The organism is Kitasatospora sp. NPDC003701, assembly GCF_053587085.1.
The window spans coordinates 1-53,081 of sequence record NZ_JBSFNM010000066.1; the positions used below are offsets into that span (position 1 = coordinate 1).

General features: G+C 74.4%; 46 protein-coding genes and 1 pseudogene. 25 read left to right on the plus strand and 22 right to left on the minus strand.

All coding sequences use genetic code 11. The features are described 5' to 3' along the window. The coding region (locus ACWDRR_RS37260) for a CorA family divalent cation transporter (RefSeq protein ID WP_449776711.1) at positions 1-296 on the plus strand (296 nt) is incomplete at its 5' end. 91 nt (positions 297-387) lie between these two features. On the opposite strand, the gene ACWDRR_RS37265 is transcribed toward ACWDRR_RS37260, so the two are convergent. Together ACWDRR_RS37265 and ACWDRR_RS37270 are read right to left on the minus strand one after the other, a co-directional pair. Beyond that, positions 388-1,209: an SGNH/GDSL hydrolase family protein gene (locus tag ACWDRR_RS37265; protein ID WP_449776712.1), complete on the minus strand. Its 822-nt coding sequence runs from the start codon at positions 1,207-1,209 to the stop codon at positions 388-390. Between the two features lie 625 nt (positions 1,210-1,834). Then, positions 1,835-2,185: pseudogene (locus ACWDRR_RS37270) on the minus strand (winged helix-turn-helix transcriptional regulator); the annotation flags it as partial. 96 nt (positions 2,186-2,281) lie between these two features. Between ACWDRR_RS37270 and ACWDRR_RS37275 the strand changes: the two are divergent. From ACWDRR_RS37275 to ACWDRR_RS37285, 3 genes are all read left to right on the plus strand, one after another. After that, on the plus strand, positions 2,282-3,496 hold the full coding sequence (locus ACWDRR_RS37275; protein WP_449776713.1) for a pyridoxal phosphate-dependent aminotransferase: 1,215 nt from the start codon (positions 2,282-2,284) through the stop codon (positions 3,494-3,496). A 111-nt stretch (positions 3,497-3,607) separates the two neighbouring features. Then, complete coding sequence (locus tag ACWDRR_RS37280; RefSeq protein WP_449776714.1) at positions 3,608-4,258, plus strand: pyridoxamine 5'-phosphate oxidase family protein; 651 nt, start codon at positions 3,608-3,610, stop codon at positions 4,256-4,258. 11 nt (positions 4,259-4,269) lie between these two features. Then, positions 4,270-4,602: a YnfA family protein gene (locus tag ACWDRR_RS37285; RefSeq protein ID WP_449776715.1), complete on the plus strand. Its 333-nt coding sequence runs from the start codon at positions 4,270-4,272 to the stop codon at positions 4,600-4,602. An 89-nt stretch (positions 4,603-4,691) separates the two neighbouring features. On the opposite strand, the gene ACWDRR_RS37290 is transcribed toward ACWDRR_RS37285, so the two are convergent. After that, entirely contained in the window at positions 4,692-5,780 is a 1,089-nt protein-coding gene (locus tag ACWDRR_RS37290; RefSeq protein ID WP_449776716.1) for a sugar ABC transporter substrate-binding protein, read from the minus strand. Between the two features lie 277 nt (positions 5,781-6,057). On the opposite strand from ACWDRR_RS37290, the gene ACWDRR_RS37295 reads away from it, so the two are divergent. Next, positions 6,058-6,543 carry a peroxiredoxin gene (locus ACWDRR_RS37295; RefSeq protein WP_449776717.1) on the plus strand — a complete coding sequence of 162 codons (486 nt, stop codon included), beginning with the start codon at positions 6,058-6,060 and terminating at the stop codon, positions 6,541-6,543. Positions 6,544-6,666: 123 nt separating this feature from the next. Here the strand turns inward: ACWDRR_RS37295 and ACWDRR_RS37300 are convergent, their stop codons facing one another. The 4 genes from ACWDRR_RS37300 to ACWDRR_RS37315 all read right to left on the minus strand — a co-directional run bounded on the left by ACWDRR_RS37300 (position 6,667) and on the right by ACWDRR_RS37315 (position 11,376). Next, positions 6,667-8,334, minus strand: a complete 1,668-nt coding sequence (locus ACWDRR_RS37300) for a fibronectin type III domain-containing protein (RefSeq protein WP_449776718.1) — start codon at positions 8,332-8,334, stop codon at positions 6,667-6,669. Between the two features lie 266 nt (positions 8,335-8,600). Further along, on the minus strand, positions 8,601-8,864 hold the full coding sequence (locus ACWDRR_RS37305) for a hypothetical protein (RefSeq protein WP_449776719.1): 264 nt from the start codon (positions 8,862-8,864) through the stop codon (positions 8,601-8,603). Between the two features lie 107 nt (positions 8,865-8,971). Then, on the minus strand, positions 8,972-9,382 hold the full coding sequence (locus tag ACWDRR_RS37310; protein ID WP_449776720.1) for a (2Fe-2S) ferredoxin domain-containing protein: 411 nt from the start codon (positions 9,380-9,382) through the stop codon (positions 8,972-8,974). After that, positions 9,379-11,376 (minus strand): heavy metal translocating P-type ATPase, encoded by a 1,998-nt coding sequence (locus ACWDRR_RS37315; RefSeq protein WP_449776721.1) that lies wholly within the window; start codon positions 11,374-11,376, stop codon positions 9,379-9,381. Before ACWDRR_RS37315 ends, ACWDRR_RS37310 begins: the two co-directional genes overlap by 4 nt. Positions 11,377-11,447: 71 nt before the next feature. Here ACWDRR_RS37315 and ACWDRR_RS37320 point away from each other — a divergent pair, with 71 nt between their 5' ends. Next, positions 11,448-11,798, plus strand: coding sequence for an ArsR/SmtB family transcription factor (locus tag ACWDRR_RS37320; protein ID WP_360629531.1), 351 nt, complete (start codon positions 11,448-11,450; stop codon positions 11,796-11,798). Positions 11,799-11,842: 44 nt separating this feature from the next. On the opposite strand, the gene ACWDRR_RS37325 is transcribed toward ACWDRR_RS37320, so the two are convergent. Then, on the minus strand, positions 11,843-12,214 hold the full coding sequence (locus tag ACWDRR_RS37325; RefSeq protein ID WP_449776722.1) for a winged helix-turn-helix transcriptional regulator: 372 nt from the start codon (positions 12,212-12,214) through the stop codon (positions 11,843-11,845). 106 nt (positions 12,215-12,320) lie between these two features. Between ACWDRR_RS37325 and ACWDRR_RS37330 the strand changes: the two genes are divergently transcribed. After that, positions 12,321-12,968 carry an NADPH-dependent F420 reductase gene (locus ACWDRR_RS37330; protein ID WP_449776723.1) on the plus strand — a complete coding sequence of 216 codons (648 nt, stop codon included), beginning with the start codon at positions 12,321-12,323 and terminating at the stop codon, positions 12,966-12,968. A gap of 31 nt (positions 12,969-12,999) precedes the next feature. Here ACWDRR_RS37330 and ACWDRR_RS37335 read toward each other — a convergent pair whose 3' ends face one another. Then, entirely contained in the window at positions 13,000-14,979 is a 1,980-nt protein-coding gene (locus ACWDRR_RS37335) for a protein kinase domain-containing protein (protein WP_449776724.1), read from the minus strand. 357 nt (positions 14,980-15,336) lie between these two features. Continuing rightward, positions 15,337-16,992, minus strand: coding sequence for an FAD-binding dehydrogenase (locus ACWDRR_RS37340; protein ID WP_449776725.1), 1,656 nt, complete (start codon positions 16,990-16,992; stop codon positions 15,337-15,339). Positions 16,993-17,307: 315 nt separating this feature from the next. Here ACWDRR_RS37340 and ACWDRR_RS37345 point away from each other — a divergent pair, with 315 nt between their 5' ends. Continuing rightward, positions 17,308-18,252 (plus strand): SGNH/GDSL hydrolase family protein, encoded by a 945-nt coding sequence (locus ACWDRR_RS37345; RefSeq protein ID WP_449776726.1) that lies wholly within the window; start codon positions 17,308-17,310, stop codon positions 18,250-18,252. 66 nt (positions 18,253-18,318) lie between these two features. On the opposite strand, the gene ACWDRR_RS37350 is transcribed toward ACWDRR_RS37345, so the two are convergent. Further along, complete coding sequence (locus tag ACWDRR_RS37350; protein ID WP_449776727.1) at positions 18,319-20,748, minus strand: endonuclease/exonuclease/phosphatase family protein; 2,430 nt, start codon at positions 20,746-20,748, stop codon at positions 18,319-18,321. 413 nt (positions 20,749-21,161) lie between these two features. Beyond that, positions 21,162-22,148 carry a helix-turn-helix transcriptional regulator gene (locus tag ACWDRR_RS37355; RefSeq protein WP_449776754.1) on the minus strand — a complete coding sequence of 329 codons (987 nt, stop codon included), beginning with the start codon at positions 22,146-22,148 and terminating at the stop codon, positions 21,162-21,164. A gap of 462 nt (positions 22,149-22,610) precedes the next feature. On the opposite strand from ACWDRR_RS37355, the gene ACWDRR_RS37360 reads away from it, so the two are divergent. Continuing rightward, a complete protein-coding gene (locus ACWDRR_RS37360; protein ID WP_449776728.1) occupies positions 22,611-22,835 on the plus strand; it encodes a hypothetical protein in 225 nt (74 codons plus the stop codon). Positions 22,836-22,842: 7 nt separating this feature from the next. Continuing rightward, positions 22,843-23,112, plus strand: coding sequence for a hypothetical protein (locus ACWDRR_RS37365; RefSeq protein ID WP_380572889.1), 270 nt, complete (start codon positions 22,843-22,845; stop codon positions 23,110-23,112). Between the two features lie 237 nt (positions 23,113-23,349). On the opposite strand, the gene ACWDRR_RS37370 is transcribed toward ACWDRR_RS37365, so the two are convergent. Then, positions 23,350-24,471, minus strand: a complete 1,122-nt coding sequence (locus ACWDRR_RS37370) for a HoxN/HupN/NixA family nickel/cobalt transporter (RefSeq protein WP_449776729.1) — start codon at positions 24,469-24,471, stop codon at positions 23,350-23,352. 298 nt (positions 24,472-24,769) lie between these two features. Between ACWDRR_RS37370 and ACWDRR_RS37375 the strand changes: the two genes are divergently transcribed. From ACWDRR_RS37375 to ACWDRR_RS37385, 3 genes are all read left to right on the plus strand, one after another. After that, a complete protein-coding gene (locus ACWDRR_RS37375; protein WP_449776730.1) occupies positions 24,770-25,708 on the plus strand; it encodes a hydrolase in 939 nt (312 codons plus the stop codon). Positions 25,709-25,973: 265 nt separating this feature from the next. Continuing rightward, on the plus strand, positions 25,974-27,884 hold the full coding sequence (locus tag ACWDRR_RS37380) for a CocE/NonD family hydrolase (protein ID WP_449776731.1): 1,911 nt from the start codon (positions 25,974-25,976) through the stop codon (positions 27,882-27,884). A gap of 73 nt (positions 27,885-27,957) precedes the next feature. Continuing rightward, positions 27,958-28,656 carry an aspartate/glutamate racemase family protein gene (locus ACWDRR_RS37385; protein ID WP_449776732.1) on the plus strand — a complete coding sequence of 233 codons (699 nt, stop codon included), beginning with the start codon at positions 27,958-27,960 and terminating at the stop codon, positions 28,654-28,656. Positions 28,657-28,704: 48 nt separating this feature from the next. On the opposite strand, the gene ACWDRR_RS37390 is transcribed toward ACWDRR_RS37385, so the two are convergent. Together ACWDRR_RS37390 and ACWDRR_RS37395 are read right to left on the minus strand one after the other, a co-directional pair. Continuing rightward, positions 28,705-29,958 carry a hypothetical protein gene (locus tag ACWDRR_RS37390; RefSeq protein ID WP_449776733.1) on the minus strand — a complete coding sequence of 418 codons (1,254 nt, stop codon included), beginning with the start codon at positions 29,956-29,958 and terminating at the stop codon, positions 28,705-28,707. Next, positions 29,948-30,532: a SigE family RNA polymerase sigma factor gene (locus ACWDRR_RS37395; RefSeq protein ID WP_449776734.1), complete on the minus strand. Its 585-nt coding sequence runs from the start codon at positions 30,530-30,532 to the stop codon at positions 29,948-29,950. Before ACWDRR_RS37395 ends, ACWDRR_RS37390 begins: the two co-directional genes overlap by 11 nt. A gap of 728 nt (positions 30,533-31,260) precedes the next feature. Between ACWDRR_RS37395 and ACWDRR_RS37400 the strand changes: the two genes are divergently transcribed. Beyond that, entirely contained in the window at positions 31,261-32,442 is a 1,182-nt protein-coding gene (locus ACWDRR_RS37400) for an RICIN domain-containing protein (RefSeq protein WP_449776735.1), read from the plus strand. Positions 32,443-32,506: 64 nt separating this feature from the next. On the opposite strand, the gene ACWDRR_RS37405 is transcribed toward ACWDRR_RS37400, so the two are convergent. After that, a complete protein-coding gene (locus tag ACWDRR_RS37405; RefSeq protein ID WP_449776736.1) occupies positions 32,507-32,869 on the minus strand; it encodes a hypothetical protein in 363 nt (120 codons plus the stop codon). Between the two features lie 119 nt (positions 32,870-32,988). Here ACWDRR_RS37405 and ACWDRR_RS37410 point away from each other — a divergent pair, with 119 nt between their 5' ends. Beyond that, positions 32,989-33,573: a DUF3885 domain-containing protein gene (locus ACWDRR_RS37410; RefSeq protein ID WP_449776737.1), complete on the plus strand. Its 585-nt coding sequence runs from the start codon at positions 32,989-32,991 to the stop codon at positions 33,571-33,573. A 131-nt stretch (positions 33,574-33,704) separates the two neighbouring features. Here ACWDRR_RS37410 and ACWDRR_RS37415 read toward each other — a convergent pair whose 3' ends face one another. After that, complete coding sequence (locus ACWDRR_RS37415; RefSeq protein ID WP_449776738.1) at positions 33,705-35,255, minus strand: putative Ig domain-containing protein; 1,551 nt, start codon at positions 35,253-35,255, stop codon at positions 33,705-33,707. 432 nt (positions 35,256-35,687) lie between these two features. Between ACWDRR_RS37415 and ACWDRR_RS37420 the strand changes: the two genes are divergently transcribed. Both ACWDRR_RS37420 and ACWDRR_RS37425 read left to right on the plus strand, forming a co-directional pair. Next, positions 35,688-36,497: a hypothetical protein gene (locus ACWDRR_RS37420; RefSeq protein WP_449776739.1), complete on the plus strand. Its 810-nt coding sequence runs from the start codon at positions 35,688-35,690 to the stop codon at positions 36,495-36,497. After that, positions 36,494-36,883, plus strand: coding sequence for a winged helix-turn-helix domain-containing protein (locus ACWDRR_RS37425; RefSeq protein WP_449776740.1), 390 nt, complete (start codon positions 36,494-36,496; stop codon positions 36,881-36,883). The genes ACWDRR_RS37420 and ACWDRR_RS37425 overlap by 4 nt, the downstream gene beginning before the upstream one ends. 90 nt (positions 36,884-36,973) lie before the next feature. Here ACWDRR_RS37425 and ACWDRR_RS37430 read toward each other — a convergent pair whose 3' ends face one another. Continuing rightward, positions 36,974-37,969 carry a hypothetical protein gene (locus tag ACWDRR_RS37430; RefSeq protein WP_449776741.1) on the minus strand — a complete coding sequence of 332 codons (996 nt, stop codon included), beginning with the start codon at positions 37,967-37,969 and terminating at the stop codon, positions 36,974-36,976. 143 nt (positions 37,970-38,112) lie between these two features. On the opposite strand from ACWDRR_RS37430, the gene ACWDRR_RS37435 reads away from it, so the two are divergent. Both ACWDRR_RS37435 and ACWDRR_RS37440 read left to right on the plus strand, forming a co-directional pair. Continuing rightward, a complete protein-coding gene (locus ACWDRR_RS37435; RefSeq protein WP_449776742.1) occupies positions 38,113-39,231 on the plus strand; it encodes an alpha/beta hydrolase in 1,119 nt (372 codons plus the stop codon). A 148-nt stretch (positions 39,232-39,379) separates the two neighbouring features. After that, positions 39,380-41,842: an ArnT family glycosyltransferase gene (locus ACWDRR_RS37440; protein ID WP_449776743.1), complete on the plus strand. Its 2,463-nt coding sequence runs from the start codon at positions 39,380-39,382 to the stop codon at positions 41,840-41,842. A 66-nt stretch (positions 41,843-41,908) separates the two neighbouring features. On the opposite strand, the gene ACWDRR_RS37445 is transcribed toward ACWDRR_RS37440, so the two are convergent. From ACWDRR_RS37445 to ACWDRR_RS37455, 3 genes are all read right to left on the minus strand, one after another. Next, complete coding sequence (locus ACWDRR_RS37445) at positions 41,909-43,522, minus strand: alpha/beta hydrolase (RefSeq protein ID WP_449776744.1); 1,614 nt, start codon at positions 43,520-43,522, stop codon at positions 41,909-41,911. Between the two features lie 91 nt (positions 43,523-43,613). Further along, positions 43,614-44,354: an HNH endonuclease family protein gene (locus ACWDRR_RS37450; RefSeq protein WP_449776745.1), complete on the minus strand. Its 741-nt coding sequence runs from the start codon at positions 44,352-44,354 to the stop codon at positions 43,614-43,616. A 152-nt stretch (positions 44,355-44,506) separates the two neighbouring features. After that, the gene (locus tag ACWDRR_RS37455; RefSeq protein ID WP_449776746.1) at positions 44,507-45,427 is read right to left on the minus strand and encodes an NAD-dependent epimerase/dehydratase family protein; all 921 of its coding nucleotides are present in this window, start codon (positions 45,425-45,427) and stop codon (positions 44,507-44,509) included. 123 nt (positions 45,428-45,550) lie between these two features. Here ACWDRR_RS37455 and ACWDRR_RS37460 point away from each other — a divergent pair, with 123 nt between their 5' ends. Then, positions 45,551-46,552, plus strand: coding sequence for a GlxA family transcriptional regulator (locus tag ACWDRR_RS37460; RefSeq protein ID WP_449776747.1), 1,002 nt, complete (start codon positions 45,551-45,553; stop codon positions 46,550-46,552). Positions 46,553-46,627: 75 nt separating this feature from the next. Here the strand turns inward: ACWDRR_RS37460 and moaA are convergent, their stop codons facing one another. Continuing rightward, positions 46,628-47,623: a GTP 3',8-cyclase MoaA gene (gene moaA / locus ACWDRR_RS37465; protein ID WP_449776748.1), complete on the minus strand. Its 996-nt coding sequence runs from the start codon at positions 47,621-47,623 to the stop codon at positions 46,628-46,630. Positions 47,624-47,769: 146 nt separating this feature from the next. On the opposite strand from moaA, the gene ACWDRR_RS37470 reads away from it, so the two are divergent. The 5 genes from ACWDRR_RS37470 to ACWDRR_RS37490 all read left to right on the plus strand — a co-directional run bounded on the left by ACWDRR_RS37470 (position 47,770) and on the right by ACWDRR_RS37490 (position 52,917). Continuing rightward, positions 47,770-48,399: a nucleotidyltransferase family protein gene (locus tag ACWDRR_RS37470; RefSeq protein WP_449776749.1), complete on the plus strand. Its 630-nt coding sequence runs from the start codon at positions 47,770-47,772 to the stop codon at positions 48,397-48,399. A gap of 187 nt (positions 48,400-48,586) precedes the next feature. Continuing rightward, positions 48,587-49,441: a hypothetical protein gene (locus tag ACWDRR_RS37475; RefSeq protein ID WP_449776750.1), complete on the plus strand. Its 855-nt coding sequence runs from the start codon at positions 48,587-48,589 to the stop codon at positions 49,439-49,441. Positions 49,442-49,721: 280 nt separating this feature from the next. Continuing rightward, the gene (locus ACWDRR_RS37480; RefSeq protein WP_449776751.1) at positions 49,722-50,573 is read left to right on the plus strand and encodes a hypothetical protein; all 852 of its coding nucleotides are present in this window, start codon (positions 49,722-49,724) and stop codon (positions 50,571-50,573) included. 166 nt (positions 50,574-50,739) lie between these two features. Beyond that, the gene (locus ACWDRR_RS37485; RefSeq protein ID WP_449776752.1) at positions 50,740-51,678 is read left to right on the plus strand and encodes a (2Fe-2S)-binding protein; all 939 of its coding nucleotides are present in this window, start codon (positions 50,740-50,742) and stop codon (positions 51,676-51,678) included. Positions 51,679-51,879: 201 nt separating this feature from the next. Then, positions 51,880-52,917 (plus strand): DUF2637 domain-containing protein, encoded by a 1,038-nt coding sequence (locus tag ACWDRR_RS37490; RefSeq protein ID WP_449776753.1) that lies wholly within the window; start codon positions 51,880-51,882, stop codon positions 52,915-52,917. The last annotated feature ends 164 nt before the right edge of the window (positions 52,918-53,081 follow it).

The window sequence follows — 53,081 nt, forward strand, 5'->3', positions numbered from 1 at the left end:
TCCGGCAGATGCTGCAGAACATCCTCACGGTGAACGCGACGCTGGTCGCGCAGCGGCAGAACGAGGAGATGAAGCAGCTCGCCGAGGCGGGGCACATGCAGAACGACGAGATCAAGAAGATCTCCGCCTGGGCCGCCATCCTCTTCGCGCCGACCCTGATCGGCACCGTCTACGGGATGAACTTCGAAGCCATGCCCGAGCTGACCTGGACCTTCGGCTACCCGTTCGCCATCGGTCTGATGGCCCTGGTCTGCGTGAGCCTGTACTTCGTCTTCAAGCACCGCGACTGGCTGTGAGCACCACGGCCGGCGGTGCCCGCCGGCCCGTCGTCGTCCCGGGCCGAGCGGGCCGGGCGCCCGGCCCGCTCCGCCCTCGCAGGGCAGCGGCTCAGCCCTCGTAGGGCAGCAGCTCGGCGCGCTTCGGCGGCCGGCCGTCGCCGGAGGAGCGGCCGGAGAGGCGGCGGCCGATCCAGGGGCCGAGGTGGGTCCGGGCCCAGCGGGCGTCGGCGGCCAGCTTCTCCGCCCGGCGCGGCGGGGCGGCGGCCGGCAGCGGGGCGCGCCAGTCGAAGGCGGCGGGGCGGCCGAGCGCCTCCAGGACGGCCTCGGCGACCCGGCGGTGGCCCTCGGGGGCGAGGTGCAGGCGGTCCTCGGCCCAGAGGCGGCGGTCGTCGAAGCAGGGGGCGGAGAAGAGGTCGACCACCGCGATGCCCGGGTCACGGCCGAGCTCGTGGACGAAGGCCTTCATCCGCAGGATGGCCGGGAGCAGCCGGGCGCTGCCCGCCATCCGGCGGGTGGGGTCGGTGCTGGTGAACAGCACCACGGTGGCGCCGGTTTCGCGCAGCGCGGTGGCGGAGCGGCCGAGCAGGTCCTCGACCCGGGCGATGTCGCAGCGCGGCCGCAGCACGTCGTTGAGGCCGCCGGCCAGGGTGACGAGTCCGGCGCGCATCGCGGCGGCGGTGGCCAGCTGCTCGTCGTGGATCTGGCCGATCAGCTTGCCCCGGACGGCGAGGTTGGCGTACCGGAAGGCGCCGGCCGGCTGCTCGGCGGCGAGCCGGTCGGCGACCCGGTCGGCCCAGCCCCGGTAGTGGCCGTCGGGGAGCAGGTCGTCGCACATGCCCTCGGTGAAGGAGTCCCCGACGGCGACGTAACTGGTGTACCCGGTGGGCGCGGTGGGCGCGGCGGGCGCGCTCTGCTGCGTGGTGTTCTCCATGGCCCGACGATCGTACGCGCACCTCCGCCGGCCCCGGGAACACCCCCCGGCCCCGGTCGCGGTCCCGCTCGGCGGCGGCAACCGAACGGCGACCGGTCGTTTATCGGCCTCCGGCAGAGTGGGTGGTGCCGGGAGGGGACGCCCGGCAAGCACCGCCCACCGGGGAAAGGCGCCCGGGCGGCGGTCGTCGCACCCGACGGCGGCCACGCCCGCCCGGCCGCCCGACCACCGGCACCGGATCGACGACGGACGGCCGACCAGCCCAACGGGGGAGCTGGTCGTCGGAGCCGAGGGGTCCGCCGCCGGTACGGAGGGGTCCGCGCAGTTCCCCGCGGAACTGCGCGGACCCGGTCCGGTACGCCGCCCCGGAGCGGGCGAGGTGCGGACGCTCCTGCATCAGGAACTCCATGGAACTCCTGATCCAGGGCATCCGAGGGCGCCGCGCACCCGTCCCGGCATCCAGGACGCCCCCGTCGGCGTGACCCGAGGGGCAGGCGCATCACGGGTCGTCACCCGCGGGCTCCTAGCCCGCCAACACGGCGCCGTCCTCGGCGTTCTCGCGCGAGCCGGCCGTGGCGGGGGTGCCCTCCGCACCGCCCCCGGTACCGTCGGCCGCCCCGGTGACCCAGTGCTCCCGCACCGCGTCGGTCGGCCGCTGCTCGCCGAGCAGCCCGAGGCCCCACACACCGAGCGCGTCGACCACCCGGCGCAGCGTCGCGCCCTGCTCGGTGAGCTCGTACACGGTGGCGTTGGCGGGCCGCTCCAGCCGCCGGCGCAGCACCAGGCCCTCGCCCTCCAGCTGCTTGAGCCGCGCGGCGAGGATGTCGGTGGAGACGCCGGGCAGGTCGGCGTGCAGGTCGGTGTAGCGGCGCGGGCCGGCGAGGAGTTCACGGACGATCAGGAGACTCCAGCGCTCCCCCACCGCGTCCAGGGCGCGGGCGACGGCGCAGTACTGGTCGTAGCTTCGGCGTGACATGTGGATCAGCATAGCCAAAAGGTTGGACTTTCCAAGTGCTTACTTGGTAGAACAAAGCAACCAGAACGTGCGGGGTGACCGGTCGGGAGGCCTCAGATGGAGTTTCGGCAGTCCAGCAAACTGACGGACGTGTGTTACGAGATCCGCGGCCCGGTGGTCGACCGCGCCAACGCGCTGGAGGAGGCCGGGCACAGCGTGCTGCGGCTGAACACCGGCAACCCGGCCACGTTCGGCTTCGAGGCGCCGGAGGAGATCCTCCAGGACATCATCCGCAACCTGCCGAACGCCCACGGCTACAGCGACTCGCGCGGCATCCTGCCGGCCCGCCGCGCGGTGGTGCAGTACTACCAGCAGCGCGGCGTCGCCGGAGTGACCGTCAACGACGTCTACCTCGGCAACGGCGTCTCCGAGCTGATCCAGATGGCCGTCACGGCGCTGGTCGACGACGGCGACGAAGTCCTCGTCCCGATGCCCGACTACCCGCTCTGGACGGCCGTGGTCCGGTTGGCCGGCGGCAAGGCCGTCCACTACGCGTGCGACGAGCAGGCCGAGTGGTACCCCGACCTCGACGACATCGCGGCCAAGATCACCCACCGCACAAAGGCCATCGTCGTCATCAACCCCAACAACCCGACCGGCGCGGTCTATCCGAAGGAGCTGCTGGAGGGCATCCTCGACCTCGCCCGCCGGCACCAGCTGATGGTCCTGGCCGACGAGATCTACGACAAGATCCTCTACGACGGCACCGAGCACCACTGCCTGGCCGCGCTCGCCGAGGACGTCCTGACCCTCACCTTCAACGGCCTCTCCAAGTCCTACCGGGTGGCCGGCTTCCGCAGCGGCTGGCTGGTCGTCTCGGGGCCCAAGCAGCACGCCACCGACTACCTGGAGGGCCTCACCATGCTCTCCGGCATGCGCCTGTGCCCCAACGTCCCCGCCCAGTACGCCGTCCAGGCCGCGCTCGGCGGCCACCAGTCCATCAACGACCTCGTCCTGCCCACCGGCCGGCTCGCCGAGCAGCGCGACGTCGCGTTCAAGGCGCTGAACGAGATCCCCGGCGTCAGCTGCGTGAAGCCCAAGGGCGCGCTCTACGCGTTCGCCAAGCTGGACCCGGCGGTGCACCGGATCGTCGACGACGAGCAGTTCGTGCTGGACCTGCTGCTCCGCGAGAAGATCCACGTCGTCCAGGGCACCGGCTTCAACTGGCCGCGCCCGGACCACTTCCGCTTCGTCACCCTCCCCCGGGCCGACGACCTGGAGACGGCGATCAACCGGATCGGCCGCTTCCTCACCACCTACCGGCAGGTCTGACGGGCGGCGCCCCGGCGGCCCCTCCACCCCCGGAACCCCCGACACCCCCGGGGCCGCAGGGGCCCCGGGCGTACCATCGGCGGGGTACCGGATCGAAGGGGGACGACGACCGTGGACACCCGCACACCCACCGAGGCCACCGCATTCACCGAGGTCACCGACGCCGCCGAACTGCGCGCCCTGCTCGGCGAGCCCAGCGCCCGCGACGCCGCCAAGGAGCGCCGCACCCTGCACGAGCACGACCGGGCCTTCATCGCCGCGGCACCGTTCTGCGTGCTGGCCACGGCGGGGGCCGACGGCACCTGCGACGCCTCCCCCAAGGGGGACCCGGCCGGCTTCACCCTCGTCCTGGACGACCGCACCATCGCCGTCCCGGAGCGGCCGGGCAACCGCCGGGCGGACAGCCTCCACAACATCCTGGAGAACCCGCACGTCGGGCTCCTGTACCTGATCCCGGGGCGCGGCGACACGCTGCGCGTCAACGGCCGGGCGCGGCTGGTGCGCGACGCGCCGTTCTTCGACCGGCTGGTCGTCGAGGGGCACCGCCCGCGACTCGCCGTCGTGGTCGAGATCGAGGCGGTCTACTACCACTGCTCCAAGGCGTTCCTGCGCTCCGCGCTCTGGAAGCCCGAGACCTGGGCCCCGGACGCGGCGCCGTCCCGGGCCCGGATCTCCAAGAGCCTGGAGCGCACGGACGAACCGCTGGCCGCGCTGGAGGAGTACTACGGCCCGTCCTACGGGGGCGACCTCTACGGCTCGTAGGCTGGTCGACCATGACCGTCCTGCGCTCCGCCGCCCTGTTCGCCCTCGCCGCCCTCGCCGAGATCGGCGGCTGCTGGCTGATCTGGCAGAGCGTGCGCGAGGCGCGGCCGTGGTGGCTGGCCGGCGTCGGGGTGGTGGTGCTCGGCGGGTACGGCTTCGTCGCCGCGCTCCAGCCGGACAGCACCTTCGGCCGGGTACTGGCCGCGTACGGCGGCGTGTTCGTGGCCGGATCACTGCTCTGGGGCATGGCGGTGGACGGCTTCCGGCCCACCCGCTACGACGTGACGGGGGCGCTGATCTGCCTGGCCGGGGTCGCCGTGATCATGTACGGGCCCCGGCGCTGAGCGTGCGCCGGCCCGGCCCCGAGCGGCCGCCGGGGCGCGCCGCTCGGGGCCGCGCGCCATCGACGCCGCGCGCCACCTGACGCCGCGCGCTACTTGACGCCGGCCGCCTCGCAGGCCTCCGCGTACGGCGGGGCGCAGATCTCGGACGCCTTGTACAGGCCGCCGCCGACCACCGTGGCCTGCACCTTCGCCCTGGTCACCACGATCGGGGTGAGCAGCAGCGAGGGGATGCGCTGCCCGCCGCTGTCGACGCCCGCGTTGGCCGCCGCGTTGATGTCCATCCCCTTCAGCAGCTGGACGGCGATGCTCCCGGCGGCGTCCGCCTCGGGCTTGTACGGCTTGTAGACGGTGTAGGTCTGCTCGCCCGTGAGCACCCGGCGCACCGCGTCGAGGGAGGCGTCCTGGCCGCCGACCGGCACGTTCTTGATCCCGGCCGCCTTCAGCGCCTCGATGACGGAGGCGGCCATGCCGTCATTGGCCGCGTACACGGCCTGGAAGCCGTCCTTGCCGAGGGTCTTGATGGCCTCGTTCGTCTTCGCCAGGGCCACCTCCGGCTTCCATTCGCCGGACTGCTCGTAGACGATCTTCTTGACCCGCCCATCGAGAGCCCGGTGCGCGCCGGCCTTGAACATCGCCGCGTTGGGGTCGGACTCGGCGCCGTTGATCATCACGACCGAGGCGGCGGCGGCCTTCGGGCCGAGCGCGTCCAGCAGGGCCTGGCCCTGGATCTCGCCGGTGCGCTGGTTGTCGAAGGAGACGTACGCGGCGACCTTGCCCTCGGCCAGCCGGTCGTAGGCGACGACCTTCACGCCCTTGGCGGCGGCGGCGTCCACCCAGGAGGCCGTGATCCTGGCGTTCACCGGGTCGAGCAGGACGACCTTGACCCCCTTGGCCAGCAGGTCGTCGAACTGCTGCTTCTGGCGGGTCTCGTCGCCGTCCGCGTTGGCGTAGTCGATGACGCACCCGGTGCAGAGGGAGGCCACCGTGGACTCGATCAGCGGCTTGTCGAAGGCCTCGTACCGGGTCGAGGAGGTCTTCTCGGGCAGCAGCAGGCCGATGGTCCTGCTCGCGACGCCGTCCGAGTGCGGTGCTCCGTCGCTCTGGCCGCAGGCTGCGAGGGCGAGGGCCAGCGCCAGCGCGGCGGTGCCCGCGGCGGCGCGACGGGTCGTTCTGTTCATGGTGGGTGGTGCCTCCTGACTGCGCCGCGGCATTGCGGCAGAGGACGGAGTCAAGCCCGCGCCCGACGATTCCGTCAATAACTGAAGGGAAACTCGGGGCGTCGCTGCTCGATTCGTTATGAAGTGAAGAGCTTGCGCACATTCGTGCACGACGGCCACGAAGCCCCCGGAGATCGTCATCAACTCTTCAACGGGAAAGGAGCGGCGACCACCCGGCAGCGATGCCCGGGCATAGGGTGGCGGCGACCGCGCCGCCCACCCGAAGGACCGGACAACGATGGCGAAACCACCCGAAGTCGGCTCCCCCGCGCCCGAGTTCACCCTGCCCGGCCTGCTGCTCGACGACCAGGCCGACACCGCCGAACGCCGCGAGTACCGGCTCGCCGAGGCCAAGGGCAGCCCGCTGGTCCTGGTCTTCTACCCCGGCGACGACACCCCCGTCTGCACCAAGCAGCTCTGCTCGTACAGCTCCGACCTGGACCGCTTCCGCGGGCTCGGCGCCACCGTGTGGGGCATCAGCCCGCAGGGCCTGGACAGCCACGAGCAGTTCGCCCGCAAGCACCGCCTGGGCTTCCCGCTGCTCGCCGACCCGGACCGGACCGTCGTCCGCGCCTACGGCATCGCGGTGCCCGGGCTCGGGCTGCGCCGCTCGGTGTTCGTCCTGGACGGCGACGGCACGGTCCGCTGGAAGCACGTCGCCCTCGCCGGGCTGACCTTCCAGCACAGCGACACCCTCGCGGCGCAGCTGGCCGCGCTCGGGTAGGACCCCGGCCCGGCCGGGTCGGCCCACCCGGGTCGGCCGCACGCGCCCCGCCGAACGGGCCCGGACGTGCCGGTGGCCCGGCCGGGAATCCCCGGCCGGGCCACCCGAACGTGCCGGGGCGCACTACCAGCCCCAGCCGCCGCCCTCGCCGTCGTCGTCGGTCTTGCTGTCCCAGCCCTCGCCCACCGTGCGCAGGATGGTGTAGTGGTCGACCTGGGTGCCGTCCTCGGCCAGTGCCGTCACCTTCATGGCGGACTTCTGGCCCAGGTGCGCCGGGGTGACGTCGACCTTGATGAAGGAGTAGCCGGTGTAGCGGACCCGGGACCACTCGACCTTCTCGGTCACCTTCACGCCGCCCTTGGCGAAGTGGTAGGTGTCCACCGCGTCGACCCGGTTCTCGTGGCCCTCGTAGGTGTCCGGGGCGCCGAAGTTGTACAGGCTGCGGCCGGCCGCGCCCGCCGTCACGTACACCACGCCGTCGGTGGCCGGCTCGAGGGTGGCGCCGCTCGGCACCGCCTTGGAGACCTTGTTGCCGAGGATCGCGTCGGTGCGCTCGTAGACGTGGTTGTGACCGTTGATCACCAGGTCCACCCGGTACTTCTCGAACAGCGGCACCCAGGCCTCGCGGACCCCGCCCTCGGAGGCGTGCGCGACCGTGGTGGAGAAGGCGCAGTGGTGGAAGAAGACCACGACGAAGTCGATGGTCTCGTCGTTGCGCAGGTCCTTCAGGGTCCGCTGCAGCCACTTCGTCTGCTTGCCCGCCGAGATGCCCAGGTTGGCCGGGATCTCGTAGGAGACGTCGTTGGCGTCCAGCGAGATGACGCCGACGTTCTTGTAGCGGAACGTGTACACGCCCGGCACGGTGCGCGGGTCCGGGCCGTTGTCCGGCAGGAAGAAGCGGTTGTTCTCGCCGCCGTAGCCGTTCGCCGAGTACCAGGCCTCCATGTCGTGGTTGCCGTAGGAGACCATCCACGGCACCTTCGACGCCACCGTCTCGGTCTGCGCGAGGAAGGCGTCCCAGGTCCTGGCGTCGTAGCGCGCCTTGTCGGCGTCCGTGCCGGAGCCCGCCGCGTCGGCGTAGCAGATGTCGCCGGCGTGCAGGTGGAAGGCCGGGTTCTGGGCCAGGATGATGTGGTCGTTGCCGGCCGCGTGCGCGCTGACGCCCTGGTCGCCGAAGGCGGTGAAGGTGAACGGCTCGTACACCTTGCCCCAGCGGTGGTCGCGGGTGGGCGCGGTGCGGAAGGTGCTCAGGGTGGAGATCGCCTGCTGCGAGGCCGGGTCGAAGCCCTGGTGGCCGACACCGTAGTAGTACGTGGTGTCGGGCTGGAGGTCCTCCAGCGCGACGTGCAGGTAGTACTGGTCCACCGGCTGACCGGTCGGGGTCAGCGCGGGGGTGTGCAGGGCGCGCACCTCGGCCTGGACCTTGTGGCCGAGGTCCCACGGCTGCTTGCCGTAGCGCAGGAACGGCTTCTTCACCGGGGCCGGGACCTGCCAGGAGACCCGGAACTGGGTGTCCGGCTCGGGGCCGAAGGCGAGGTGACGGCCGATCGGGGCGACGAGCGCGCCGTCCACGCCCTCGGCCGCACCGCCCGTCAGCAGCTGCGGGGAGAGCGGCGCGGCGGTCGCGGTGCCGCTGCCCAGCGCACCGCCCACCGCCAGGGCGCCGACGGTGACGGCGCCGGTGCGCAGCATCCGGCGGCGGGAGAAGCGGGCCCGCAGGTACTCGTGCTGCTCGGCCATGCTCATGCGGTCGGCGAGCTTCGCGGGCACGCCCATGTTGGGGATATCCATGGGCGGGACTCTTCCACCGGAGCGTTGACCGGACACGGACGTACGGTGAACGCACCCCGGCGTGCCGGTCAGTCGAACGCCAATGTTCGACCATGTCTCGGCAAAGCCGCCCCGGGAGCGGGGAGCGCGCAGGATCATCCGTGTCCGCCCGGATCCTGATCCCCCGTCGCCACCGCCCGGCTCCCGCCCGTCCCGGGTGACCACGGCTCAGCTGGCGGGCCGTCGACCGCACGACCGCCGCGACCGGCGCGACCGCGCGGCGGGGCTCACCGGGGCGGCGGGGCGATCTCGTCCCAGGTGGAGGGGGCGCGGTTGCCGGTGCCGTCGCAGGTGCGGCAGACCTCGTCGCGGTAGGCGTGCTTCGCCCCGCCCGCGTCGACCCGGTAGCGGACGTAGACACCGGTGCCGTCGCAGAGGAAGCAGTTGCCGCCACCGCCGCCGACCTCGGTGGTACCGGTGCCCTGGCAGGTGCGGCAGCTGAGACCGGCGGTGCGGCCGGTGCCCGCGCAGATGCGGCAGACCGTGGTCACGTCGTGATTCCTCCCAAGCCGGGGCGCCCGGTAAATGGTAGTGCCCCGGCCCGCCGCGCGGACCGCCCCGGAGTCGGGCGGTCGGCGGGCCCGGGTCCGCGGGGGCCTCAGCCCGGGAGACCGTCGCGGACCCGGCGGGAGACGGTGACCTGCTGGAGGTCGAGCAGGCCGGGCGGCTCGGCCACGCCGGGGCCGCCCGCGTGCACCCACTCGGCTATCTCCTCGACCATGTCGTCCGCCAGGACCCAGCCCAGCCAGACCGGGCGGCCACCGGCCGCGCGGCCCTCGCTCGACGGGCCGACCACCACGACGTTGGAGTGCGCGCACGCGTCCAGGCACTTGACCGCGCGGACCTTGCCCGCCGTGCCGACGGCCTCGCGCAGCCGCTCGTACTGGCCCGCGTGGTCGACGTCCGGATGCTTCTCCCGGGTGCCGCAGCAGCAGCCCCGGCAGACGGTGACGGTCACCGGGGCCGCGGCCCCCTTCGTGCCACCGCGCTCGCGGTCTCGACGGCTCATCGGCTCAGCGCTCCTCGTGTCTTCCCGGCCCCGCCGTTCGGGGCCTCCTGCCGGAGGGCCCGCAGCCACGCCCGTTCGCGCAGCAGCCGCAGGCCGTTGAGACCGACGATGACGGTGGAGCCCTCGTGCCCGGCGACACCGAGCGGCAGGGGCAGCGTACCGGCCAGGTCCCAGAGCACCAGGACGGTGATGAACGCACCGGCGATCACCAGGTTCTGCACGACCAGCCGGCGGGCCCGCCGGGACAGCGCCACCACGGCCGCGACGGCGGTCAGTTCGTCCCGCACCACCACCGCGTCGGCGGTCTCCAGGGCGAGGTCGGAGCCGGCCCGGCCCAGCGCGACCCCGGTGTGCGCGGCGGCCAGCGCGGGTGCGTCGTTGACGCCGTCCCCGACCATCAGCACCCGGCGCCCGGCGTCGGCCAGTTCACGGACCGCCGCCACCTTGTCCTGGGGCAGCAGCCCGCCCCGGACGTCGGTCAGGCCGACCTCCCGGGCGAGGTGCTCGGCGGCGCGCCGGTTGTCGCCGGTGAGCAGCACCGGCGGGCGGCCGGTGAGCGCGGTCAGGCCCCGGACGGCGGCCGCGGCCTGCTCGCGCGGGCGGTCGGCGAGGCCGAGCACGCCGACGGGTTCGCCGTCGCGCAGCACCAGGACGGCGGTGCGGCCGCCCTCCTCCAGCTCGGTGACCGCGGGGTGCGCGCGGTACGGACCGGGGGCGCCCACCGCGACCACCGCGCCGCCGACCACGGCCCGCACGCCGACTCCCGGCGTGGAGGTGAAGTCGCTCGCGCCGGGCAGCGCCAGGCCGCGCTCGCGGGCGGCGGCGACCACCGCCCGGGCCAGCGGGTGCTCACTGGGGTGCTCGGCGGCGGCCGCGAGGGCCAGCAGCTCACCCTCGGTGACGCCCAGCGGGCGCAGCTCGACGACCCTCGGCGTGCCCTCGGTGAGGGTGCCGGTCTTGTCCAGGGCGACGGCGTCCACCTGGCCGAGCCGCTCCATCACCACGGCGGACTTGACCAGCACCCCGTGCCGTCCGGCGGTGGCGATGGCGCAGAGCAGCGGCGGCATGGTGGCCAGCACCACGGCGCACGGCGAGGCGACGATCATGAACGTCATGGCGCGCAGCAGGGTGCCGGTCAGCTCGGCGCCGAGGGCCAGCGGGACGGCGAAGAGCAGCAGGGTGGCGGCCACCAGGGCGGCGGCGTAGCGCTGTTCGACCTTCTCGACGAAGAGCTGGGTGGGCGCCTTGGTCTCGGAGGCCTCCTGCACCATGGCGACGATCCGGGCGATCACGGAGTCGGCGGCGTCCCGTTCGACCCGGATCCGCAGCGCGCCCGCGCCGTTGAGCGTGCCCGCGTACACCTCGTCGCCGACGGTCCTGGCGACGGGCAGCGGCTCACCGGTGATGGTGGCCTGGTCGACCTCGCTGCGGCCGTCGAGGACCAGCCCGTCGGCGCCGATCCGCTCGCCGGGGCGGACCAGCACGGTGTCGCCGACGGCGAGCGCGGCGGTGGGGACGCCCTCCTCCCGGCCGTCGGCGGTGAGCCGGCAGGCGGTGGCGGGGGCGAGGTCGAGCAGGCCGCGGACGGAGTCGGCGGTGCGGGCGGTGGCCAGCGCCTCCAGGGCGCCGCTGGTCGCGAAGATCACGATCAGCAGGGCGCCGTCCAGCACCTGCCCGATGGCCGCGGCGCCCAGTGCGGCGACCACCATCAGCAGGTCGACGTCGAGGGTCCGCTCGCGCAGCGCCCGCAGCCCGGCCAGGGCCGGCTCCCAGCCGCCGGCCAGGTAGGCGGCCGCGAACAGCGCGCCGGACGCCCGGGCCGGGCCGTCGAGCAGCTGCACGGCGAGGGCGGCCAGGAAGGCCGCGGTGGCGGCCGCCGCCCAGCGCGCCTCGGGCAGGGCGAGCACCCGGGTGCGGCGCGGCCGCGCCGTCGCGGGGGCGGCGGCGGCCGCCGGTCGGGTGAGCAGGGCGCTGGACTGGGGCGTCGCGGACATGGCCGTCACCATACAGGAACACATGAACAAGCTTTCATCCTTTGGCCGACCGCGGGCCGTAGGATGCCCCCATGGGACACGCAGCCGCCGAGAACACCGTGCCGCAGATGCGCCTGGACGCGTCCAACGCGGCCAAGGTGGCGAGCACCCTCCAGGCCCTCGCGACCCCCTCCCGCCTGCTGATACTCGCCCAACTGCGGGAGGGCCCGCGGGCCGCCACCGAACTCGCCGACGCCGTCGGCATGGAGCAGTCCGCCTGCTCCCACCAGCTGCGCCTGCTGCGCAACCTCGGCCTGGTCGTCGGCGAACGCCGCGGCCGCTCGGTGGTCTACTCCCTCCACGACGACCACGTCGCCGCCCTGCTCGACCAGGCCGTCTACCACGTGGACCACCTGCGCCTCGGCGTCACCGACGACCGCTAGGGCCCGCCCCGGCCCCGGCCCCGCTCCGGTCAGCCCCGCTCCGGTCAGCCCTGCTCCAGCGCCCGGTCCTGGGCCTCCAGGACCGCGTCACCGTGGCGGAACCCCCACTCCCCCAGCGCCTCCAGACTCGGCAGCAGGGTCCGGCCGAGCGGAGTCAGGGCGTACTCGACGCGCGGCGGCACCTGCGGGTAACCGCGGCGCTCCACCAGGCCGTTGAACTCCAGGCGGCGCAGCGTCTCGGTGAGGACCTTGGCGCTGATGCCGCCGATCCGCGCCCGCAGCTCGCCGGGGCGCTCGGGGCCGTCACGCAGGGCCCAGAGCACCACCGAGTTCCAGGTGTTGGCCAACAGGTCGAAGGCCACCCGGGCCCGGCAGTCCGCCAGGAACGCCCCGCCCGCCACGCCGTCCGCCGTCATCGACGCCCCCATCCTCTCCGGTCCGCCACGCACCGATCGGTAACCATCGCCGTTCCTAGAGTCATCCCGAACCGGCCGACCGGGCCGGGGCAGGAGGGGATCTCACATGCGGATCGGCATCATCGGAGCGGGGAACATGGCGCAGGCGCTCGGCGGGCAGTGGGCCCGGGCCGGGCACGAGGTGGCGTTCGGCGCCCGGGACGCCGCCCGCGCCGCGGCCGCGGCGCAGCGGCTGGGCGAGGGCGCGCGGGCGCTGGAACACCCGGCGGCGGCCGCGGAGTTCGGCGAGGCGGTGCTGCTCGCCGTCCCGGCCGACCGGGTGGAGGAGGTGGTCGCGCAGGCGGCCCCGCCGGCCGGGCGGGTGCTGATCGACTGCACCAACCCGATCGCGGGCGGCACGCTCGCCCTCACCACGGCCGGCGGGCCGTCGATGGCCGAGCGGATCGCCGCCGCCGCGCCCGGCACGCACGTGGTGAAGGCGTTCAACGTCTGCCACGAGAGCGTCTGGCGGCGCACCCCGCCGGTCTTCGACGGGCACCCGCTGGGCGTCCCGCTCTGCGGGGACGACCCGGGCGCGGTGGCCCTGGTCGGCCGGCTGGTCGCCGACCTCGGCGCCGAGCCGCTGCCGGCCGGCGGCCTGGCCCGCGCGGGGCTGCTGGAGGCGGCGACCGCCTTCGTCATCGGCCTCTGGTTCGCCGGCCGGGACGCCCGGTCCGTCCTCCCGCCGCTGGCGTACGCGGGCGGGGAGGGCTGAGGGCCCGAGGAGCGCCGGGCGTGGCCCGGGGTCAGGGCATCCGCCACTCCTGGTACTTGTTGCCCGGCGTGCAGGCCGTCATGGTGACCTGCTTGCCCGCGCCGTTGTCGGTCAGACAGGTCGACCCCATGTAGTCCTTGAGGTAGTAGGCGCCCGAAGTGCCCGCGCCGACCACCGACCAGTTGTTCATGAAACTGAACCCCGACGAGAGCGCCACCTTCTGGCTCGTCTGGTTCGAGAAGTCGGTGCCCTGGACGAGCTCCGGGGAGCTCAGGTTGCACGGGTAGATCTGGTACCAGCCGCCGGGGTTCGGCGCCGAGCGGACCCAGCCGTAGGCGGTCGTCCCGCCCATCACGGCGGCGGCGCCCGCCGCCGGGCTGTCGGTGGACAGGCCGAGCTTCTGGCCGTCGGCCACGTTGACGATGGCGCCCCAGTTCGCGCCGCCGCACCCGGCGGGGACGGCCGGCGCCGGCGGATTCGTGCTGGGCTGGTTGGGCGCGGGCGGGTTGGGCGCGGGCGCCGACGGCGCGGGCTGGTTGGGCACCGGAGCCGGCGGGGCCGGCTGGTTCGGCGCCGGGGCCGGCGGGGCCGGCTGATTGGGCGCGGGTGCGGCCCCGCCACCGCTGCCGGCACCGCCTCCGCCGCCACCACCCGACTTCGGCGGAGTGCCGCCGGACCCGCCGCCCGAACCACCGGACGCCCCGGTGCCGCCCGCCACCGCCCCGCCCCCGGGGTTCGGCGCCGGGGCCACGGGCTGCCCCCCGGTGTTCGGCACCGGAGTGGCCTCGGGCTGGGCGGGCGGCGGGGCGGCGGGCGTCGTCTCCCCGCCCGGCGGAGTGGTCGGGGCCGGCTCGGTCGGCGGCGCGTCGGACGTCGGCGCGTCGGTGATCGTGGTCGCGGACACCGAGACGCCGGGCTGCGCGCCCGGGGTCTGCCCCTGGGTCCGGAACGGTGCCAGGTCGACCATCAGCACCGTGGCGGCGCCGGTGGTGATGATCACCGGGACGACGACGGGCACCAGGAAGCGGCGCCAGCTCCGGCGCGCGGGCGGCTCGGGGACGGTCCGGGGCGCCACCCGGGCGACCTCGACCGCCGCCGCCCCGGCCACCGGGGCACCGGGCACGGCGGGGACGACGGCCCGCACCACCGCGGCGACCGGCGCCGAGCGGTCGCCGACCGCGGCCCGCGCCGCGGCCGCCATCGCGGCGGCGTCGGCGAACCGGTCCCCGGGCTGCTTGGCCAGGGCCCGCGCCACGAACTCCCGCACCGCCGGCGGGAACTCCTCCGGCAGGTCCGGCGCGGGCTGCTGGACGTGCTTGAGCGCGACCTCGACCACGCTCTCGCCGGTGAACGGCGGCTTGCCGGTGAGCAGTTCGTAGCAGACCACGCCGAGCGAGTAGAGGTCCGAGGCCGGCGTGACGCCGCCGCCCCCGGCCTGCTCGGGGGCCATGTACAGCGCGGTGCCGATCACCACGTTGGTCGCCGTGAGCGTGGTGCTCACGAGCGCCCGCGCGATGCCGAAGTCCGTCACCGTGACCCGGCCATCGGCGCCGAGCATCAGGTTCGACGGCTTGACGTCCCGGTGCACGATCTCCTGCTGGTGCGCGGCGTGCAGCGCGTCGAGCGCCGTGGCCAGCATGCTCAGCACCCGCTCGGGCGCCATCGGCCCGTCCTCGGCGAGGACCTTGTCCAGCGGCCGCCCGTCGACGAGCTCCATCACGATGTACGCGATCCGCTCCCCCTCGGCGCCGCCCTCCGCCGCGCCGCCGCTCTCCCCGTAGTCGTAGACGTCCACGATGCCCGGGTGGCTGATCGCCGCGAGCAGTTGGGCCTCGCGCCGGAAGCGCCGGGCGAAGGTCCCCTCCTCCAGCAGCCCCGCGTGCAGGACCTTGACCGCCACCTGCCGTCCCAGCACGCCGTCGTCCGCGCGCCACACGGCCCCCATGCCCCCGCCGCCGATCCACTCGGTCAGCGTGTAGCGCCCTCCGAGTACGGCCCCCCGACCAGTCATGCCCTGCCCTCTCGCGGTGCCTCGCACCGACGGTTGTCCATAACGCGTCATGTCGTACCGTCAGTCTTCCTCACCCGCCGCCCCGTCGGTACCGGTCGCACCGGGCGGATCGGTCACACCGGGTGGGCCGGTCCGCCGTGGGCACCGGTCGCGCTCCGGCAGGATCCGCGCGCCCCTCGTCCGGGTCCGGCTCGCAGGGGGGCGGCGGCGGCGGGCCTCCGCCGCGACCGGCCCCTCACCGGGACCTCGACCGGCGGCGGCCACCACGGACGGGCCGGATCCCGCGCCGTCCGGGGCCGCTCAGAACCCCGGCCCCGGGCACCGCTCCGGGCCGCCGCAGGCCGGGGACCGCCCCCGCTACGCCGTCGCGGCCGCCGCCGCCCGGCCCGCCGTGCGGCCGGAGAAGAGGCAGCCGCCGAGGAAGGTGCCCTCCAGCGAGCGGTAGCCGTGCACGCCGCCGCCGCCGAAGCCGGCCGCCTCGCCGGCCGCGTACACGCCCTCCAGCACCTCGCCGCCGGGCCGCAGCACCCGGGCGGAGAGGTCGGTCTCCAGCCCGCCGAGCGACTTGCGGGTCAGGATGCTCAGCCGGACGGCGATCAGTGGGGCGGCGGCGGGGTCGAGGATGCGGTGCGGCGCGGCGGTGCGGATCAGCTTGTCGCCCAGGTAGCGGCGGGCGCCGTGGATGGCGGTGACCTGGAGGTCCTTGGCGAAGGGGTTGGCCAGCTGCCGGTCCCGGGCCTCGACGGTGCGGCGCAGCTCGTCCGGGTCGATCAGCGCCTCGCGCGTGCGGGCGTTCATGCCGCGCGCGAGGTCCGGCAGGTTGCCGGCGACCACGAAGTCGGGGCCGTGCCGCAGGTGCGCCCGGACCGGGCCGGGGGCGCCCGGCAGGGCCCGGCCGAGGACGCCGCGCAGCGAGCGACCGGTGAGGTCGGGGTTCTGCTCGGAGCCGGAGAGGGTGAACTCCTTCTCGATGATCTTCTGGCTGAGCACGAACCAGGTGTGGTCGTACCCCGTGGTCCGCAGGTGTTCGAGGGTCCCGAGGGTGTCGAACCCGGGGAAGAGCGGGACGGGCAGCCGGCGGCCGCGGGCGTCCAGCCAGAGCGAGGAGGGACCGGGCAGGATGCGGATGCCGTGCCGGGACCAGATCGGGTCCCAGTTCTCGATGCCCTCGGTGTAGTGCCACATCCGGTCGCCGTTGATCAGGTTGCCGCCGGCCTCGCCGGTGATCCCCAGCATCAGCCCGTCGACGTGCGCGGGCACGCCGGAGAGCATCCGGTCGGGCGGGGTGCCGAGCCGGGCCGGCCAGGCCTTGCGGACCAGGTCGTGATTGCCGCCGATGCCGCCCGAGGTGACGATCACGGCCTGGGCGCGGAGTTCGAACCGGCCGGCCACCTCGCGCGAACTGGCCGTGCCGCGGGCCGCGTTGCTGGGCACCAGCACCTCGCCGGTGACGGTGTCGGTGACCCCGGCGTGCGCGGACAGCCCGGTGACGCGGTGGCGGAACCGCAGGTCGACCAGGCCGCGTTCGGCGGCGGCCCGGACCCTGCGGACGAAGGGTTCGAGCAGGCCGGGCCCGGTGCCCCAGGTGATGTGGAAGCGGGGGACGGAGTTGCCGGGCCCGTCGGCCAGCAGCCCGCCGCGCTCGGCCCAGCCGACCACCGGGAAGAACCGCACGCCCTGGGCCCGCAGCCAGGCCCGCTTCTCCCCCGCCGCGAAGTCGACGTACGCCTCGGCCCAGCGGCGCGGCCAGGCGTCCTCGGGGCGGTCGAAGCCGGCGGTGCCGTGCCAGTCCTGCAGGGCGAGCGCATGCGAGTCGCGGATCCGCATCCGGCGCTGCTCGGGCGAGTCGACCAGGAAGAGGCCGCCGAAGGACCAGTGCGCCTGCCCGCCGAGCGAGGCCGCGGGCTCCTGGTCGAGCAGGATCACCCGCCGTCCGGCGTCCGCGAGTTCGGCGGTCGCGGCGAGGCCCGCGAGGCCGGCTCCGATGACGACGACGTCGGCGTCCAGGGCCATGCGCTCTCCTCCATCAGTGGTCCGGCGGTGCGGCCGGTGGTGCGGCAGTGCGGCGTGCGCCCGATACTGCGGCCTGCGGCGGGGCGCGTCAACCGGTGGGTAACAAGCTGGGGCGCGAATTCCGCTCCGGGGCGTTTCGGAAATACCTTCGATACACGGTGGAGCGTTATTCCGAAATGCTTCTGACGGTTTTTCGGGAATTTCCGCGCCGCGCATGGACGGATTCGAAACCTGGCAGTAACTTACCTGTCGGTAGTAAAGCTGTGGCCCGGCTCGCACGACCCCCACTCGTTCTCTCTCCCCCAGGAGGAACCCGTGCTCAGCCCTGCCCGGAAACGCCGCACGACCCGCACCTCCCGGAAGCCCGCCCTGCTCGGCGCCGCGGCGCTGGGCGCGGCCCTCGCCCTGACCTCCACCAGTGCGCAGGCCGCCACCCCCGCCCCGCACCACTACGTGGCCCTCGGCGACTCCTACGCCGCCGGCGCCGGGGTGCCCGGCCAGTCGGCCGGCCTCTGCCTGCGCTCCGACCGCAACTACGGCCACCTGGTGGCGGCGGCCCTCAAGGCCGGCGCCTACACCGACGTCACCTGCGCCGCCGCCAAGGTGAAGGCGATGACGCAGCCCCAGTACGACGCGTTCATCCGGGTCAACGACCCGCAGCTGGACGCCGTCACCGCCGACACCGACCTGGTGACCCTCGGCATCGGCGGCAACGACCTCGGCGCCACCGACCTCGGGCTCGGCGAGCTGGTCGGCGTCTGCATCGCCGGCGCGGTGGTCAACCCGCTGGGCACGCCCTGCAAGGACGTCTTCCACCACGGCTACTGGGACTGGTCCAGCTGGTCCTGGCAGTACGGCAACGACGACCTGGCCGACCGGATCGCCGCCGCGAAGCCGCAGATCGCCGACACCCTGAAGCGCATCCACGCCAAGGCGCCGGGCGCCAAGGTGCTGCTGGTGGGCTACCCGTCCGTGCTGCCCTCCGACGGCTCGAAGTGCTTCCTGCGCCAGCCGGTCACCGCGGGCGACGTCGAGTACATGTACGGCGTGCTCGGCCAGTTGAACGCCATGCTCAAGGCCACCGCCCAGGCCGGCGGCGCCACCTACGTGGACACCGCCACCCCGACCAGGGGTCACGACGTCTGCGCGGACGACCGCTGGATCGAGGGCGCGCTGCCCGGCTCGCCGGCCGTCCCGTTCCACCCCAACGCCACCGGCGAGAAGGTGATGGCGGACGCGGTGCTCGCCGCGCTGAAGTAGCCGCACAACCCCGAGGGGGCGGTGACCGGGTGTCCGGTCACCGCCCCCTCGGTCGTGCCGCGGGCATCACGGCTTGATGCGGACCACCTGCGGGTCGTGGTCGCTCGCCTGGACGGCGAACTCGCTGTTGATGTGCACCACGTCGTACTTGGCGTACCCGACCTCGGGGCTGACCAGGATGTGGTCCAGCACCTGCGAGTTGCCCTGGTAGACGTAGGAGTACTGCTCCTTCTCGGGCAGCTCGTTCACCAGGTCGCGCAGCACGCCGTCCTTGGTGAGCGCGGCCAGCGCGGGCGAGAACTGGTAGTCGTTGAAGTCGCCGAGCGAGACCACCTTGGCCTCCTTGTCGGCGGCCAGCAGCTTGGCGACGAAGGCCTGCTCCAGCGTGGCCTGCTTGATCCGCTGCACCTCGGAGCTGCGGGCCGGGGCCTGGAACCGGCTGTCGATGCCCTGGTCGCCGCCCTTGCTGTTGAAGTGGTTGGCGATGACGAAGACCTTCTTGCCGCGGAAGGAGAACTGGCCCACCAGCGGCTTGCGGCTGTTCGCCCAGGCCTCGTCGCCCGGGGTGATCCGGCCGGGGGAGGCGGTCAGCGCGGTAGCCGCGCCGGTGCCGGTCACGTCCACGGCGGCGGTGGCGCTGCCACCGGGGATGTCCGTGAAGGAGACCCGCAGCGGGTTGAAGAGGAAGCCCTGACGGATGTTGCCGCCGGGCTCGCCGCCGTCCTTGCCGTCCACCGGGTCGATCGAGCGCCACTCGTACGCCGGGCCGCCGGCCGCCTTGATGGCGGCGACGAACTTGGCGACGGTCGCACTGGCGTCCACCGTGCCGTCGTTCTTGGCGCCGTTGTTGTCCTGGATCTCCTCCAGGGCGAGGACGTCGGGCGAGCGCAGGTTGGTGACGACGGCCTGGGCCAGCTCGGCGAACTTGGCGTCCGGGTTGCCGGGCGCGAGGTTCTCCACGTTGTAGGTGGCGATGGTCAGTTCGCGGTCGGCCGGCTGGGCCGTGACCTCGCGCGCCAGGTGGTTGTCCTGGAGCGCGCCGAGGGTGCCGGCGACCAGGGTGTAACCGCCGAAGCTGTTGTAGTCCAGCGGGCCGTCGGTGGTGCCGGTCAGCACGTCGCCGACGTTGGCCACCGGGAACGGCTGCTGGGCGACCGGCGCCTGCTGCTGCACCATCAGGCGGCCGACGTTGGGCTCCTCGTACGACTCGTACAGCACGCCGCCGCGCTGGCTCTTCTGGTCCTGCTTGTCGGCGGCGACCCAGAGCTCGTTGTACTTGTCGGTCGCCTGGATCACCCGGACGTCCTTGACCTGGACGCGCATGCCCTCCAGCGACTCGTAGAAGTCCAGGGTGTACTTCTCCGGCTGGAGCGGCAGGGACTCGATGGTGCCGCCCACCGGGGCCTGCGGCGTGTAGGTGCCGGGGATGTTGCGGGTGTCGACCACGACCGGCGCCGGCAGCGGGTTGCCGGCGGAGACCACGGTGACGGCCGGGTTGCTGAGCTGGGTGAGCGACTGCGAGCCGCCGTTGAAGTTCGGGTAGTACTCCGTCACCTTGCCGGTGACCAGCACCGAGTCGCCGACCTTGACGGTCGGGTTGGCGCTGCCGGTGTAGACGAAGACGCCCTCGCTGGTGGCCGGGTCGGCGTCCGGGTTCGGGTCCTGGATCCAGAAGCCCTTGGAGCCGTAGCCGCGCACGCCGGTGACGATACCGGGCACGCCCGCGACCGTCTTGCCGGTCCGGGCCGAGAGCCGGGTGGCGCCCTGGATGTCGTGGATCCGGACGGTGCCCGGCTCGGTCGGGCCGGTCGGGGTGGAGCCCTCGGCGACCTCGCCCTTGCTGTTGGTCGGGCTCGGGGCGCCCGCGGTGAGGTCCGCCGCGTTGTCGTCGGTGTCGGCGAGGCCCGCCTTGCGGGCCACCGAGGCGGTGTTGGAGGCGCCGGCCGCGGCGGCCGGGCCCTCGTGGACGACGGCGGTGCCGAAGCCGACCAGGTCCCGCACGCGCGGGTCGGCGGCGCAGTCGGCGGCGGTCTTGCAGGTCAGCGGGTCGGTGCCGTGGACCAGGGCGACGGTGCCGCTGGTGCCCGACAGGGCCAGCGCGCCGGCCGCGTCCGGGGTGGGCAGCTCGACGGTGCCGGCCGCGCCGGCCGCCTCGGCGACCAGGTAGCGCGCACCGGGCGCGATCGCGCCGGTCAGCGGGGTGACGCCCCACTGGGAGTTCGCGCCGGGGGTGCCGGATATGTACTGCACGCTCCAGCCGTCCAGGCCGAAGGCGGCGCCGCCCCTGTTGGCCAGCTCGATGAAGTCGTTCTTCAGCGTGGCACCCGAGTTGCCGCCGCCGCCGTACACCTCGGCGATCACCGCGTCGGCCGAGGGCGCGGCCACCGCGGCCGGCAGCGGGACGAGCACCAGCGAGGCGGCCAGACCGGCCGGGAGGAGGGTCGCGCGGAGCAGGGCGCGGCGCGAACGCGGGCGGGGAGCGGGGGAGGTGGTCACCTGGACGGGACTCCTTGGTCTGTCGTGACGCGCGGCGGCACGGCAACGGGGGCGGCACGTTTCGTCCGGCGGTCGTGGGGCCGCCGGGACGTGAGGGTGGGTCAAAGGTGGGCCGGGCAGGCGCGACCGCGCGCTACCCGCGTAGAAGCGCAGGCACGGGGATCCGGAACGGCCCCCCGCAGCGCCTTAAGATACGCGCGTAGAAAATGACGCGACAAGACCTCGGCGGTTAACAATCGGTACCGCCCCGGAGATCGCACCCGAAGCTGTGACGTGCACGACAGCTTCGGCGCCGACCGGCGGGTCGCGGGCGCCCCGGACGGCCCGGGCACCGGGCGGCGACCGGCCCGGCGGGCGTCGCCCGACGGCCGGTCACGACGCCGTCCGGCCGGGGGCCGCCGCGTCGACCGGCCCTACAGCCAACCCCGCTGAGCCGCCTTCAGGCCCGCCTCGAACCGGCTGCCCGCGTCCAGCCGCTCCATCAGCGCGGCCATCTGCCGGCGCACCGTCCGCACCGAGACGCCGAGCCGCTTGGCCGCCGCGTCGTCGGTGAGCCCCGTGGAGAGCAGCCGCAGCAGCTCGCGCTCGCCGGCGCTCAGGCCCGTCCCGGCGTCCTCGGCCCGGTGGGTGCCGAGCGGGACGGCCGTCTCCCAGGTCTGCTCGAAGAGCGCGACCAGCGAGGCGACGATGCCCGGCTCCTCGGTGCACAGCGCGCCGAGCCGGGTGTTCTCCGGGTCGATCGGCACCACGGCGGTGGACCGGTCGAAGACCAGCATCCTGGGCGGCAGCACCGGCGCGGTGCGCACCCGGCCGCCGAGACCGGTCATCCACTGCGCGTACCCGAGGGTCTCCGGGTCGTTGCGGACGCTGTCCTGGTAGATGGTGCGCAGGCTCACCCCGCGCACCAGGGCGTCCTCGTCCAGCGGCCGGGAGGCGGCCAGGCTGGCCGCGGACTGCGCGCCGCCGGGCATCACCGCGAGGCACTCGGAGGTCAGCCGGGCGGTCAGCACCTCCAGCTTGGCCTGGATGGCGTCCAGGCCGACCAGCCGCTCGCCGCCGTCCACCAGGGTGCTCGCGCGCAGCGTCGCGTACTCGGCCACCGCCCGTGCCACCGCCGCCTTGGAGACGGCCAGCTCCTGCTGGCGCCGGGCCAGGTCCTCCTCCTGACGGCGCAGCAGCAGCTCCAGGCCGCGCTCCGGGCTGACCGGCCAGAAGGCCCCGGGGCGCTCGCGGGAGGCGCGCAGCAGGGTGAGGTCGGCGAGCCGGTCCAGGGCCTCCCGGACGGCGCGCTCGGGCAGCCGGAGCCGCTCGCAGAGCTCGACGACGCCACCCTCGGGGTCGGCCAGCATCTCGCGGTAGACGGCCTCCGCGGTGGTGTCGAGCCCCAGCAGTTCCAGCACTTCCACGACCCCTGATCGTCGCAATGGGATTATCGGGCGATCCGCGGCTCGATCCTTGCGCCGTGACTCCGGCGTCACAAGGCATGATCCGGTCAAGCGACTCGGGTGTACACCGGCCCGCGCCGGGGAACCACGCCGACAGCCCTGCCGGAGCGCTGCGGGAGTGCCGCCCCGGGCTCCGCCGCGGGGGCACCGGGGGCGGGCCCGGCGAGCGCCCCCGGACGCCGGCCCCGGGCGCCGCGCGGAGGTCCGGCCGAAGGGCCGGCCGGCGCTTCCGCCAGCCGGTTGCAGCTTGCTGCCTGTCCTGTTGCTGCCCGCTGCCGCCCTTCCCGCCGAAGGCCCGCCACCGGGAGGATTCCCCGTGCGTGCACCCTCCCCGCGCTCCACCGCCCCGCGCCTGTCCACCGCCCCGCGATCCGCCCCTTCGCGCCCTGAACCACTGTGCCCAGAACAGGAACCGTCGTGCCCAAGACCGTCCGGCTGCTCGCCGCCGCCGCCCTCGCACTCTCCCTCGCCACCGCCGCCGCGCCCGCCTTCGCCGCCCAGCCGTCCACCCCCGCCACCGCTGCCGCCGCCCCGGCGGGCAACGCGGCCGCCGGGGACGGCATCGGCTGGGACGTCGCGCTGCCCGGGGCGATCGGCTGGGACGTCAACGCCACCGGCACCCCCGGCATCGGCTGGGACTGACCATTCGGTGTTCTCCGTCCACCTGACCCTCCTGGAGGTCTCCGCCGCGCCGACGGGCGAGGCGGGGGCCGCCGACGTCCAGGCAGCTCTGTGGGGGTGCGCGGGGCCGGGCGACGGGCTGGAGCACGTGCGCGCCTGCGCCGTCCCGGGCGGCGTGGGCCTGGTGCTGTACGTCCGGGCCCCGGACCAGGGCGTGGCCGAGCTGCGGGCGCTGGCCCTGCTCGACCGCACGCTGGCGGCCGGACCGACCGGCCGCTTCGCGCCCGCGATGCCCTGACCGCGTCGCCCCGGCCGCTTTCCGGCCTTCCGTAGGGGTTTCCACCGATCCCCACCCCTCGGAAATTTGGCCGATTTCGAGCGCTCGCCTCCACCGGCCGGGCACATCGGACCCACGCCGGCACCACCTGGGGGCGGATCACGGCTCCGGCACGGGCGCGGACGGACAGCACGGCGGGCCGGCCCGGGGTCCCCCACCCCGGGCCGGCCCGCCGTCGTTCCGCCGCCGGACCTGCGGCTACTCGGTCTTCTCCGCCGCGGCCGCCAGGCCCGCCGACCACTTCTCCTCGACCCTGCCGAGCTTCCAGTAGGCGATCGCCGCCGCCCAGGTGAGCACGAAGAGGCCGACGATGGCGTAGCCGACGAAGTTCAGGTCCAGCTCGCCGATCCAGGCGACCGGCCCGCTGGTGATCTCCAGCTTCTCGCCGAGCAGCCCGATCAGCTCGATCGAGCCGATGACGAGCGCGACCACCACCGAGAGACCGGTGACGGTCAGGTTGTAGTAGATCTTGCGGACGGGCTTGGAGAACGCCCACTCGTAGGCGAAGTTCATGAACGAGCCGTCGATGGTGTCCAGCAGGCTCATCCCCGCCGCGAACAGCACCGGCAGCACCAGCAGCGCGTACCAGGGCAGCTGGAACGCGGCCGCGCCGCCCGCCAGGACCAGCAGGGAGACCTCGGTCGCGGTGTCGAAGCCGAGGCCGAACAGCAGGCCGACCGGGTACATGTGCCAGGGCTTGGTGACGGCCTTGGTCACCCGGCCCAGGATGCGGTTCATGAAGCCGCGCTTGTCGAGCTGCTGCTCCAGCTCGGCCTCGTCGAACTCGCCCTCGCGCATCTTGCGGAACACCTTGAGGATGCCGTTGAAGGCGCCCAGGTTGATCAGGCCGATGAGCAGCAGGAACGTCCCGGAGACGGTGACGCCGATCAGGCCGGTCGTGTCGTGCAGGGTGGAGTCGTCGGACTCGACCTGCCCGGCCAGGGACTGGATGCCGAAGGCGAGCAGCGCGCAGAGGCCGAAGACGATCGAGGAGTGGCCCAGCGAGAACCAGAAGCCGACCGAGAGCGGCCGCTTGCCCTGGCCCATCAGCTTGCGGGTGGTGTTGTCGATGGCGGCGATGTGGTCCGCGTCGAAGGCGTGCCGCATGCCCAGGGTGTAGGCGGTGAGGCCCATGCCGGCGCCGAACACCTGGCCGCCGACGTCGTAGTGCTCGGGGGCGATGACCGCGAGGAGGGTGAACCAGCCGATCACGTGCAGCGCGAGGATGAAGCCGCCCATACCGGCCAGGCGGACCCATTCCTCACGGGTGAGCCGGTCGCGCCATCTGACGGCGGTGGCACCTGCGGCGGGGCTGGACATCGTGTCGTCCTTTCGGGGGAGCGTGCGGAGCTGGGCCATCTTTCCCTCGCGACGGAAGCACTTGCAAGTCATACGCAATTACTGATGGGGGGCGGCCGAATACCCGACGGCGCGCGAGGGGCGCATTCCGGGAGCACCCCCTTCCTCCCAAAGATCGTCATGTACCGTACAAATCCTCGTAACCTCCGAAGGCTTTCACCGCCCCCACCTCCGCGCGGATACTCAGGTTCTACGCGCGAATACTCGGGCGCCGAAACCTCAACTCCCCACGGAGGAACGGCATATGATCCGCATGAGAATGGCTGCCGCACTGGCCGCCCCGGCCCTCCTCACGGTCGGCCTCACCGGCCTGGCCCCCACCGCCACGGCCTCCCCCGGCACCGCCCCCGCCCCCACCGCGGCGGCCGCGGCCCCCCACCGCGTGCTGTTCGACAACACCAAGGCCGAGACCGCCGGCAACGCCGACTGGATCATCTCCACCAGCCAGCCCGACCCGCTGGCCCAGAACGCCAACCCCAGCACCGAGAAGAGCTGGACGGGCGCGCTCTCCGCCTGGGGCGTCGCCCTGCAGAAGACCGGCCAGTACAGCCTCAAGACCCTCCCGGCCGGCTCCACCATCAGCTACGGCACCGGGGCCGCGCTCGACCTCGCCAACTTCGACACCTTCGTGGTGCCCGAGCCGAACATCCGCTTCAGCGCCGCCGAGAAGGCCGCCCTGATCCGCTTCGTGCAGAACGGCGGCGGGCTCTTCCTCATCTCCGACCACAACCAGAGCGACCGCAACAACGACGGCTGGGACTCCCCCGCCGTCATCAACGACCTGCTCACCAACAACGGGGTGAACAACAACGACCCCTTCGGCTTCAGCGTCGACGTCAAGAACATCTCCACCGACAACCCGCGCGCCGTCAACGACGCCGCCGACCCCGTCCTGCACGGCCCCTTCGGCACCGTCACCGGCTCGATCCTGCGCTCCGGCACGACCTTCACGCTGAAGCCCGCCGACAACCCCTCGGTCAAGGGCCTGCTCTACCGCACCGGCTACAGCGGCACCACCGGCGCCTTCTTCGTCACCAGCGGCTACGGCAGCGGCCGGGTCGCGATCTGGGGCGACAGCTCCCCGGCGGACGACGGCACCGGGCAGTCCGGCAACACCCTCTACGACGGCTGGAACGACCCGGCGGGCACCAACGCCGCCCTCGCCCTCAACGCCACCGCCTGGCTCAGCAAGGCCTGACACCCGGGCACCCGCCCGCCCCTCGTCGTCGGGGCGTCGGCCCCGGTCGGGGCGCCGGCTCCCGCCAGGGCGCCGGCTCACGCCAGGGCCCCGGCTCCCGTCAGGGCCCCGGCTCCCATCAGGACATCGGCGGCATCCTCCCCTAGGGTCGGACTGCTGACGCCTGCGGCGCGGGCGGGCCACCGGGCCCGCCCCGCACCGTGGCCCGCCGAGCGGGACTCCCGCCACCGGGGCCCCGCCGATCCGGGACTCGATGGGAGCGGCCATGCCCTCGTACCCCTACCGCACCGTCCGCGAGGACGTACGAGTCCCGCTGCCCGACGGCACCGAGCTCTTCGCCCGCCTCTGGCGCCCGGTGACCGACGACCCCGTCCCCGTGGTGCTGGAGTACTCCGCCGGGCGCCTCAGTGACTGGACGGCCGACGACGACGCCCGCCGCCACCCCTGGTACGCCGGCCACGGCTACGCCTCCGTCCGGGTCGACACCCGCGGCCACGGCAACTCCGGCGGCCGGCCCGACGGCGGCGACGACGACCGCACCGACGGCGGCGACGACCGCACCGGCGACGGCCGGGAACTCGCCGACGGCGTCGAGCTCCTGCACCGGCTCGCCGCCGAACCCTGGTGCACCGGCCGGATCGGCCTGCTCGGCACCGGCCCGGCCGGTGCCACCGCCCTGCGGCTGGCCGCCCGCGCCCCGGGCGCCGTGCACGCCGTGGTCGCCGCCTGCCCCGACGGCGGCCACCGCCTCGGCGGCGCCGCCCTCGCCGCCGACCTCCACGCCCGCGCCACCGCCCGGCTCGCCGACGCGGCCCGCCCGCCGGACCCGCAGTACGTCGGCGACGACTGGCGGGCGATGTGGCGGGAGCGGCTCGACGCCCTGGAGCCGGCCTTCCCCGCCCGGCTCGCCGCCGGCTGGGGCGCCCTGCCGGACACCGCCGCCGTCCCCACCCTCGCCGTCGCCGGCTGGGGCGACCCGTCCTGCGCGGCGGTCCTGCGCCTGCTCGCCGCCGGGACCGACCGCGTCCCCGTCCGCGCGGTACTCGGCCCCTGGGCGCACGGCCTGCCGGACGACGTCCTGCCCGAGACGCTGCGCTGGTGGGACCACTGGCTCAAGGACGCCGACAGCGGCGCGCTCCGGACCCCGGCCCTGCGCAGCTGGATCGGCACCCGCTGGACCGCCGACGACCCCTGGCCCTCGCCCGACGTCCGCGCCGTCCGCTACGGCCTCGACGGCCCGCTGCGCACCGCCGGCACCGCCTCCGACGACCGCCACGTCCACGTCCGCTCCCCGCAGCACACCGGCCTCAACGCCGGCGCGTACGTCCCGCTCGGCCGCCCCGCCGACCGGCCGCCGGACCAGCGGGAGGAGGACGGGCGCTCGGTCTGCTTCGACTCGCTTCCGCTGCCCGAACCGCTCGAACTCCTCGGCGCCCCGTCCCTGCGGCTGCGGCTGCGGCCCTCCGCCGCCACCGGCCCGGTCGTCGCCCGCCTCTGCGACGTAGCCCCCGACGGCACCTCCACCCTGGTCACCCGGGGCGCCCTGCTCACCGCCCCGCCGGCGCCGGACGTCACCGTCGAACTGGCCGCCACCGGCCACACCGTCCCGCCCGGCCACCGCCTCAGGCTCGCGCTCTCCTCCAGCTACTGGCCGTGGTTCTGGCCCGACCCCGAACCCGCCGGCTTCGGGCTCGACCCCTCCCACAGCACCCTGACCCTGCCCGTCCGCCACCTCGCCGCCGACGCCGGCGCCGCCCCCGTCGCCTTCGCCTCCCCCACCCTCCCGCTCCCGCCGCCCGTCCACGTCACCGAGCCGCTCACCGCCCGCCCCGAACGCCTCACCGTCCACGACATCGCCCGCCACGAGTGGCGCACCGAGCTCTCCCCCGCCACCGACGGCACCCGCACCCACCCCGACGGCCTGGTCCGCGACGAGCACACCGTCACCGCCTACCGGATCCTCACCGCCGCCCCCACCAGCGCCCAGGCCCGCAGCGACCGCACCGTCCGCCTGGAACGCCCCGCCATCGGCTGGGACGTCACCCTCCAGACCCGCACCGAACTCCGTTGCACCCCCACCCACTTCCTCGCCCACACCCGCCTGACCGCCCTCGAGGGCGGCGACGTCGTCTTCACCCGCGACTGGCAACAGCAGATCCCCCGCGACGCGCCGTAGTCCTGCCCCACAGATGACCCAAAGTAAGCCTTATATCTTTTCCTTCACAGCCCAGAAGTGTTTATATACGCCCATGAAGACACTGGGCCTGATCGGCGGGATGAGCTGGGAGTCCACCGCCGAGTACTACCGGACGCTCAACCAGCTCACCCGCGCGCGGCTCGGCGGGCTGCACTCCGCCCGGCTGGTGCTCCACTCCGTCGACTTCGCCGACATCGAACGCCTTCAGACGCAGGGCCGTTGGACGGAGGCCGGCGAAGTCCTCGCCGACGCGGCGCGCTCGCTGGAGGCGGCCGGCGCCGAGCTGCTGCTGATCTGCACCAACACCATGCACCGGGTGGCCGACCAGGTCGAGGCGGCCGTCTCCGTGCCGCTGCTCCACCTCGCCGACGCGACCGCCGGCGCCGTCCGGGCCGCCGGGCTGCGCCGGGTCGGCCTGCTGGGGACGGCGTTCACGATGGAGCAGGACTTCTACCGGGGCCGGCTGGAGGCGAACGGCCTCACCGTCCTCGTGCCCGACACGGACGGGCGCGCCCTCGTCCACCGGGTGATCTACGAGGAGCTCTGCCTCGGCGTCGTCCGCGAGGAGTCGCGCGCGGCGTACCGGCGGGTGATCGAGGAGCTGGTCGCCGCCGGCGCCGAGGGCGTGATCCTCGGCTGCACCGAGATCGAGCTGCTGGTCCGCGACGAGGACAGCGCGGTGCCGCTCTTCCCGACCGCCCGCCTGCACGCCGAGGCCGCCGTCGAGGCGGCGCTCGCGGACAGGGCGTAGCCGGGCCCCGCGCCGCCGTCCCCGGTGCGGCGGCGCGGGGCCCGCGGGTCAGGACCGCCAGGCGGGGTCGGTGACGATCGCCTTGAGCTGGTCGAGGCTCAGCGCGGGCGTACCGGGCCGGGCGGTGTAGCCGTTCTCGCCGTTCTGCTCGGAGACCAACACCTGCCGACCGTCCGGGAAGTACGCCGTGGCCACCCAGTGCAGGACCGGGTCGACGGCGGTCTTGCCGTTCCCGAACCGGTTGAGCACCACCAGCGTCCCGTCGGGCAGCAGCTCGTGGACCTCCAGCGGCGTCGGGACGCCCTCCTCCACGGCCCTCCGCTCCGCCAGCCCCCGCGCACCGGGCGGCTCCACGAACACCGAGAGCAGGCTGCCGCGCTCCTCGAACGCCACCAGCAGGTTGGCGCCCTCACCGCCCCGCACCACGGTGTGGGTGGCGCCCGGCGGGAGCAGCGGGGCCACCCGGGCGATCAACTCGGCCGCCGACGGGCCCTGTTCGGTGCTCGGCGACGCGGCGGGGCGCGACGGCCCGGGCGGGTTGGCCCGCGCCGGGAGCGCGTCCAGGACCCGCTCCCAGGCCGGCGCGGTCACCAGGGCGCGCAGCTGCTCGGCGTCCAGCGGGGGGTTCTCCCGGTTGGACGCGGACGGCTGGCCGTTGTGCTCGATGATCTGGACCCGGCGGCCGTCCGCCGCCGCCCAGGTCGCCCGCCACTCCCGGTGGTCCGCGTGATTCCGGTCCCGGAGCTTGTCGATCACCACCGCGGACCCGTCGGGAGCCTCGGTGCGCTCGCAGGAGTCCTGCGGCATGCTGAACGGGTCCATGCAGACGGCGCCCGCGGCCGGCAGCAGCTCGGTGCGGTCGACGGTGAAGGAGATCCAGCTCTCCCCCTTGCCGTCGTCGAAGGCGAGCGTGCCGCCGGTCTCGTACGGGTCGCCGGTGCCCCCGGGCACGCCGGGTGTCCCCGCGTACATCACCTTGACCGCGCCGGGCGGCAGCAGGCCGCTCACCAGCCGCACCACCTCCTCGGAGGACATGTGCACCGCCGGCTCCGCCGGCCCGGCCGCGTCCGACCCGCCGGCGCCCACCACGAAGCCCCCGGTGGCCAGGACCAGCACCGCCAGCCCGCCGGCCACCAGCGCCCGCCGCCGGTTCCGCCGCTGCCGGCCGCGCCGCTCGGCCCCCACGGTGAGCAGGTGCACCGCCGGCTCCGGCGCCAGGGCGGCCGCACCGCGCAGGGCACGGGCGAAGTCGTCCCGGAAGGCGTCCGTGCGGCCGCCCTCGAACTCGTCGTCAACTGACACGGCGAAGCACCGCCTTCTCGGTGGTGGGGCCCGGCTCGCCCGACCCCGGGCGGACGGCGGCGAAGTCGTCGCCGAGTGTGTCGCGCATCCGGGCCAGCGCCCGGCTGCTCCGGGAGCGCACGGCCGTACCGCTCAGGCGCAGCGCGGCCGCCGTCTCCTCGACGCTGCGGTCCTCCCAGAACCGCAGCACCAGCACGGCCCGGTCCTGGGCCGGCAGTTCCCCCAGCGCCCGAAGCAGCGTCAGCCGCAGCGCCGGGTCCGGGTCGTCGACGGCGATCTCGGGGACGGCGTCCACGACCCGCTCGGAGCTGCTGCGCCGGCGCCGGTGCGAGAGGAAGGTGTTGACCAGCACGGTCTGGGCGTAGCCGCTCGGGTTGTCGAGCCGGGCTATCCGGCGCCATTTCACGAAGATCCGGCCGAGGGCCTCCTGGACGAGGTCCTCCGCCAGGTGCGCGTCGCCGCCGGTGAGCAGGAAGGCGGTGCGCAGCAGGTGCCGCCCCCGGGACGCGACGAAGTCCGGGAACTCGGGCGGCGGCGCCTCGGCCGGGGTGTCCGCGCTCGGTGTTTGGTCCATGCCCTTCTAACGCCGTTGACCCCCCGTCGTGTGGCAGCCCTCGGACAACGACCTCCGCCGGGCCGCCGCCACCGCCTGCGGCCCGGACCTCGGGGGCGCTCCGCGCGTGCTGTGGGCGGTGCCGCCCGCCGGCCGGTGGAGCGGGCCGTTTCGGCATGTGGCGGCCCGGGGCGGTGCCGGAGCCGCACGTGCACGATCACGGTGTTCGGGACCGGCCGATTCGGTGGCGAACCAGTCGTATTCGCCCCGCCGGAATTCCTGCGGACCGGCGGGAGGAATCGGCCGAAAGCTGGCCGGAACAGCACGGTCGCCCAGGCAGTGCCGCTCGGCCGCGGTGGCCGGAATTCTTCCTTTCCGGCCGCCGACGGGCCGTGGTACGAATGATCAGCACGTCCACGTACGCAGAGGTCGAGCCGCCGCCGGGGCCCGGGAACCGGGGCCGGTGGCCGTCCTCTCTGCACGCCGACGCCGGGGGGCGGGGCCGGGTCCATCGCGGTCCGCCCACGGCTTTCTCGGCGTCACGCGGGTGTTCCACGCACGGGGGGATGAATCACCATGGGGGAATTCTCCGGATCGGTTCCGGCGGAAGTGACGGCGGTCCCGCTGCCGTCACCGCTTCCACCGGTTTCCGACACCGACCGACCCGAGCCGTTCGAGACGAACGCGCGGCGGAACCGACCCTCTGCCGCGTGTCCACACGTCCTCGACCGCCAAAGGTAGGCACCATCATGTCTCTTTCGCGTCCGCGCGCCGCATGGCTGACCGCCCTGTTCGCCGCCACCGCCACCGGCGGGCTGCTGGCCGCCCCCACCCAGGCCGGCGCCGTCGTCGGCGACGCCGCGCCGAACGGCTCCTACGCGTTCACCGCCAAGATCGACATCGGCAACGGCAAGCGCGCCTGCACCGGGGCCCTGGTCGACCAGTTCTGGGTGATCACCGCTGCGAGTTGTTTCGCCGACAACCCGGAACAGCCGTCCACCGTCCCCGCCGGGAAGCCGGTGCTGCCGACCACCGTCACCGTCGGCCGCACCGACCTGACCACGACCGCGGGCCAGGTCCGCGACGTGGTCGAGCTCGTCCCCCGCCCCGACCGCGACCTCGTCCTCGCCCGCCTGGTCAACCCGGTCACCGACATCACCCCGCTGGCCGTCTCCACCACCGCGCCGGCCCTCGGCGAGGAGCTCCAGGTGCCCGGTTACGGCCGTACCGCCACGGAGTGGCTGCCCGACCAGCTGCACAGCGCCGCCTTCACCGTCGCCGCCGTCAAGCCGGCCGGCCTCGACATCGCCCCCAAGGCCGGCACCGCCGCCGCCGTCTGCAAGGGCGACACCGGGAGCCCGGCGGTCCGCACGGTCAACGGCAAGGCGGAGCTGGCGGGCGTCACCAGCCGCTCCTGGCAGAACGGCTGCCTCGGCAGCACCGAGACCGCGCACAGCGGCGCCGCCGGCGTCCGCGTCGACGACCTCGGCAGCTGGATCCAGCAGGTCCGCGCGACCGACTGGAAGACCCCGCTCGTCAACGCCAACAGCGGGAAGTGCCTGGAGATCGACAACTCGCAGCTGGTCAACGGCGCCCGCGCCCAGCAGTGGACCTGCTACGACATGCCCACCTCGCGCTGGATCTTCCACTGGGTCGGCGACAGCTGGGAGGTCGTCAACTCCAACAGCGGCAAGGCGCTGGAGATCGCGGACTCGCTGAAGACCGACGGCGCGCCCGCCCAGCAGTGGGGCTACGCCGGCATCGCCACGCAGAAGTGGGACCTGGTCAAGGGCACGGCCGGCTACGCGCTGAAGAACCGCAACAGCGGCAAGGCGCTGGAGATCGACAACTCGCTGAAGACCGACGGCGCCCTGGCCCAGCAGTGGACCTACTACGGCATCCCGACCCAGGAGTGGGCCTTCTCCTACTGACCTCGTCCGACGCCGTACGACCCCGAGGCCGCCCCGGTTCCGACCGGGGCGGCCCCGTCGGCGCTCACGGCCAGCCGGTCGGCTTCGCGGTCACGGTCGCCCTGGCCGCGACGATCGCGGCGCACGCCCGCCGCACCTCCGTGGCCGCCCAGTCGGGCGGCAGCGGCCCCTGCGCCCTGAGGGCCGCGGCCCGGTGCTGGAGGTCGCGGAGCGCGCCGCCCTGGGCACTGGACAGGCCCATCTCCTGGTAGTCGCCGAGGTCGGTGCCGCCGTCGAGGTACGTCTGCAACCAGGGCGTGATGCTCAGCACGCAGTCCGCCAACGGGTCGACCGACGGCGGACCGGCCGACGCCGTCGTGACGGCCGCTCCGCCGCACCCCGACACCGCCGCCACCACGACCAGACCGGCCACGAGCCTCATCCGCATGCCCGCAGTGTGGGCCCGGTCGGCCGGCCGCGCCAGAGGCCGGACCGGGCCCGTCCACCGCCGTAGACTCGCCCGATGAGCGACGACCCGCCGAACACGACCGCCCCGGAGGCGGCCGCGTGAGGCTTCCGCGGCTGGTCCACGACGCACAACCGGACCTGACCGGGCTGTGGCGGAGCCGGTGGCCCGCCGCCCCGCCGATCGGCCACCTGGTCGGCGACCCGTACGGGGAGGTGTGGGTGCGTTTCCACAGCCTCCCGGAGTCGAAGCGCTACCCGGACGACGAGGGCGAGTACGCCGTCGTCCTGGAGCGCTACAACACGGTGCTGGACGAGCTGTTCGCCGGGCAGGACGTCCACCTGGTGACGTCCGCCTGGACGACCGGCCCGGACCTGCCGCGGCGTCGACCGCGCGCCGGCCATTGGCAGACACTGCTGGTGACGGACGACCCCGATCCGAGGTTCCGCACGCACCAGCACCTCTTCGTGACCCGGCGCACCTGGCGACGCGGCTGCCTGGACCGCCTGTTGCGCGCGGTCGCCGACGACGCCGTCGCGGACGTGCTGATCACGGACACCCTGATGCGACGCGTCCACCACCCCTACGACGGCGGCGCCGACGTCCTGCTCACCGGCCCCGGGGAACGCGACCGACTTCGCGGACGGCACGCCGACTGGCTCTCGCGGCACCCGGACGGATTCTGACGGGCGCGGTCGGTCACGACGCCGTCGGTGGGGGCCGGGGCCGGACGCCGCCGAAGGCGAGGCGCGCCGGACCGTCCGTGCGTCGGCCGCCCGGAGGGGCTCCGGGCGGCCGACGATCACCTGTCGCTACCTCAGCCGGTCTGCACCGAGGTGTCGTCGATCACGAAGCTGGTCTGCAGCGAGGCGTCCTCGCTGCCGGCGAACTTCACCGTGACCGACTGGCCCGCGTAGGACGAGAGGTCGAAGGTCCGGAGCTGGTAGCCGGCCGCCGCGTCCACGTTGGAGAAGGTCTTCAGCGCGGTGCCGTTCACCGTCAGGGCCAGCTTGTCGTACACCGTGGAGCCGGACTCCGCGGTGTCGACGTGCAGGTAGAAGCTCAGCGTCGCCTTGCAGCCGGCCGGGATGGTCACCGTCTGCGCCAGGTTGTCCGAGTGGGTGGAGCCGTAGCCGTTCAGCCACGCCTTCCACGAACCGCCGTGCGCGGCCTGCGAGGCGCTGTTGTCGACGACGCCGCTGGACGACGTCCACGGCGCGGCGCTACCGGTCTCGAAGCCGGCGTTGCCGAGCAGCTGCGCCGGGGTGCAGGTGCCGCCACCGCCGCCGGAGACCGTCCACGTGAAGCTCGCGGTGCCGGTCTTGTTCGCCGCGTCCTTCGCGGTCACGGTGACGTTGGAGGTGCCGGCGGTGGTCGCGGTGCCGGTGATCCTGCCGGTCGAGGCGTTGATCGACAGGCCGGCCGGCAGGCCGGTGGCCGAGTAGGTCAGCGGCGCGGTGCCGCCGGAGGCCGAGATCTGCAGGTTCACCGAGCCGTTCAGCGCGGTGGTCTGGTTGCCCGGGTTGGTCACCGAGACGCTGCTGCTGCCGGCCGGCTTGGTGAGCAGGCAGCCGCTGACGTTGAGGTCGATGACCCGGCCGCTGCCGAGGCAGGTGGTGAACCAGTAGGTCTCCTCGCCGTAGCTCTGGCCCTTGGTGGCCTTGGTGGTGCCGTCGGCCGCCACCTCGCACGGGTTGTTGAGGGTGCACATCTGGCCGTCGTCGTTGCCGGTGTTGTTGATGCCGACGATCTTCTTCGTGGCGGCGTCGACGATCGGCGAACCGGACGTGCCGTGCGTGGTGTTGCAGCCGGCGCTGTAGCGGAGCGAGTCGTGCCAGGTCCACTCGTCCTCGCGCAGGGTGTCGACGAACCCGTTGATCGAGCAGTTCCACACCTGCTTCCAGTACGAGGAGGGTATGTACATCGCCGAGCCGTCGACCGGGTGCGTGTCACTGATCGTCAGCGCGGTCGCGCCGTACTTCGACGTGATGGACGCGAAGGTGTCGGTCAGCTGGTACAGGGCGACGTCGGTGCCGGTCATGGTCGCGTAGAGCACCTTGTCCGACTGGACGGTGCCGAGCGAGGATCCGGCGGAGTTGAGCAGCGTGCCGCTGCGGCTGGCGCTCTGGTTCTGGATGACCTGCCCGGCCGACGGCATCGTCGGCAGGCAGTGTCCGTTGGTGAGCATCAGGGCCCGGTCGGTGTCCACCGACGAGGGGTAACGCACCAGCGAGGCGGAGCAGTTGCTCAGCGCGATGGTGGACGTGAGGTCGCCGGCCTGGACCGCCTGGGCGGGGGTGGCGGCGAAGGTCAGCCCACCTGCGACGACCGCGCTTGCGCCGGCGATGGCGGCAAGTCTCTTGAACATGCTTCTCCTTGTGGGGGATTGCGGGGCGTACGACCGGTCGCGGACGCCCGCGCCGCACGAAAGTGCCATGGCCACTTCAACAAGGTCAACCATGCCGACAGAACTCGCGCCGTCGATTCCGCGCCGTCGCCACGGCATTCACCGCCGCCGCGACCCATCACCCGAGGTCGCAGCCGTACGCGGCCCCAACTGCCCTTCCGCCGAACCGGTTCGAGATGTGCACCACACGCTCGCACCGCACGCCCGCGCCGCCGGTCGAGAGCGGCCTGACGGTGCGACAGCTCTGTGTCCGACCAGAAGCTCTGCCCCACCAGCAACTCTTGACTGCCATGTACTTTGCGTTGCAAAGTTACCGGGGGCGCCGGGGAGCGCCGCCCGTATCCGCACCGGCACGGCGCGAAAGCCAGGGGGAAGATCATGGGAACACCGGAGATGAGCATCACGACCGGGCCGGGGAGCCCCGCGGAGCTGCTGGCCGACACGGAGGGCCTGCGCACCCGGGCCCGCTCCCGGCTGGGGGGCTCCGGGGTGCCGCTGCTGGGCTTCGGCCTGCTCGCACTGGCCGCCGTGCCGTTCGCCCGGCAGGCGTTCAACTTCGGCGCCCACGGGCGCGACGTCACCTCCTACGCGGCCTTCGCCTACGCCGAGTTGACCGGCCTCTGCGTGCCCCACGCGCCGGACGCGCCGTGCCTGGCCGGCGAGTTCGACGGAGCCGTCCTGCGCTTCGCGGGCTGGGGCGTGTGGTTCGCGCTGCTCCCCCTGGCCTGGCTCGCCGTGGCCCGCTGGTACCGGCGGCGCGGCGAGGAGCGGGGGATCGTGCCCCGCCGCGGCGCGTGGCTCGGCGCCGGCATCGGCGCGGCCGGTCTGGTGGCCGCCGTCCTGCTCGCCCTGCTCTTCCTCCGGGACCAGCCGGTCGCGGTCTCCTTCCTGGCGAACAGCTACGCCTCGCCCTGGTACGTGGTCGGCGTCGGGCTCCTGGCCCTCGGCGTGGTCGAGCGCAGCAAGGCCGTGGTGGGCGCGGCCCTCGCCCACATCGCACTGCTCACCGCCTACCTCGGGGCCCCCTGGGGCAGCGGCTGGATCCCGTGGGCGGAGTCGGACGGCGCCGGCTGGGCGAACGGCCCGCAGCTGAAGGCGTTCCTGCTCGCGGCGATCCTGCTGGGGGCCGGACTGGCCCAGTGGACGGGCGCCCGCCGCCGGGCCGCCGCCGGCCCGGCCGCGTCCAGTACGGTCGCCCCATGAGCACGGCAGAGGCGCCCGAGGAGCCGGGCAGCGGCGAACCGGACGAGAGCGACGGACCGCACCCCACGCAGGACCTCGACGACACCGTCCACCAGCGGGTGCGGCTCGGGGTCCTGACCGTCGCCCGCGAGGCCGACCGCGTCGAGTTCGGCTTCCTGAAGGGCCAGCTCGGCGTCACCGACGGCAATCTGTCCCGCCATCTGAAGGTCCTGGAGGAATCCGGACTGGTCGCGGTCGTCAAGGGCTACGCGGGCCGCCGCCCGCGGACCTGGATCAGCCTGACCCCCGAGGGTGCCCACGCGCTGGACCGGGAGCTGCGGGCCCTGCGCGAGCTCGTCCGGCGGGTGGACTCGTACCGGCCGCCGACGGAGCCGCCGGCGGCGTGACGGGCCGGAGCCCGACGGCGGCCGCCCACCGCACAGCACGGCGCCGCCGGTCGATGCGACCGGCGGCGCCGTGCTGCGGGCCCGACCCCGCTACGGCTGTGGGAAGGTCTCCTCGTCCACGTCGCTGGTCTTGGCGTTGCCGCCGACCGTCGGCTGGAGGGTGATGGACCACGAGGTGTAGGTGCGGCCGGTCTCGAAGGCCATGGTGTCGTCGAACTTGCTGAAGTCGCAGCTCTGGGTGAACGCCTTCAGCGTCGGGTCCCAGTCGACGCCGCCGGCGAAGAAGACGTCGTAGGTGCCGTCCTCGACGCCCTCGATGGACGCCTTCTTCCCCTTGCCGACGTAGACCGAGTGGATCGACTTGCCGTTCTGGGCGAGCGAGACCACCGCGTCGGAGCTGCCGCCGTTGTCGACGTTGAGCACGCCCTCGCCCTTGAGGCGGCCCGAGCGGACCATGGTGCCGCTGTCCAGGGAGCGGGTCTGGAGCGGCGGCGCCTGCGGGACGTTGAAGGTGGTGGGGTAGCCGGCGGCGGCCATCTGGGCGAGGGCGGCGGGCAGCGCCTTGAGGCCCTCGGACAGGCCCACCTCGGCGAAGGCCGAGGTGGTGGCGCAGACGTTCTTCGCCTTGATGTCGCTGCGGATCTTGGTGAGGTCGGTGGACAGCTGGCCGAGAGCGGTCACCAGCTGGCGCCGCGCGGTCGTGACGGTGGCCGGCTCACCCGCGAGGCCGAGGCCGCTGCTCGCCGAGTTCGCGGCGGTGGCCGCCTCCTGGAGCACGGTGGCGAAGGCGTCCAGGCCGGCGGAGGCGTTGAGCTTGGCGAGTGCGGCGTTGACCGGGTCGATGTAGCCCACCAGCACCGGGCCGTACGGCGGCTTGGTCGGCGTCGGGGTCGGTGTGGGCGTCGGGCTCGGACTCGGGCTCGCACTGGCGCTCGCGGACGGCGGGCCGGTCTTGCCCGGCCCCATCCCGAAGGCGTCCGCTCCCCCCGACCCCCCACTTGAGCACGCTGCCAGCAGCAGCGTTGCGCCGGCCGCCAGGCCGACCTTGGTGAAGGACTTCATGCCGCTCCCCCGGTGATCTCTCATGCACGCTCCGTGCATTCCCCGCCGCCATGATCCCGAGCCAACGGGACGCGGTCAACAGGGCGTACAAGAGGCGCATTGAGGCGTGGACGGGGCGCACATGGGGGCGCACGGAGCGCCGGGGACGGTCAACTACGATCAGGCACGTGCTCAGGCTTACGGGACTCCCCCTCCAGATCATCGCCTCCCTCCTCGCGATCGGCGTTTTCGCCGCCACGATGTGGCTCTGGCCGAGATTCGGCGGGCGGAGCTGGCAGGCCTGGCTCGGGCGGATCGGCGCCTTCCTCGCCACCCAGATCTCGGTGCTGGTCGCGATGGGGCTGATCGCCAACGGCTACTTCGGCTTCTACAGCTCCTGGACCGACCTCCTGGGCACCAACGGCGGGCCGGGCACGGTGGTCGACCACCAGCCGAACGCCGCCGTCGCCATCACCGGCGAGCAGAAGTTCTACGCCCAGCAGGGCTCCAACCCGGAGCGGGTCGGCCTGATCCACAAGGTCGCCGTCAAAGGAGCCGGCAGCGGGCTGAGCACCGACGGGTTCGTCTACCTGCCGCCGCAGTACTTCCAGCCGGAGTTCGCGCAGCGGAAGTTCCCGATGGCGCTGGTGCTGGCCGGTTACCCCGGCACCCCGGAGAAGCTGATCTCGCTGATGCAGTACCCGGCCTCCGCCCTGGAGGCGATCGACCAGAAGAAGCTCCCGCCGACCATCCTGGTGATGATGCGGCCGACCCTGGTCAACAACCGGGACACCGAATGCGTGGACGTCCCGAACGGCCCGCAGGTGGAGACCTTCTTCACCAGCGACCTGCCCAAGGCGCTCGGCACCACCTACCGGATCGGCACCGACCCGAGCAACCGGGCCGTGATCGGCAACTCCACCGGCGGCTACTGCGCGCTGAAGTTCGCGCTGCGCAAGCCGGACGCCTACCGGGCCGCCGTCTCCCTCTCCGGCTACTACACCGCGCCGATCGACGAGACCACCGGTGACCTCTTCGGCGGCAACAGCCAGTTGAAGCAGGAGAACGACCTGCTGTGGCGGCTGCGGAACCAGCCGGCCGCGCCCGTCTCGCTGCTGCTGGCCACCGCCCACGACGAGAACAACTACGACGCCACCCAGGACATGGTGAAGGCCTTCAAGGCGCCGACCAAGCTCTCCACCATCACCCTGGACACCGGCGGGCACAACTTCCACACCTGGACGCGGGAGATCCCGCCGGCGATGGAGTGGCTGGGCAAGCACCTGACGATGCCCCAGGCGGCCTAGCGCACACCCCGGCCCCGCCCCCGGCGGCACCCGCCGGGGGCGCCCGCGCTCGGCCGTCCGCGTGGTTTCCGCGGTCTCCGGCAGGATTAGAGGCGGCTCACACCCCGGTCTCACGGTCCTCTCAGCCGGGCGCCCGAGCGTAGCGCCCATGACCACGACCAGCTTCTCCCCGCCGGCCGGCGAACCGTGGCCCGAGGCCGCGAACTACCCGCCGCCGGAGGCGCCGCAGCCGGCCCCCGACGCACCCGGCCCCGGACCGGCGGCCGCCACCGCCACGGCCGAAGCGCTGTTCCCGCCGTGCCCGCCGCCCGCCGCCGGCCCCAAGGGCCCGGCGTCCTGGGCCGGCCGGCTGCGCACCCTGCCGGCCCGTTCCCTGCGCGGCCGCGCCGACGACCCGCGGTGGGTGCGGCCCGCGCTGCTGGCCCTGCTGGCCGCCACCGCCGTCCTCTACCTCTGGGGCCTGAGCGCCTCCGGCTGGGCCAACTCCTTCTACTCGGCGGCGGCCCAGGCCGGCAGCCAGAGCTGGAAGGCCTTCTTCTACGGCTCCTCGGACGCCGGGAACTTCATCACCGTCGACAAGCCGCCGCTGGCGCTCTGGCCGATGGCACTCTCCGCCCGCCTCTTCGGCCTCTCCTCCTGGTCGGTGCTGGCCCCGCAGGCGCTGATGGCGGTCGCCACCGTGGCCACCCTGTACGCGGCGGTGCGCCGGCGCTTCTCCGCGCTCGGCGGTCTGCTGGCCGGCACCGCGCTGGCGCTGACCCCGGTGGCGGCACTGATGTTCCGCTTCAACAACCCGGACGCGCTGCTGGTGCTGCTGCTCACGCTGGCCGCGTACGGCCTGCTGCGGGCCACCGAGGCGGCGGGCACCCGGTGGCTGGTGTTCACCGGGGTGATGTTCGGGCTGGCCTTCCTCACCAAGACGCTCCAGGCCTTCCTCGTGCTGCCCGCCTTCGCGCTGATCTACCTGGTGGTCGCGCCCACCGGCCTCTGGCGGCGGGTGCGGCAACTGCTGGCCGCCGGCCTGGCCATGGTGGTCGCCGGCGGCTGGTGGGTGGCGGTGGTCGAGCTGGTGCCGGCCTCGGCCCGGCCGTACATCGGCGGCTCGCAGGACAACAGCTTCCTCTCGCTCACCTTCGGCTACAACGGCCTCGGCCGGCTCAACGGCGACGAGACCGGCAGCGTCGGCGGCGGTGCCCGCTTCCTCGGCGGGGGCGAGGCACCGCCCGGCGGCGGCCGCGCGATGGGCGGCGGCGGCTGGGGCGAGACCGGCCTCACCCGGCTGTTCGACGGCGACATCGGCGGGCAGATCGCCTGGCTGATGCCGGCCGCGCTGATCCTGCTGCTGCTCGGCCTCTGGGCGACCCGTCGCTACGCCCGCACGGACACCGCCCGGACGGCCTTCCTGGTCTGGGGCGGCTGGCTCGTCTGCACCGCGCTGACCTTCAGCTTCATGTCCGGCATCTTCCACCAGTACTACACGGTGGCGCTGGCCCCGGCGGTCGCGGCGCTGGTCGGGATGGGCGTCGACGGGCTCTGGCGGGTCCGGCACCGGCTGCCGTACGCGGCGGTGCTGGGCGTCACCCTCGCGGTGACGGCGGTCTGGGCGTACGTGCTGCTCGGGCGCAGCGCGGAGTTCCTGCCGTGGCTGCGCTGGGCGGTCCTGGTCGGCGGGCTCGCGGCCGGGGCGGCGCTGCTGCTGGCCGGGCGGCTGGCGGCGCGGCTCGCCACGACCGTCGGGCTGGTGGGCCTGGCGGCGGCGCTGGGCGGTCCGGCGGCGTACGCGGTCGACACCGTGAACACCGCGCACACCGGCTCGATCGTGACGGCCGGTCCGGCGGTCGCGGGCGGCCGGGGCATGGGCCCGGGCGGGATGCGCGGGATGCCGCCGGGCGGCGACGGCCGGTTCTTCATCAACGGGCAGCAGGTCTCCCCCGGCCAGGGCGGCGCTCCGGGGCAGTTCCCCGGCGGCGCCCCGGGCGGGGCAGCGGGCGGCGCAGCGGGGTCGAACGGCGCGGGCGGCAACGGACAGCCCGGTACGGACGGCACCGGCGGCACCGGCGGCACCGGCGGACGCAACGGGCGCGGCGGCTTCGGCGGGGCCGGCGGCTTCGGCGGGACGGGCGGCTTCGGCGGGACGGGCGGCGGGGCCCCCGGCGGCATGGGCGGGCTGCTGAACGGCGCCGCGGTGAGCGAGGAGGCCGCCGCCGCGCTGGAGCAGGACGCCGACCACTACACCTGGGCCGCCGCGACCAGCGGCTCGCAGAACGCCGCGAGCTACCAACTCGCCTCCGGCGTACCGGTGATGGCCCTCGGCGGCTTCAACAGCACCGACCCGTCGCTCAGCCTGGACGCCTTCAAGCAGTACGTCCGGGAGGGCAAGGTGCACTGGTACATCGGCGGCGGCTCGCGCCGGGCGGTCGGCGCGGGCAGCGCCACCGGTGGCGAGGCCGGTGCAGCCGCGGTCGGCGGCGCCGTCGCGGGTACCGGCGCGGACGGCGCGGGCCAGGAGTCGCAGACCGCCCGGATCGAGGCCTGGGTGGAGAGCCACTACACCGCGAAGACGGTGGGCGGCTCCACCTTCTACGACCTGACCCAGCCGCCGAGCTCCTGAGCCGACGGAGGACGACGAAGGGGACGCACCGCCCGCCGGCGGTGCGTCCCCTTCGTGCGGCGCGGATCAGTCGGTCGGGCAGCGCGTCCCGGCGGCCGGCACGGTGCCGTCGGTCAGGAAGGCGTCGACCGAGGTGCGGACGCACGTGCTCCACCCGTAGCCGGTGTGGCCCTCGCCCTCACGGGTGAGCAGCACGGCGTTGCCGAGCTGGGCGGTGAGCTTCTCCGCCCAGGCGTAGGGCGTCGCCGGGTCCCCGGTCGAGCCGACCACGACGATGGGCGCCGCGCTCTTCGACGTGATCGGGTGCGGCTGCTCGGCGGAACGGAACGGCCAGGCCCGGCAGTCGGGGTCGAACAGCGCCGCACTCGGCTCGTGCCGGCTGATCAGCGGGGCCTTGGCCGCCAGCTCGGCGTACGCGGCCTGCAGCGCCTCACCGGTCGGGGCGCCGGTGGCGCCGTCGGCGCAGTGGATGGCGGTGTAGGCGTCGGGCGAGGCGCCGTAGTGGCCGTCCTTGTCACGGTGGTTGTAGCCGTCGGCGCGCGCGAGCAGGTAGTCGCCCTTGCCCCGGACCATCGCCCAGCCGAGGTCGTTGCGCAGGGAGTCCCAGGCCTTCTCGTCACCGTAGAGGCTGTCGACGACGCCGACCCAGGCCGCGTTGGCGGTGAGGGTGCGCCCGTCGGTGGTGGTGAGCGGCTTCTGCTTGAGCCCGTCGAGGAAGTCGGCGAGCTTGTCGGCGGCCTTGGCCTGGTCCTTGCCGAGCGGGCACTGGTCCTGCTTGGCGCAGTACGCGGCGAAGGCCCGGAGCGAGCGCTCGAACCCCGCGTACTGCTCGATGTTGTGCTCGGTCAGTGGCACGGACGGGTCGACGGCGCCGTCCAGCACCAGCCGGCCGACCCGGTCGGGGAACTCCTCGGCGTAGAGGCTGCCGAGGTAGGTGCCGTAGGACATGCCGAAGTAGTTGAGCTTCGGGTCGCCCAGGGCGGCCCGCAGGACGTCCATGTCACGGGCGGTGTTGCGGGTGCCGATGAACGGCAGCACCTTGGCGTACTTGGCCCGGCAGGCGTCGGCGAGCACCTTGCCGTGCTCGTCGCCCGGCGCGTCGGTGGTGACCCACTCGTCGCGGGCCCCGTCGTCCAGGCAGTTGACCGGGGCGGTCAGGCCGACGCCGCGCGGGTCGAAGCCGATCGTGTCGAAGCGGTCGTGGAGCGGGCCGTCGAACTGCTTGGGGTCGCGCTTGACCATGCTGACGCCGGAGCCGCCGGGCCCGCCGGGGTTGACCAGCAGTGAGCCGACCCGCCGGTCCTGCTTGGCGGCGGGGACGCGGACGACGGCCACGTCGATCGAGTCGCCGGCCGGACCGGCGTAGTCCAGCGGGACCTTGAGCGTGCCGCACTGGACCGCCGACTCGTCGACCTTCTCGGTCTTCGGGTCGTCGGCGCAGGGTGCCCAGGCGATCTGCTGGCCGTAGAACGGCTTGAGGGCCGGGTCCGCCTCGCCGGTGGGCCTGGGCGTCGGGGTCGGCGGGGTGGCCGGGGCCGGCGTGGCGGAGGTGGCGGCGGGTGACGGTGTGCCGGAGGCCGCGTCGGTGGATCCGGCCGAACTGGTGCAGCCGGCCAGGAGGGCGGCGGCGACGGCGGCGGGCAGGGCGCGCCGTGAGAACCGGGTGATCTTGGAGTACACCGCACACGAATATCACCCGGTCATCACACCGGTCATCTCCTGATCGACGGACCGGACGACGAATGCGGACAAAGGCTGGCGGAACGTTTCGTCAGCCGTCGCACTGCTGGAGCATGGCCTTCTTGTCGGCCTCGGTGACGGGCAGCTGGTACTTCAGCGAGACCTGGGCGAAGCGCACCGCGTACGAGCAGCGGACGGTGGTGTTGGCCGGCAGCCAGGTGGCCGGACCGGAGTCGCCCTTGGAGGCGTTCTGCGAGCCGTCCGCCGGGACGAGGTTGAGCGGATCGTTGGCGATCTGGACGCGCTTGGCCTTGTCCCACTTCGACGCGCCCATCTGCCAGTCGTAGGACAGCGGCATCACATGGTCGATCTGGATCTTCGAGGCCTGCTGCTTGCTCCACCGGACGGTCTTCCCGGTGTACGGGTCGTCGATGGTCATCGCGGTGACCGTGCAGCTGGACCCGTCCTTGTGCTCGACCGAGCGGCCGTCCCGGGCCAGCAGGTCGTTGCGGGTGTCGCAGTTGTTGTGGCCGCCCGGCACGCCGTCCACGTTGTCCGTCCAGGCCGGGCCGAACTCGTTGCGGTCGTAGCCGTCCTTGGGCCCGGCGGCGGCGGTCGCGACCCTGGCGATGATGTCCCGGCCGGCCTTGCGGTCCTCGGGCGAGGTCAGCGGCGCCAGGCCGGACTTGGTGCCGTCGGGGTTCTGCAGCGGGCTGGTCCCGGCGGCGGAGCCGGCGGCCGGCTTCTCGGCACCCCCGGAGCAGCCGGCCAGCGCCAGGGCGGATATCAGGAAGACGGTGGCGGCGGACAGGGCGGTGCGGCGGGCGGGCACGGAGGACTCCGGGGCTGGGGGGAGACTGACGGCGACCCAGCAGACCAGCCGCTCCACACACCGTCAAGGCGGCGCAGCGCGGAGCGTTCGAGCATGTCGAAGCTCACACCCGGCGCCCGCCCGGCGCCCGCCCGGTGTCCGCCCGCCGCCCGTCACCGCCGCAGCGCGTGGGCCGTCTCCGCCAGGACGGCGTCCAGGGGGGTCGCCGTGACGCCCAGCACCCGCTCCGTCCGGGCCGAGTCGAGCAGCAGCGGGCGGTAGCGCAGGTGGTTCGTCTCGATCATCGAGGCCAGGAGCTCGTCGCTCTCGCCCAGCCGGGCCAGTTCCTCCTCCGACACCGCGGACAGCCGCGGTCCGGGCACGCCGGCCGCCCGCGCCAACCGGCCGGCCAGCGTGCGGGCGGACGCCTCGCTGGTGCTGGGCACGTGCCAGGCCCGGCCCCAGGCGGCCTCGTCGCGGCCGGCGGCGACCAGGGTGGCGGCCACGTCGCCGAGGTAGCTCCAGCTGTGCGGCGCGTCCAGGTCGGCGGGGTAGGAGGCCGGCTCGCCGGCCACCACGGCGGGCGCGGCCGTGAACTGGAAGAGCGAACCGGCGCCCGCCCCGAGGAAGTCGCTGGCCCGGACTTCGGTGGCGCGGAGCCGGCCGGCCCGGTGCGCGGCCAGCGCATCGGCCCACAGACGCGCCCGCAGCACGCCCTTGGGGCCGGTCGGGGCCGCCGGCCGGTCCTCCTCGATGCGGCCGTCCACCGGGCCGTAGCCGTAGGCGTTGCCCAGCAGGACGTAGCCCGCGCCGGTGCGCTCGGCGGCGGTGAGCAGCGCGGCCGCGAGCGGCGGGAACTCCTCCAGCCAGCGCAGGTACGGCGGCGCGGCGCAGTTGACCAGGGTGGCCGCGCCCCCGGTGAGCGCGGTGAGCCGGTCGGCGTCGGTGGCGTCGGCGGCGATCCGCTCGATGCCGGGGTGCTCGGGGCCGGTGCCGCGCCGGGTGACCAGGCGGACGGCCTCGCCCGCGTCGGCGAGCCGGCGGGCGGTCGCGGTACCGGTGGGGCCCGCGCCGACGACGACGTGGAAGGTCATGGGATGCTCCGGAGTTGCCAGGGGTGGTGTCGCGGCGTCAGGGCGCGCCGCCGTGATCCACTCTGCGGCCGGGCGGGGTGGGGGAACAGGGACCCGGCTGCCACGCATCCGGAGGTTCTGGCCATGCCGTCACCGTCGTCGTCCCCCGTACCATCGCCGGACGGGCCGGGGGCCGGGGCGCACCGGATCGCGGTCGTCGCCGTGCCACCGGTGACCGCCTTCGACCTCGCCATCCCCGAACTCGTCTTCGGCGCCGCCGAACTGGACGGCCGGCCCGCCTACGAGGTGCGGATCTGCACCCCCGACCCCGGCCCGGTGGCGTCCACCGGCAGCCTCCAGGTGGTGGTCCCGCACGGCCTGGACGCCCTGGCCCGGGCGGACACCGTCATGGTCACGGGCTCCGGCGCCCGCACCGAGGCGGACGAGCGGGTACTGGCGGCCCTGCGCGCGGCGGCCCGCCGCGGCGCGCGCGTCGCGTCGATCTGCACCGGCGCGTTCGTCCTCGCCCAGGCCGGTCTGCTGGACGGGCGCAGCGCCACCACCTACTGGGTGCAGGCGGGCGCGCTCGGGCACCGGTTCCCCGCCGTCCGGGTCCGCCCGCGGGCGCTGTTCGTCGAGGACGGCCCGGTGCTGACCTCGGCCGGGCTGACCGCCGGCATCGACCTCTGCCTGCACATGGTCCGCACCGACCACGGCGCCGCGGTGGCCAACGCGGTGGCCCGGCTGGCGGTGGTCTCGGCCGTCCGGGACGGCGGCCAGGAGCAGGCCCTGCCGTCCCCGGTGTCGGCGGCGGACGGCCGTTCGCTGGCCGCCACCCGCGCCTGGGCGCTGGAGCGGCTGGACGAGCCGCTGACTCTCGCGGCCCTGGCCACCCACGCCGGGGTCAGCGTCCGCACCCTCAACCGGCGCTTCCTGGCCGAGGCCGGGGCCACGCCGCTCCAGTGGCTGCTCACCCAGCGGATCGAACGGGCCCGCGAGCTGCTGGAGTCCACCGACCTCCCGGTCGACCTGGTCGCCGGCCGCGCCGGCTTCGGCACGGCCGACTCGCTGCGCCGTCACCTGCTCCAGCGGGTGGGCATGACCCCGCGCACCTACCGCACGCACTTCGCCCGCCCGGCGCGGTGACCGCGGCTGCCGGCCCGGTGTCCGGGCCGGTGTCCGGGCCGGTGTCCGCGCCGGTGTCCGGGCCGGCCGCCGGGCTCACCCCCCGATCGCGGACATCGGCCGGTCCGGCTGGACGAAACCGGCCGAATTGATGGCGTGGCCGGGGCCCTTGCGGCCGATGGCGGCCCGCCAGGCGGCCTCGATCCGGTCGTCGTCGGCGCCGCCGCGCAGCAGCGCGCGCAGGTCGGACTCCTCGGTGGCGAACAGGCAGTTGCGCAACTGCCCGTCGGCGGTGAGGCGGACGCGGTCGCAGCCGCCGCAGAACGGCCGGGTGACGGAGGCGATCACGCCGACCACGGTGTCGGTGCCGGCGATCCGCCACTCCTCGGCCGGCGCGTTCCCGTGCCGGCCGACCGGGACGAGGTCCCAGCGGGTGCCGAGGACGGCCAGGATCTCGTCGGCGGTGACCATCGTCGCCCGGTCCCAGGCGCCCTGCGCGTCCAGCGGCATCGACTCGATGAACCGCATCCGGTAGCCGTGCCCGGCGGCGAACTCGACCAGGTCGAGGATCTCGTCGTCGTTGACACCGCGCACCGGCACCGCGTTGACCTTCACCGGCGCGAGCCCGGCGGCCTGCGCGGCGGCCAGGCCGGCGAGGACGTCGGCGATCCGGTCCCGGCGGGTCAGCGCGGCGTACCGCTCGGGGCGCAGGGTGTCCAGGCTGACGTTGACCCGGTGCAGCCCGGCCCGGTGCAGCGCCCCGGCGGTGCGGGCCAGGCCGATGCCGTTGGTGGTCAGCGAGACCTCGGGGCCGAGCGCGGTGATCCGCCCGACCAGCTCCGGCAGGCCCCGGCGCAGCAGCGGTTCGCCCCCGGTCAGCCGGACGGAGCCGATGCCCAGGCGCCCGACCGCGATCCGCACCAGCCGGACCACCTCGTCGTCGCTCAGCACCTCGGCCTTCGGGAGCCAGTCGAGGCCCTCGGCCGGCATGCAGTAGGTGCAGCGCAGGTTGCAGCGGTCGGTGAGCGAGACCCGCAGGTCGGTGTGGACCCTGCCGAAGCGGTCCAGCAGCGGGCGCGGTGCGGTGTTCATCGGCCCAGTACAGGGGCAGCGGGGCCGGGAAACCAGCGGCCGAACCGCTCAGGAGCTGCCCCGACCTGCGGGTTCTCCTTGTGCATTCGTACAACTGTGGCTTCCTACGGCTGCGCGCGACCGCCCCGGGCGGGCAGGCTGGGCCCATGCGCAACAGCACGGGGACCAGCGGCCGCACGGGTGGTGAACGGCCGGTCGCCGCCCTGGTGCTGGCCGCCGGGGGCGGGCGGCGGCTCGGCGGCCGGCCGAAGGCGCTGCTCCGGTACGGGGGGCGGCCGCTGGTGGAGCACGCGGTGGCGGTGGTCCGGGCCGGCGGTTGCGCGTCGGTGACGGTGGTGCTGGGCGCGGCCGGCGATCAGGTGCGCTCCACCGCCCACCTGCCGGGCTGCCGGCTGGTGACCAACCCGGACTGGGCCGGCGGGATGGGCTCCTCGCTGCGCGCCGGGCTGGCCGCGCTGGCGCCCGAGGCCTCGGCCGCGCTGGTGATGCTGGTGGACACGCCCGGCGTCACCCCGGCCGCGGTGGCCCGGCTGCTGGCCGCCCACCGGGCCGGTGCCGAGCTGGCGGCGGCGGCGTACGAGGGGCGGCGCGGGCACCCCGTCCTGATCGGCGCCCGGCACTTCGCCGAGGCGGCGGCGGGCGCGACCGGCGACTCCGGCGCACGCGCTCTGCTGGCGGCGCGCGCCGACGAGATCGCGCTGGTCGAGTGCGCCGACATCGCCGTCCCCGACGACCTCGACACCCCCGCCGACCTCGCCCGTTGGGCGGCCGGGTGATCCTCCCCCGGTCCGAACGGGTGTCCGCTCCCCCTTCGGGGTGGCACGGGATCCTCCTCCCCGACGAGGGATCGAGCGCACACCCCTGATCTGTCCCTGAGGATTGCCCCATTCCGCGCCGCGGCCCCCGCGTTTCGGGGAGCATGGGACACGTCCTTCCCCTCGATTCGAACGGACGGTGCCCGCGATGTCCGGACTGCCCGACGACTTCACCGGACGCGACCCCGCACAGCACGGGCCGGTGGCGGGCGGTGGCGCCCGGGCGATCCGCTGCCCCGCCTGCCGGCGCGAGCACCTGTACGAGCCGCCGTCGCTGCCCTGCCCGTGCGGCGCCTCGCTCAAGGTGCCGCTGCTGCGCGGCGGCGTGCCGGTGCAGGTGCGGTTCCGGTCCTGGGAGGACTCCTGGCTGAACATGCGCTGCCCGCACTGCGGTCGCTCCGACCAGTGGCCGCAGCCCGAGTTCACCTGCAACTGCGGCGCCACCGTCCGGCTGCCGGTCGACCGCACCACCCGCCTCGGCGGCAGCGCGACCACCGGCCAGCTCGGCGCCGCCGGCCCGCAGAGCTCCCGCCCGCACCCGGCCCACCCGTTGAACGCGCCCGTCCCCGCCCCGCCCGGCGGGTCCGGCGCCTCGGCCACGCCCTGGCGGCGGCGCGCGCCGTTCCGCCCGCACCCGGTGCGCACCTCGCAGGACGCGGTGTTCACCGCCGCCCGCTACCTGGAGTGGCTGGGCTTCGACGACCTGGAGCTGACGGAGGCCCAGGAGCGCGACGGCGTCACCCTGCTCGGCAGCCGGATGGTCGCCCAGGTGGACACCTGGACCGAGCCGGCCGACGTGAAGTCGGTGGAGTGCCTCTGGCTGCAGACCCTGCACGCCGAGGAGATGGCCGCCGCGATGTTCACCCTGGCCGGCTACTCGCACCAGGCCACCGTGCGCGGCGAGCAGTTGCTGGTCGCCCTGTTCAGCCTGGACCTGGCCGGGGTGCCGCAGCCCGCCAACGGCGCCGCCGAGGCCCTGATGGAGACCGGCTGGACGTCCTGACCCCGTCCTGACCCGCCCCCGACCGTCCCGACTCCCCCGCACCTCGCCCCCGGCCCCGCCCGTCGCCGGGTGGTCCGGGCTGCCCCGCCCCGGCCCGGCCCCACCGGCCCCGGCCGACCCGGGCGCCCCGGGAGCGATCGGCACAACACGGGTCCGGGCGCAACAACCTGCGCTCGTGATCTGGTGCACAAGCTCACCCCCGTGTTGAATTGCCGCCACAACGCGGGCCTTGGGGGCAGAGGCCGGCGTCCTGCTGGATGGCGCACACAAGGAGGTGGCGTTGTCGGAGCACGGATGGGGCCCGAGTGGCCGGGACGGGCGGGACGGCCGGGGGCGGGCGGCGCCCCGCGAGCCGGGGGACACCGTATGGCGGCTGCGGTCCAGGGCGTGCTGGCAGGAGGCCGCGGAGCTGTTACGCCCGGCCGCCGAACGCGACCCGGAGACCGCGCTCGGGCGGGCCGAACTCCTCATCGAGCAATGCCTGTTCACCGCCGCCAACTGGACCCAGGCGGAGCAGGCGCTGCGTCTCGCCGAGGCGTTGGTGACCAGCACCGAGCAGCGTGCGGGCGCCTCCTGCGCCCGCGGGTTCCTGGCGTACGTCTCCAGCGTCCTCGGCGCACGCGACCGGCTGGACGAAGCACAGGCGGCGCTCGGACGCACCTCCGCGCTGCTGCCGCCGGACGCCCCCGGGCGGCCGCTGCTGGACTTCCGCCGGGGGCTGGTCGCGGAGAACCTGCTGCGCGACCGGACGGCGGCCTGGATCGCCTACCGCCGGGCGCACGAGGGGGCCGGCGAGCGCGGGGACGAACTGCTGCGCTCCTACACCTGGCGGCACCTGGCCGCGCTGGCCCAGGCCGCCGGGGACCACGACCGGGCTCGGGAGGGGTTCGACGCCTCACTGCGGCTGCGCGAGCAACTCGGCTTCACGGTCGGGGTGGCGCCGGCGCTGGCGGCGCTGGCCGAGGTCTCCGAACCGGACGAGGCGGTCCGGCTGCGGGCCGAGGCGACCAGGCTGGTCCAGGCGCTCGGGGGCGTGCCGGTCTGGCTCGCGCGCCAGCTGAGCGCGGTGCGCGCGCCGGGCACTCCCCCGGACGGACGCATCGAACGCGAACCCCGGGGAACTATCAGCTAAGGTGAGCCTAACCTGGCCGGGGTGAGCAGTACTCCGGCCAGGTTCGCCTTGCCGTTCCCGGGCTCCGCCAGGCCCCGGCCGGCCGGGTCCGGCCGCCGTCGCACCCGGCCGGGCACGGGCCGGACGGTCCGGCACGGGTTCCGGTCGACCCGATAGGGCCCGCACCATGACCGCGAGCAGCACCCGGCCCGGCCCCGCGCCGCGCGCCCCCCGCACCACCCCCGCGCACGCTGTCACCCCCCGGCCGGGCACCTGCCCGCCGGTGCCCTGCACCGCCAGCTACCGCAGACTCGGCCGGCTCTTCCCCGCCCTGCGGGTGCACAGCGCGCCGCCCCGCACCGGCGACGGCTGGCTCTCCGGCGCCGACCTCCTGGCCGGCCCGGACGCGCTGCGCGAACTGATCGCCCACGACGCCCGGCAGGGGCTGGCCCGGTACGGCCGACCGCTGCGCCCCGACGTCGCGGCCGGCTTCGGCCTGCACCGCTTCACCTGGCCGGCCGCGCTGCTGTTCACGCTGCCCTGGTTCCTGGAGCGCCGGGTGCCGCTGCTCACCCCGGGGGACGTCTCGATCCGCCGCGCCACCGGCGAACTCACCGCCCGCCCGGGCGCCTTCGTCTGCCTGCCCGACGACCCGGCCGCCGGACTGCCCGACGCCCGCACGGTGGCCGACGAGGCGGCCCTGGCCGCCGAGCTGCGCGCGGCGCTGGCCGGCTTCCTGACCCCGGTGCTGACCGCCTTCCGCCCCGCGGTGCGGCGCAGCCCGCGGATGCTCTGGGCGATGGCGACCGACGCGGTGGTGGAGGGGCTCTGGTACGTCGGCGGGCTGCTCGGCGAGGAGGAGCGGGCCCGGGCCGAGCTCTCGGACCTGCTCGCACCGGCCCCGGCGGCAGCGCACCGGCCGGCCGCGCCGAGGGCCTCGGAGCCCCCGGCACTCCCGGCGCCCACGGCGTGCGCGCCCGGCGCGTCCGCGTCGTTCACCCCAGGTGCGGGCTTCGCGGCCGGCGGTGCTTCGGGCACCGACCGTGCCCGGGCCAGCTGTTGCCTCGTCTACACCGTCCAGCCCGAGGAGATGTGCGGCGGCTGCCCCCGCGTCACGCGGGGTTGACAGCGGCGGCCTCCGGGCCGGGCCCGGAAAGCCCGGAATTCCGGGAAACAACGCCCCTTAATTAATAAGACAATGCGACTTCTCCCACGTCAGAAATCCCTCTCCTCAGCGCATTGACGGCGAATCAGCCATTCTCGGGCCGAGCATCCGCCATGATGGTCCCCGCCATCACGACGCAGGAAAGCGAGGCTGGTCCAGGCGATGAAATTGTCCGACATACCGCTCGGTTGGGCCGTCACCGGCGTTGCGGTGCTGCTGGTCACCGCCCTGCTGGTGGCCCTGGCCCGAAATCGGGGATCCGCCGCCGGACCGGGCGGCTCGGATTCCTGGGAGCGTTCCGAGGAGCGCCGCCGCCGCAAGGAATCCCTGTACGGCGGGGCCTCGTACACGCTGCTGTTCTGCTGCGCCGCCGTCGCGGCCGCGCTCTCCTTCCACGGCCTGGTCGGTTTCGGGGTGCAGAACCTCAACCTCTCCGGCGGCTGGGAGTACCTCGTCCCGTTCGGCCTGGACGGGGCGGCGATGTTCTGCTCCGTGCTCGCCGTCCGCGAGGCCAGCCACGGTGACGCCGCACTCGGCTCGCGCCTGCTGGTCTGGCTCTTCGCCGGCGCCTCCGCCTGGTTCAACTGGGTGCACGCCCCGCGCGGTTTCGGCCACGCCGGCGCCCCGCAGTTCTTCGCGGGGATGTCGCTCTCGGCCGCCGTGCTGTTCGACCGGGCGCTCAAGCAGACCCGCCGGGCCGCGCTGCGCGAGCAGGGCCTCGTCCCGCGCCCGCTGCCGCAGATCCGGATCGTCCGCTGGATGCGCGCCCCGCGCGAGACCTACGCGGCCTGGTCGCTGATGCTGCTGGAGGGCGTCCGCAGCCTGGACGAGGCGGTCGACGAGGTCCGCGAGGAGAAGCGGGAGAAGGTCGTGGAGAAGGAGCGCCGCCGGCTGGCCGGGCGCCGCGAGCGGGCCGAGATCCGGGCCATCAACCGCTCCAACAGTGCCTGGCGCAGCCGCGGCGCGGCCCGGCAGCTGGAGTCCGGCCAGGAGTCCGCCATAACCGGCGGGCCCTCGGCGGACCGCCCCGCCGTCGAGCCGCCCGCGCCCGCCGCCGAGGGCCCGGTGGTGCAGCCCGGCCTCCCGGCCCGTCCGGAGCGGCGCACCATCGACCTCACGCTGGAGGAGGACACCGTGGCGCTGCCCCGGCTGGACTCGCTGGAGCGCAAGCTGAAGGACTTGGAGCAGCAGTTCGGCTGAGGCCGCGCCGGGCGCCGGGCGCCTGCCGGGCGACCGGCGGTCCTGCGGTGGGTCCGACCGACACCGGTCGGACCGGGCACCACGCTCCCGCCCCCACCCCGCCCATGGGACAGTCGACCACCAGCGCGTCCAGCGGCGGCACCCCCAGAACCCCCCCCCCCCGC

Bases quoted from the DNA above. Each gene is read 5' to 3' on its own strand.
- ACWDRR_RS37265 (WP_449776712.1), bottom strand. From the start codon at position 1,209: ATGGAGAACACCACGCAGCAGAGCGCGCCCGCCGCGCCCACCGCGCCC.
- ACWDRR_RS37275 (WP_449776713.1), top strand. From the start codon at position 2,282: ATGGAGTTTCGGCAGTCCAGCAAACTGACGGACGTGTGTTACGAGATC.
- ACWDRR_RS37285 (WP_449776715.1), top strand. From the start codon at position 4,270: ATGACCGTCCTGCGCTCCGCCGCCCTGTTCGCCCTCGCCGCCCTCGCC.
- ACWDRR_RS37290 (WP_449776716.1), bottom strand. From the start codon at position 5,780: ATGAACAGAACGACCCGTCGCGCCGCCGCGGGCACCGCCGCGCTGGCG.
- ACWDRR_RS37295 (WP_449776717.1), top strand. From the start codon at position 6,058: ATGGCGAAACCACCCGAAGTCGGCTCCCCCGCGCCCGAGTTCACCCTG.
- ACWDRR_RS37300 (WP_449776718.1), bottom strand. From the start codon at position 8,334: ATGGATATCCCCAACATGGGCGTGCCCGCGAAGCTCGCCGACCGCATG.
- ACWDRR_RS37310 (WP_449776720.1), bottom strand. From the start codon at position 9,382: ATGAGCCGTCGAGACCGCGAGCGCGGTGGCACGAAGGGGGCCGCGGCC.
- ACWDRR_RS37315 (WP_449776721.1), bottom strand. From the start codon at position 11,376: ATGTCCGCGACGCCCCAGTCCAGCGCCCTGCTCACCCGACCGGCGGCC.
- ACWDRR_RS37320 (WP_360629531.1), top strand. From the start codon at position 11,448: ATGGGACACGCAGCCGCCGAGAACACCGTGCCGCAGATGCGCCTGGAC.
- ACWDRR_RS37325 (WP_449776722.1), bottom strand. From the start codon at position 12,214: ATGACGGCGGACGGCGTGGCGGGCGGGGCGTTCCTGGCGGACTGCCGG.
- ACWDRR_RS37330 (WP_449776723.1), top strand. From the start codon at position 12,321: ATGCGGATCGGCATCATCGGAGCGGGGAACATGGCGCAGGCGCTCGGC.
- ACWDRR_RS37335 (WP_449776724.1), bottom strand. From the start codon at position 14,979: ATGACTGGTCGGGGGGCCGTACTCGGAGGGCGCTACACGCTGACCGAG.
- ACWDRR_RS37340 (WP_449776725.1), bottom strand. From the start codon at position 16,992: ATGGCCCTGGACGCCGACGTCGTCGTCATCGGAGCCGGCCTCGCGGGC.
- ACWDRR_RS37370 (WP_449776729.1), bottom strand. From the start codon at position 24,471: ATGTCCAGCCCCGCCGCAGGTGCCACCGCCGTCAGATGGCGCGACCGG.
- ACWDRR_RS37375 (WP_449776730.1), top strand. From the start codon at position 24,770: ATGGCTGCCGCACTGGCCGCCCCGGCCCTCCTCACGGTCGGCCTCACC.
- ACWDRR_RS37380 (WP_449776731.1), top strand. From the start codon at position 25,974: ATGCCCTCGTACCCCTACCGCACCGTCCGCGAGGACGTACGAGTCCCG.
- ACWDRR_RS37385 (WP_449776732.1), top strand. From the start codon at position 27,958: ATGAAGACACTGGGCCTGATCGGCGGGATGAGCTGGGAGTCCACCGCC.
- ACWDRR_RS37395 (WP_449776734.1), bottom strand. From the start codon at position 30,532: ATGGACCAAACACCGAGCGCGGACACCCCGGCCGAGGCGCCGCCGCCC.
- ACWDRR_RS37400 (WP_449776735.1), top strand. From the start codon at position 31,261: ATGTCTCTTTCGCGTCCGCGCGCCGCATGGCTGACCGCCCTGTTCGCC.
- ACWDRR_RS37405 (WP_449776736.1), bottom strand. From the start codon at position 32,869: ATGCGGATGAGGCTCGTGGCCGGTCTGGTCGTGGTGGCGGCGGTGTCG.
- ACWDRR_RS37415 (WP_449776738.1), bottom strand. From the start codon at position 35,255: ATGTTCAAGAGACTTGCCGCCATCGCCGGCGCAAGCGCGGTCGTCGCA.
- ACWDRR_RS37420 (WP_449776739.1), top strand. From the start codon at position 35,688: ATGAGCATCACGACCGGGCCGGGGAGCCCCGCGGAGCTGCTGGCCGAC.
- ACWDRR_RS37425 (WP_449776740.1), top strand. From the start codon at position 36,494: ATGAGCACGGCAGAGGCGCCCGAGGAGCCGGGCAGCGGCGAACCGGAC.
- ACWDRR_RS37430 (WP_449776741.1), bottom strand. From the start codon at position 37,969: ATGAGAGATCACCGGGGGAGCGGCATGAAGTCCTTCACCAAGGTCGGC.
- ACWDRR_RS37440 (WP_449776743.1), top strand. From the start codon at position 39,380: ATGACCACGACCAGCTTCTCCCCGCCGGCCGGCGAACCGTGGCCCGAG.
- ACWDRR_RS37455 (WP_449776746.1), bottom strand. From the start codon at position 45,427: ATGACCTTCCACGTCGTCGTCGGCGCGGGCCCCACCGGTACCGCGACC.
- ACWDRR_RS37460 (WP_449776747.1), top strand. From the start codon at position 45,551: ATGCCGTCACCGTCGTCGTCCCCCGTACCATCGCCGGACGGGCCGGGG.
- moaA (WP_449776748.1), bottom strand. From the start codon at position 47,623: ATGAACACCGCACCGCGCCCGCTGCTGGACCGCTTCGGCAGGGTCCAC.
- ACWDRR_RS37470 (WP_449776749.1), top strand. From the start codon at position 47,770: ATGCGCAACAGCACGGGGACCAGCGGCCGCACGGGTGGTGAACGGCCG.
- ACWDRR_RS37475 (WP_449776750.1), top strand. From the start codon at position 48,587: ATGTCCGGACTGCCCGACGACTTCACCGGACGCGACCCCGCACAGCAC.
- ACWDRR_RS37485 (WP_449776752.1), top strand. From the start codon at position 50,740: ATGACCGCGAGCAGCACCCGGCCCGGCCCCGCGCCGCGCGCCCCCCGC.
- ACWDRR_RS37490 (WP_449776753.1), top strand. From the start codon at position 51,880: ATGAAATTGTCCGACATACCGCTCGGTTGGGCCGTCACCGGCGTTGCG.